The 57671-nt window shown below is 31.6% G+C and carries 46 protein-coding genes and 1 pseudogene (1 of these 47 running past the window's edge); 32 read left to right on the top strand and 15 right to left on the bottom strand.

All coding sequences use genetic code 11. The features are described 5' to 3' along the window. Nucleotides 1-147: 147 nt before the first annotated feature. Nucleotides 148-600 (bottom strand): hypothetical protein, encoded by a 453-nt coding sequence (locus HXZ69_RS08095; RefSeq protein WP_286495600.1) that lies wholly within the window; start codon nt 598-600, stop codon nt 148-150. Between the two features lie 444 nt (nt 601-1044). Here HXZ69_RS08095 and kduI point away from each other — a divergent pair, with 444 nt between their 5' ends. Genes kduI through HXZ69_RS08135 form a run of 8 tightly spaced genes read left to right on the top strand, consistent with a single transcriptional unit; the run spans nt 1045 to nt 10442 of the window. Beyond that, nucleotides 1045-1881, top strand: coding sequence for a 5-dehydro-4-deoxy-D-glucuronate isomerase (gene kduI / locus HXZ69_RS08100; RefSeq protein ID WP_286495601.1), 837 nt, complete (start codon nt 1045-1047; stop codon nt 1879-1881). A 7-nt stretch (nt 1882-1888) separates the two neighbouring features. Next, nucleotides 1889-2671, top strand: a complete 783-nt coding sequence (locus tag HXZ69_RS08105) for a gluconate 5-dehydrogenase (protein WP_286495602.1) — start codon at nt 1889-1891, stop codon at nt 2669-2671. 14 nt (nt 2672-2685) lie between these two features. After that, a complete protein-coding gene (gene uxaC, locus HXZ69_RS08110; protein WP_219035359.1) occupies nt 2686-4083 on the top strand; it encodes a glucuronate isomerase in 1398 nt (465 codons plus the stop codon). 8 nt (nt 4084-4091) lie between these two features. After that, entirely contained in the window at nt 4092-5099 is a 1008-nt protein-coding gene (locus HXZ69_RS08115) for a sugar kinase (protein WP_286495603.1), read from the top strand. Between the two features lie 2 nt (nt 5100-5101). Next, nucleotides 5102-5776, top strand: a complete 675-nt coding sequence (locus HXZ69_RS08120) for a bifunctional 4-hydroxy-2-oxoglutarate aldolase/2-dehydro-3-deoxy-phosphogluconate aldolase (protein ID WP_221855132.1) — start codon at nt 5102-5104, stop codon at nt 5774-5776. A gap of 45 nt (nt 5777-5821) precedes the next feature. Continuing rightward, nucleotides 5822-7342: an MFS transporter gene (locus HXZ69_RS08125; RefSeq protein ID WP_221855134.1), complete on the top strand. Its 1521-nt coding sequence runs from the start codon at nt 5822-5824 to the stop codon at nt 7340-7342. Nucleotides 7343-7361: 19 nt separating this feature from the next. Next, complete coding sequence (locus HXZ69_RS08130; RefSeq protein WP_286495604.1) at nt 7362-8819, top strand: tagaturonate reductase; 1458 nt, start codon at nt 7362-7364, stop codon at nt 8817-8819. 9 nt (nt 8820-8828) lie between these two features. Beyond that, entirely contained in the window at nt 8829-10442 is a 1614-nt protein-coding gene (locus HXZ69_RS08135; RefSeq protein WP_286495605.1) for a UxaA family hydrolase, read from the top strand. Nucleotide 10443: 1 nt separating this feature from the next. Here HXZ69_RS08135 and HXZ69_RS08140 read toward each other — a convergent pair whose 3' ends face one another. Further along, nucleotides 10444-11466, bottom strand: coding sequence for a LacI family DNA-binding transcriptional regulator (locus HXZ69_RS08140; protein ID WP_038330468.1), 1023 nt, complete (start codon nt 11464-11466; stop codon nt 10444-10446). Nucleotides 11467-11914: 448 nt separating this feature from the next. Between HXZ69_RS08140 and HXZ69_RS08145 the strand changes: the two genes are divergently transcribed. Genes HXZ69_RS08145 through HXZ69_RS08200 form a run of 12 tightly spaced genes read left to right on the top strand, consistent with a single transcriptional unit; the run spans nt 11915 to nt 29870 of the window. Then, on the top strand, nt 11915-15148 hold the full coding sequence (locus tag HXZ69_RS08145) for a SusC/RagA family TonB-linked outer membrane protein (protein ID WP_286495606.1): 3234 nt from the start codon (nt 11915-11917) through the stop codon (nt 15146-15148). Nucleotides 15149-15166: 18 nt separating this feature from the next. Continuing rightward, complete coding sequence (locus HXZ69_RS08150; protein WP_221855142.1) at nt 15167-16990, top strand: RagB/SusD family nutrient uptake outer membrane protein; 1824 nt, start codon at nt 15167-15169, stop codon at nt 16988-16990. Between the two features lie 12 nt (nt 16991-17002). Beyond that, a complete protein-coding gene (locus HXZ69_RS08155; RefSeq protein WP_286495607.1) occupies nt 17003-18694 on the top strand; it encodes a DUF4957 domain-containing protein in 1692 nt (563 codons plus the stop codon). 14 nt (nt 18695-18708) lie between these two features. Then, a complete protein-coding gene (locus tag HXZ69_RS08160; RefSeq protein WP_280061550.1) occupies nt 18709-20919 on the top strand; it encodes a pectinesterase family protein in 2211 nt (736 codons plus the stop codon). A 30-nt stretch (nt 20920-20949) separates the two neighbouring features. Next, nucleotides 20950-21933, top strand: coding sequence for a DUF4861 family protein (locus tag HXZ69_RS08165; RefSeq protein ID WP_280061551.1), 984 nt, complete (start codon nt 20950-20952; stop codon nt 21931-21933). A gap of 10 nt (nt 21934-21943) precedes the next feature. Continuing rightward, on the top strand, nt 21944-23158 hold the full coding sequence (locus HXZ69_RS08170) for a glycoside hydrolase family 88/105 protein (RefSeq protein ID WP_286495608.1): 1215 nt from the start codon (nt 21944-21946) through the stop codon (nt 23156-23158). 5 nt (nt 23159-23163) lie between these two features. Then, nucleotides 23164-24792, top strand: coding sequence for a glycoside hydrolase family 43 protein (locus HXZ69_RS08175; RefSeq protein ID WP_286495609.1), 1629 nt, complete (start codon nt 23164-23166; stop codon nt 24790-24792). After that, nucleotides 24792-25604, top strand: coding sequence for a rhamnogalacturonan acetylesterase (locus HXZ69_RS08180; protein ID WP_286495610.1), 813 nt, complete (start codon nt 24792-24794; stop codon nt 25602-25604). The genes HXZ69_RS08175 and HXZ69_RS08180 overlap by 1 nt, the downstream gene beginning before the upstream one ends. Next, on the top strand, nt 25604-27271 hold the full coding sequence (locus tag HXZ69_RS08185; RefSeq protein ID WP_221855156.1) for a glycoside hydrolase family 28 protein: 1668 nt from the start codon (nt 25604-25606) through the stop codon (nt 27269-27271). The genes HXZ69_RS08180 and HXZ69_RS08185 overlap by 1 nt, the downstream gene beginning before the upstream one ends. Beyond that, nucleotides 27255-28157 carry an alpha/beta hydrolase gene (locus HXZ69_RS08190; protein ID WP_219034313.1) on the top strand — a complete coding sequence of 301 codons (903 nt, stop codon included), beginning with the start codon at nt 27255-27257 and terminating at the stop codon, nt 28155-28157. The genes HXZ69_RS08185 and HXZ69_RS08190 overlap by 17 nt, the downstream gene beginning before the upstream one ends. Then, a complete protein-coding gene (locus HXZ69_RS08195; RefSeq protein ID WP_286495611.1) occupies nt 28154-29128 on the top strand; it encodes a pectinesterase family protein in 975 nt (324 codons plus the stop codon). The genes HXZ69_RS08190 and HXZ69_RS08195 overlap by 4 nt, the downstream gene beginning before the upstream one ends. Before the next feature lies 1 nt (nt 29129). Beyond that, on the top strand, nt 29130-29870 hold the full coding sequence (locus HXZ69_RS08200; RefSeq protein ID WP_286495612.1) for a rhamnogalacturonan acetylesterase: 741 nt from the start codon (nt 29130-29132) through the stop codon (nt 29868-29870). Nucleotides 29871-29944: 74 nt separating this feature from the next. Here the strand turns inward: HXZ69_RS08200 and HXZ69_RS08205 are convergent, their stop codons facing one another. The 3 genes and pseudogenes from HXZ69_RS08205 to HXZ69_RS08215 all read right to left on the bottom strand — a co-directional run. Then, entirely contained in the window at nt 29945-31006 is a 1062-nt protein-coding gene (locus tag HXZ69_RS08205; protein ID WP_219034310.1) for an agmatine deiminase family protein, read from the bottom strand. A 2-nt stretch (nt 31007-31008) separates the two neighbouring features. Continuing rightward, entirely contained in the window at nt 31009-31716 is a 708-nt protein-coding gene (gene blaEBR / locus HXZ69_RS08210) for an EBR family subclass B1 metallo-beta-lactamase (RefSeq protein ID WP_286495646.1), read from the bottom strand. Nucleotides 31717-31725: 9 nt separating this feature from the next. Further along, nucleotides 31726-32592: pseudogene (locus HXZ69_RS08215) on the bottom strand (carbon-nitrogen hydrolase); the annotation flags it as partial. Nucleotides 32593-32774: 182 nt separating this feature from the next. Here HXZ69_RS08215 and HXZ69_RS08220 point away from each other — a divergent pair. Together HXZ69_RS08220 and HXZ69_RS08225 are read left to right on the top strand one after the other, a co-directional pair. Continuing rightward, nucleotides 32775-33419 (top strand): DUF5715 family protein, encoded by a 645-nt coding sequence (locus tag HXZ69_RS08220; protein WP_286495613.1) that lies wholly within the window; start codon nt 32775-32777, stop codon nt 33417-33419. A gap of 43 nt (nt 33420-33462) precedes the next feature. Further along, nucleotides 33463-34044 carry a DUF5715 family protein gene (locus HXZ69_RS08225; protein ID WP_286495614.1) on the top strand — a complete coding sequence of 194 codons (582 nt, stop codon included), beginning with the start codon at nt 33463-33465 and terminating at the stop codon, nt 34042-34044. Here the strand turns inward: HXZ69_RS08225 and HXZ69_RS08230 are convergent. After that, a complete protein-coding gene (locus HXZ69_RS08230) occupies nt 34025-35215 on the bottom strand; it encodes an MFS transporter (protein ID WP_286495615.1) in 1191 nt (396 codons plus the stop codon). The genes HXZ69_RS08225 and HXZ69_RS08230 overlap by 20 nt on opposite strands. 202 nt (nt 35216-35417) lie before the next feature. On the opposite strand from HXZ69_RS08230, the gene HXZ69_RS08235 reads away from it, so the two are divergent. The 4 genes from HXZ69_RS08235 (at nt 35418) to HXZ69_RS08250 (ending at nt 42327) form a co-directional block, all read left to right on the top strand. Continuing rightward, on the top strand, nt 35418-36971 hold the full coding sequence (locus HXZ69_RS08235; RefSeq protein WP_286495616.1) for a calcineurin-like phosphoesterase C-terminal domain-containing protein: 1554 nt from the start codon (nt 35418-35420) through the stop codon (nt 36969-36971). Nucleotides 36972-37215: 244 nt separating this feature from the next. Continuing rightward, nucleotides 37216-40419: a SusC/RagA family TonB-linked outer membrane protein gene (locus HXZ69_RS08240; protein WP_286495617.1), complete on the top strand. Its 3204-nt coding sequence runs from the start codon at nt 37216-37218 to the stop codon at nt 40417-40419. A 23-nt stretch (nt 40420-40442) separates the two neighbouring features. Next, nucleotides 40443-41894 carry a SusD/RagB family nutrient-binding outer membrane lipoprotein gene (locus HXZ69_RS08245; RefSeq protein ID WP_286495618.1) on the top strand — a complete coding sequence of 484 codons (1452 nt, stop codon included), beginning with the start codon at nt 40443-40445 and terminating at the stop codon, nt 41892-41894. An 85-nt stretch (nt 41895-41979) separates the two neighbouring features. Next, nucleotides 41980-42327, top strand: coding sequence for an MmcQ/YjbR family DNA-binding protein (locus HXZ69_RS08250; RefSeq protein WP_286495619.1), 348 nt, complete (start codon nt 41980-41982; stop codon nt 42325-42327). Here HXZ69_RS08250 and HXZ69_RS08255 read toward each other — a convergent pair. From HXZ69_RS08255 to HXZ69_RS08275, 5 genes are all read right to left on the bottom strand, one after another. Beyond that, a complete protein-coding gene (locus tag HXZ69_RS08255; RefSeq protein WP_286495620.1) occupies nt 42324-43349 on the bottom strand; it encodes an isochorismate synthase in 1026 nt (341 codons plus the stop codon). The genes HXZ69_RS08250 and HXZ69_RS08255 overlap by 4 nt on opposite strands. Beyond that, on the bottom strand, nt 43342-43764 hold the full coding sequence (locus tag HXZ69_RS08260) for a PaaI family thioesterase (RefSeq protein ID WP_219034304.1): 423 nt from the start codon (nt 43762-43764) through the stop codon (nt 43342-43344). The genes HXZ69_RS08255 and HXZ69_RS08260 overlap by 8 nt, the downstream gene beginning before the upstream one ends. 3 nt (nt 43765-43767) lie before the next feature. Further along, nucleotides 43768-44328, bottom strand: a complete 561-nt coding sequence (locus HXZ69_RS08265; RefSeq protein WP_286495621.1) for a 1-acyl-sn-glycerol-3-phosphate acyltransferase — start codon at nt 44326-44328, stop codon at nt 43768-43770. A 147-nt stretch (nt 44329-44475) separates the two neighbouring features. Next, on the bottom strand, nt 44476-46272 hold the full coding sequence (locus HXZ69_RS08270; protein WP_219034302.1) for a PspC domain-containing protein: 1797 nt from the start codon (nt 46270-46272) through the stop codon (nt 44476-44478). Beyond that, entirely contained in the window at nt 46265-46606 is a 342-nt protein-coding gene (locus HXZ69_RS08275; protein WP_125350363.1) for a PadR family transcriptional regulator, read from the bottom strand. The genes HXZ69_RS08270 and HXZ69_RS08275 overlap by 8 nt, the downstream gene beginning before the upstream one ends. 237 nt (nt 46607-46843) lie before the next feature. Between HXZ69_RS08275 and HXZ69_RS08280 the strand changes: the two genes are divergently transcribed. The 6 genes from HXZ69_RS08280 (at nt 46844) to HXZ69_RS08305 (ending at nt 51951) form a co-directional block, all read left to right on the top strand. Beyond that, nucleotides 46844-47032 carry a hypothetical protein gene (locus HXZ69_RS08280; protein WP_286495623.1) on the top strand — a complete coding sequence of 63 codons (189 nt, stop codon included), beginning with the start codon at nt 46844-46846 and terminating at the stop codon, nt 47030-47032. Nucleotides 47033-47565: 533 nt separating this feature from the next. Further along, the gene (locus HXZ69_RS08285; RefSeq protein ID WP_286495624.1) at nt 47566-48357 is read left to right on the top strand and encodes a S1/P1 nuclease; all 792 of its coding nucleotides are present in this window, start codon (nt 47566-47568) and stop codon (nt 48355-48357) included. 205 nt (nt 48358-48562) lie between these two features. Next, complete coding sequence (locus HXZ69_RS08290) at nt 48563-48988, top strand: Hsp20/alpha crystallin family protein (protein ID WP_286495625.1); 426 nt, start codon at nt 48563-48565, stop codon at nt 48986-48988. Nucleotides 48989-49397: 409 nt separating this feature from the next. Next, nucleotides 49398-49718, top strand: coding sequence for a hypothetical protein (locus tag HXZ69_RS08295; protein ID WP_286495626.1), 321 nt, complete (start codon nt 49398-49400; stop codon nt 49716-49718). Nucleotides 49719-49963: 245 nt separating this feature from the next. Then, a complete protein-coding gene (locus tag HXZ69_RS08300) occupies nt 49964-50260 on the top strand; it encodes a hypothetical protein (RefSeq protein WP_286495627.1) in 297 nt (98 codons plus the stop codon). A gap of 128 nt (nt 50261-50388) precedes the next feature. Further along, nucleotides 50389-51951 (top strand): M20/M25/M40 family metallo-hydrolase, encoded by a 1563-nt coding sequence (locus HXZ69_RS08305; protein WP_125350368.1) that lies wholly within the window; start codon nt 50389-50391, stop codon nt 51949-51951. A gap of 51 nt (nt 51952-52002) precedes the next feature. On the opposite strand, the gene flxY is transcribed toward HXZ69_RS08305, so the two are convergent. The 4 genes in view from flxY to HXZ69_RS08325 are tightly spaced (each overlapping or abutting the next) and all read right to left on the bottom strand, a layout consistent with a single transcriptional unit that may run on beyond the window. Beyond that, nucleotides 52003-53310, bottom strand: a complete 1308-nt coding sequence (flxY, locus tag HXZ69_RS08310; RefSeq protein WP_219034299.1) for a flexirubin biosynthesis putative acyl-CoA ligase FlxY — start codon at nt 53308-53310, stop codon at nt 52003-52005. Beyond that, nucleotides 53289-54950, bottom strand: coding sequence for a C45 family autoproteolytic acyltransferase/hydrolase (locus tag HXZ69_RS08315; protein ID WP_286495628.1), 1662 nt, complete (start codon nt 54948-54950; stop codon nt 53289-53291). The genes flxY and HXZ69_RS08315 overlap by 22 nt, the downstream gene beginning before the upstream one ends. Next, nucleotides 54937-56508, bottom strand: coding sequence for a phytoene desaturase family protein (locus HXZ69_RS08320; protein WP_286495630.1), 1572 nt, complete (start codon nt 56506-56508; stop codon nt 54937-54939). The genes HXZ69_RS08315 and HXZ69_RS08320 overlap by 14 nt, the downstream gene beginning before the upstream one ends. Beyond that, on the bottom strand, nt 56483-57671 hold the 3' end of the coding sequence (locus HXZ69_RS08325; protein ID WP_286495632.1) for an MMPL family transporter. It continues 2471 nt past the right edge of the window; the window shows 1189 of its 3660 coding nt (coding positions 2472-3660); its start codon lies beyond the right edge, outside the window; its stop codon occupies nt 56483-56485. The genes HXZ69_RS08320 and HXZ69_RS08325 overlap by 26 nt, the downstream gene beginning before the upstream one ends.

Raw genomic sequence — 57671 nt, forward strand, 5'->3', positions numbered from 1 at the left:
TCTGTTGATATTTTTCGAAGAACTTCCAATATTCTTTCGTAATTTGCAAGTAAGTTGTTCATTGTAAATGTTTTGTAATTAAAACAATTTACTGATTTTCAATCAAATGAACAACTTTATTCTTTATTAATCAAAATGCACAACGGGTTAAAAAATAATTATATTATAAGAATTGATAGGATAAAGTGCTAAAAGAATTGATTTACTACTAATGAAAAATGTTGATTCTTTATACGGTAAATAATATATTTTTTTATTTGTTAGTGTAGATAAATCATACGAATTATTTCTGCTTTTTTTAAGCTTTGAGTTATTTGTATTTTTTCTTTTGATTTTTTCTTTTGATTTTCTTTGTTTTATATTTTTTTCATGGTTAATAGAATCTTTAATTTCAAAATTAGATATAATTGTATTTTTAGAAATGTAAAAAGTAGTATTTTCTTTTATTGTGACTAAACCTTTAGAAATTGTTGGAATAGAATCATCTCTTTCTTTTATTTCAACATTATGCGCATTAATATAAATTGAACAAAAAAAGCAAAACAATAAAAGGTAAGTAGATGAGAAATGATCGAGAAATAGAAATAAAACTCGTCTCATAATCCATATTAATTAGTTAATTAAGTTAAAGATACATGATTTAAAACAGTTTTTTGAATATTTAACATTTATTATTATAAAAATTTTTTCTGAAACAAATCATTCGACTTTCTGAATTTTAAGTTTTAGTATCTACTCTTAATAATAGAAAACTAAACAAAATATTAAAAGGTTTAATAACCAAAATATAATTTACAAAAATGTAACTTATTTTTTTCTCTCTTTGTTGTCATATTCAATATTTCAACAAAGAGTATTGTTAAAAATATTTACGAATAAATTTATTTCCAAACAACTACATTCATCATCTTTTGAAAAGAAATTTTTATAGTGTTTTATGTACATTATTAAAAAACTTTTTAATACTTTTACAAAACATCATCTCGATGTATTTTTTTAAATTTAAAATGTAATCGATTACATTAATTTTAATAAATAACTATTATGATAAATTCTGAATTTAGATATGCACATCATCCTAATGATGTTAAAAAATATACAACTGAAGAACTAAGAGAACATTTTTTAATTCCTGATATATTTATAGAAGATCAGGTGAAGTTAGTCTATTCGATGTATGATCGCTTGATTATTGGTGGTATTTACCCAGCTAATCATGCAATAACTTTGGAACCAACAACAGATCTTAAAGCAGATTTTTTTTTAGAGAGAAGAGAATTAGGAATTATAAATGTTGGTGGAAAAGGAAAAGTAACTGTTGATGGAACTGAATACGAATTGAACAACAAAGAAGCTTTATATATTGGTAAAGGAAATAAAGAAATCGTTTTTGATAAACTAAATAACGAACAACCTTTGTTTTATATCAACTCTGCTCCTGCTCATCATTCGTATCCAACTAAGAAGATTACAAAAAATGAAGCTGAAATTGTTGAGTTAGGCGATTCTAAATATGCAAACAAAAGAACAATTAATAAACTTATTGTAAATAGTGTTTTAGAAACTTGTCAATTACAAATGGGTATGACCGAATTACATCCTGGTAGTGTATGGAATACAATGCCAGCTCATACACATGAAAGACGAATGGAAGCATATTTTTATTTTGATTTAGAACAAGGACAATCAATTAGCCACTTTATGGGACAACCAAATGAAACGCGTCACATTTTCTTACAAAACAATCAAGCAGTTATTTCACCAGAATGGTCTATTCACTCGGGTGTAGGTACTTCAAATTATACTTTTATTTGGGGAATGGCTGGTGAAAATATGGATTACAGCGATATGGATGGTGTAAATACGGATGAATTAAAATAATAGAATTATGAATTTATTTGATTTATCAGGAAAAATAGCTTTAATCACAGGTGGAACACATGGTTTAGGATTAGCAATGGCAGAAGGATTGGCACAAGCTGGTGCTGAGTTAGTTATTACAAGTACAACTCCTTCAAAACTTGAAGAAGCTTTACAATATTATAAAAGTAAAGGATTTACTGTAACAGGATATATTTTTGATGTAACTGATCAACCACAAGCAAAAAAACAAGTTGAATTGATCGAAAAGAATCATGGTCAAATTGATATTCTTGTGAATAATGCTGGAATTATCAAACGTGTTCTTGCGGTAGATATGGATGTCGAAGATTTCAGAAAAGTTATCGATGTCGATTTAGTTGGTCCTTTCATCATGTCGCAATTGGTTGCAAAAGGAATGATTGAGCGTAAAACTGGAAAAATAATTAATATTTGTTCGATGATGAGCGAATTGGGACGAGACAATGTTTCTGCCTACTCTTCGGCAAAAGGTGGATTGAAAATGTTAACGCGCAACTTAGCTACAGAATGGGCAAAACATAACATTCAAGTAAACGGAATCGGACCTGGTTATTTTGCAACTTCACAAACAGAGCCGATTCGTGTGGACGGAAATCCTTTCAACGAATTTATTATCAACAGAACGCCGACTGGTCGTTGGGGAAATCCCGAAGATTTAGCTGGAACAGCGGTTTTCTTAGCTTCGGAAGCGAGTAATTTTGTTAATGGACAAATCATTTATGTCGATGGAGGAATTTTAGCAACAATAGGTAAACCATCAAACGAGTAAAATTTAAATATTATATGAAATCATTTATAACTGATACATTTTTATTACAAAATAAATATGCCGAGGAATTGTATTTCAACTATGCTGAAAAACTTCCTATTATAGATTATCACAATCATTTATCGCCAAAAGATATTGCAGAAAATAGAGTTTTTGAAAATATTTCGAAAGTTTGGATTGCTGGAGATCATTACAAATGGCGTGCAATGCGAACGTTAGGAATTAACGAAAATTGCATCACAGGAAATGCTTCTGATTTAGAAAAATTTGAAGCGTGGGCGAAAACTGTTCCTCATACGCTTCGAAATCCTTTATTTCACTGGACTCATTTAGAATTAAAACGATATTTTGGAATCGATGAATTATTGAACGAAAATAACGCAAAAGAAATTTTCGAGAATACTTCCGCTCAATTACAACAAGCAGATAAATCTTGTCAAGGTTTATTAAGTTTAGTAAATGCTGAAACGGTTTGCACAACTGAAGATCCGACAGATACGTTAGAATATCATATAACGTTAAATAAAAGCAATTTCAAGACAAAAGTTAGTACAGCTTTTCGACCAGATAAAGCGATTCTAATTGAAAATCAGGATTACAATTCTTACATCAATAAACTTTCTGAAGTTGTTGGTTTCGAAATTAATTCGTTCCAAAACTTGAAAGATGCGTTATATAATCGAATTGAAGCGTTTAATGCAATCGGTTGCAAAATTTGTGATCATGGTTTGAATAATATTTCTTACGTAGAATTTACTGATATTGAAATTAATACAATTTTCGAATCAAAAAGAAATAATCAACCGTTAAATCATACTCAAATCGAGCAATTCAAAACTGCCCTACTTCTATTTTTAGGGGAAACATATCACCAATTTGGATGGATTCAACAATATCATTTAGGCGCACTTCGCAATAACAATGCTCGTATGCATCGTATTTTAGGTCCTGATACAGGTTGGGATTCTATCGGAGATTTTAAACAAGCGGCTAATCTTTCTAAATTCTTAAATAGACTTGACGGAAATGATAAATTAACAAAGACAATCATCTATAATTTGAATCCAGCTGATAACGAAATTTTCGCAACAATGATTGGAAATTTCAATGATGGAAGCGTAAAAGGAAAAGTGCAATTTGGTTCGAGTTGGTGGTTTTTAGATCAAAAAGATGGAATCATCAAACAACTAAATGCCCTATCTAATATGGGGTTAATAAGTTGCTTTATTGGAATGTTAACAGATTCAAGAAGTTTCTTATCTTTCCCTAGGCATGAGTATTTCAGACGAGTAATCTGTAATTTATTCGGAGAAGAAATGGCAAATGGCGAATTACCAAATGATATTGAATTAGTTGGAAAAACAATATCAGATATCTGTTATTACAATGCAAAAGAATATTTTGATTTTTAGATTTATTTATGAGCAATAATATTTTGACTTTTGGAGAAGTTTTAATGAGAATTTCTCCATCAAATCATAAAACTTTGCAACAAAGTAAAGAAGTAGAATTCTTTTTTGGTGGAACAGAAATGAATGTTGCAGCTTCTTTGTCTACTTTTGGTTGTAAAACGCAACACGTCTCAAATGTTTCGAATGATTTTGTTGGAGATGCAGCTATTTCCTACATGAAAAGTCTAGGAATTGATGTTTCATTTATTAAAAAAAATGAACATCCACTTGGATTATATTTTTTAGAAGTTGGTTCTGATGTCAGACCAAGTCGTATCGCTTATAACCGATTAAATGGTTCTTTTTCAAATATAAAACCAAACGAAGTTGATTGGAATAAAGCCTTAGAAAATTGCAACTTTTTCCATTGGACAGGAATTACACCTGGAATTTCAGAATCTGCTTACGAAACGTTGAAGCAAGGTTTACAATTCGCTTATTTCAAAGGTATTCATATCACAACTGATCCTGCTTATAGAAGTAATTTATGGAATTACGGGAAGAAAGGACAAGATATTTTGAAAGAATTAATCGGATATTCAACCATTTTTATTGGTGGAGTGAATGAAATCAATGAAATTTTAGAAACAAATTTCTCAACGGATAAGAATGGATTTACTGAAGCATCTAAAACATTGATGAAAGAAATTCCGTCAATTCAAAAAGTATTTGATAAAGTTAGAATTGGAATTAATGCAAGTTCGCAAGCAACACAAGGTAGAGCTTGGATTAATAATGAATATTTAGAAACAGAAGAAATTCATATCAACCATGTCGTTGATAGAATTGGAACTGGCGATGCATTTGCTGCAGGTTTGATTTATGGTTTGATTAATCACGATGATCAATTTGCTTTAAATTTTGCAAACGCAGCTTGCGCAATGAAACATACTATTTTAGGTGACACAAATTTAGCTTCTGTTGATGATATTTTAGAGTTAGTTAATGGAAATTTTGGAGGAAGAATAAAAAGATAAAAATGGCACGATTTACAAGAATAGAAGTCGCTTTAAAAGCAAAAGAAACTGGAATTGTTCCTGTTTTTTACCATCAAGACATCGAAATTTCTAAAAAAATTATAAAAGCTTGTTACGATGGTGGCGCAAGATTATTTGAATTTACAAACAGAGGCGATTTTGCGCACGAAGTTTTTTCTGAATTAAATAAATATGCGGCAAAAGAATTACCCGAATTAATCTTAGGAATAGGCTCTGTTTTAGACGCACCAACAGCAGTATTATATCTTCAATTTGGAGCAAACTTTATTGTTGCCCCTTCTTTAAATCCTGAAGTAGCAAAAGTTTGTAACCGAAGAAAAGTAGCTTGGATGCCTGGTTGTGGATCTGTTTCGGAAATTTCTTTAGCAGAAGAATTAGGAGCAGAAATCGTTAAAATATTTCCTGCAACACAAGTTGGAGGACCAGATTTTATCAAAGCTATAAATGGACCAATGCCTTGGACGAATATTATGCCAAGCGGAGGTGTTATGCCTACAAAAGAAAGCATAACAAGCTGGATAAATGCTGGCGCTTATTGTGTTGGAATTGGATCACAATTGTTCACAAAAAATTCATCAAATGAATATGATTACTCTCAAATTGAACGAACAGTTGGAGAATCAATACAAATTTATAAAGAATTAAAAAATATATGATTTAAAGGAAGAAGTCAAAAATAATAAATCACAAAAACACACTAAATGAAGAACGAAACTTCCATTAAACCAAGTAATTTTAGATGGACTATTTGCAGTTTACTATTTGTTGCCACAACCATAAATTACTTAGATCGTCAAGTTTTATCATTAACTTGGAAAGATTACTTAGTTCCAGAGTTTCACTGGAATAATAATGACTACGGAAATATTACCGCACTTTTTTCAATATTTTATGCTGTAAGTATGTTATTTGCTGGCCGATTTATTGACAAAATGGGAACTAAAAAAGGTTTCTTATACGCTATTGCAATTTGGTCAATTGGAGCATGTTTACACGCTTTTTGTGGAATTGCAACAGCAGGGTATATTACAGATAATTGGTTTGTTGGATTTGCTGGAGCAAAAGAAATCTTAGAAAAAGTAAGTGACACCTCATTAATTATTTCAACAAGTGTTAGCTTATTTATTTTTGCTCGATTAATTTTAGCAATCGGTGAAGCTGGTAATTTTCCAGGAGCAATCAAAGCAACAGCCGAGTATTTTCCGAAAAAAGACCGTGCGTTTGCAACAAGTATTTTCAATGCTGGTGCTACTGTAGGAGCATTAGCTGCTCCTCTTACAATTCCATTTATTGCAAAATCGATGGGTTGGGAAATGGCTTTTATCATCATCGGAGCATTAGGATTTATTTGGATGGGATTTTGGATTTATTTATACCAAGTACCACACAAACATCCAAAAGTTAATAGCGCTGAATTAGAGTATATTCAACAAGATATAGAAGAAAATACAGAAACATCTACAGAAGGAAGAAAACTAACTTTTTCTGAATGTTTTAAATACAAACAAACGTGGGCTTTTATCTTCGGAAAATTTATGACAGACGGTGTTTGGTGGTTCTACCTTTTTTGGACTCCAGCTTACTTAAGTTCAGTCTACAAGATGGATAGCACACAAAGTGCCTTACCTTTGTTTGTACTTTACATCATCACATTACTTTCTATTATTGGGGGATGGTTACCAAAATATTTTGTCGATAAATTAAACATGAATCCATATTCGGGAAGAATGCGCGCAATGTTAATTTTTGCTTTCTTTCCATTATTGGCATTATTAGCTCAACCTCTTGGTGCAACCTCTTTTTGGATTCCCGTAATTATCATCGGTATTGCTGGAGCAGCTCATCAAGCTTGGTCTGCAAATATTTTCTCTACAGTTGGTGATATGTTTCCTAAAAGTGCTATTGCTACAATAGTTGGAATCGGTGGTATGGCTGGTGGAATTGGTTCTTTTTTGATCAATAAATCATCAGGAGTTTTGTTTGATTATTCACACAAAAACTGGACAACTATCGATGGTACTCCATTATTAGAAAAATATCCTCAATACATCAACGAAAGATTACCAGAAAATTTACTTTCAGATTTAGAAAAATCAGGAGCAATTATAGTTGATGGAATCAACAAAGGTTATATGATCATTTTTACAATTTGTGGGGTTGCTTATTTAACAGCATGGATTGTCATGAAAATATTAGTACCAAAATACAAAGTGATTAAATAATCAATTTAAATTCAATAACTTGAAAACAAAATTAAATAAAAAACTATATCATCAAGAAAATGAACTTCCTATAAAAATTATTCAATTTGGAGGTGGAAATTTTATGCGCGCTTTTACAGACTATGTAATCGATAAACTGAATAAAGATGCCAATTTTAATGCAGGAATCGCAAACATAAAAGTGACACCTTCTGGAAGTTCATTTCATACTTTTGAAGAACAAGATAATCTGTATACTTTATTTATTCGAGGAATTAAAAAAGGTGAATTGATTGATGAAAATCGTGTTATTTCTGCGATTCAAAAATCGATTAATCCTTATAAAGAATACCAAGATTTTTTGAAATTAGCAAAAGAAGAACAATTGGAATTTGTTTTTTCTAACACAACAGAATCTGGAATTGTATTTGATCCTTCAGAAAACAAATTAGAAAATGCGCCCCACGAAAATTTTCCTGCAAAATTAACTGCGTTCTTATATGAAAGATATCTTTATTTTAATGGAGATACTGACAAAGGTTTAACAATTATTCCATGTGAATTAATTGAGAATAACGCCATTATTTTGAAAGATTATATTTTAGAATACGCTAAATTATGGAACTTAGAAAATGAATTTATTACTTGGATTAACACTTCAAATAAATTTCATAATACATTAGTAGACAGAATTGTACCTGGATTTCCAAAAGATGATTTAGAAAGCTACACAAATCAGTTAGATTATGAAGATGAATTGATTGTCGTTTCAGAAGCGTTCTTATTTTGGGCAATTGAAGGCGATGAAAAATTGGAAGAAAAAATTCCTTTTAGTAAAGCAAATGAACAGATTTTGCTTGTCAAAAATATAGCACCTTATCGTACTTCTAAAGTTCGAATTTTAAATGGCGCTCACACTTCAATGGTTCCTTTTTCTATTATGTTAGGTATAGAAACTGTTCGTGATGCAATCGATAACAAAGTAGCTGGAGATTTTATTAAAAATATTATTTATAATGAAATCATTCCTATCCTTGATTTACCAGAAGAACAATTAAAAGAATATACAGAAGATGTTTTAGATCGATTTAGAAATCCTTTTATCAAGCACTATTTATCGAGTATAGCGTTAAATTCTATCTCTAAATTCAAAGTTCGTGTTCTTCCAAGTTTATTAGATTATGTAGAGAAATTCAATCAAATTCCGAAAGGAATTACATTTTCTTTGGCTTGTTTAATTCGTTTTTACAAAGGTGATTGGAACAATGAAGAATTACCTATAAATGATGACGAAGCGATTATAAGTGAGTTCAGAAATATTTGGAAAAACAATGATTATCAACAAATAAGTCATTCTGTTTTGAAGAATATAAATTTCTGGGAACAAGATTTGACAAAGGTTAATCAATTAGAAAATGAAATTGAAAAAGCTCTTCGGCTAATTGATGAATATGGAATTGAAAAATCTTATGAAATATATAGCAACCAAACGATTTAAGAGAAAAAAATGCAGAAAAAAGCTATAAAAGTTAATCCAACGGATAATGTAATTGTTGCATTAGTTGACCTAAAAGTAAATGAAATTGTGGTCGTTGATAATGCTGAATATGAAATTCAGAAAGATACGAATGCGAAACACAAGTTTGCTGCAATAGATTTTGTAGAAAATGACACGATTACGATGTATGGTATTACTGTCGGAAAAGCCGTTTGCAACATAAAAAAAGGTGAAGTTATTACGACTGAAAATGTAAAACATCAAAGTTCTAAAGTCGAAAAGAAAACAGCTACAACGTCATGGACTCCTCCAAATATCGATAAATGGAAAGACAAAACATTTATGGGATATCACAGAGAAGACGGACAAGTTGGAACGGAAAATATTTGGTTGTTTTTTCCTTTGGTTTTTTGCGAAAATAGAAATGTTGAAATTTTGAAAGATGTTTTCGAAAAAGAATTATTATTCGAAAAACCATCAAAACATCAACTGCTTTTACGTTCGTTAATTCAGAATTCTGATGAAAACGAGCAAGACACAGATGAAGAAGACACTAGAGTATTCAAAAATATTGATGTTAAATTCGTTACACATCAAGGAGGTTGTGGCGGAATTCGACAAGATGCTGAAGCTTTAGGAAGATTGCTTGCTGGATATGTAAACAATCCGAATGTCGCTGGTGCAACAGTCCTGAGTCTTGGGTGTCAGAATTTACAAGTTGATATTTTTAAAGAAGCTTTACATAAAATCAATCCTGATAATCAAAAACCAATTATCGTTTACGAGCAACAAAAATCTGGAACAGTTGATAATATGTTGAACGGTATTATTAAAGATTCGTTCGAAGCAATCAAAAAAGCCAATGAAATTGAACGTAAACCAGCTCCATTATCTAAATTAGTTTTAGGATTAGAATGTGGAGGATCAGATGGTTTTTCTGGTATTTCTGCTAATCCAACCTTAGGCTATTTATCAGATATTATGGCTGCAATTGGAGGTGCTACCATTTTGTCCGAATTTCCCGAATTGTGCGGAGTTGAACAAGAATTAATCAATCGTTGTGTGAATGAAAAAGATGCCGAAAGATTTTTACAATTAATGAAAGATTTCGAAGATTCTGTTGTTGCCGCTGGTTCTGGATTTGACATGAATCCTTCTCCTGGAAATATAAAAGATGGATTAATAACAGATGCGATGAAATCTGCTGGTGCAGCTAAAAAAGGGGGTTCCTCTCCTATTCAAGATGTTTTAGATTATACAGAATATATCAAAAAACCTGGTTTAAATTTGCTATGTACACCAGGAAATGATGTTGAATGTACAACTGCATTAGTCGGAACTGGATCTAATATCGTCTTGTTCACTACAGGTTTAGGAACGCCTACTGGAAATCCTGTTGCCCCTGTTGTAAAAATTTCTTCGAACATAGCATTACAAGAAAAAATGCCTGATATTATCGATTTTAATACGGGAGAAATCATTACTGGAAATAAAACAATTGAAGAAACCGCTAACGAACTTTTAGAATTTATCATAAAAGTTGCAAGCGGTGAAGTCAAAGTAAAAGCTAAGATTTTAAATCAAAACGATTTTATCCCTTGGAAAAGAGGCGTTTCTTTATAACCTATTTTCTTTTCGAAGATTTTCGAATATGAATTTGAGGATTTAAAACAACCTTTTTTTCTATGCTTATCCCTGAAAAATTTTCGTTCATATATTCCAGAAATACTTGAGCGGAAATTTTTCCCATTACATCTGGTGTCTGATCTACACTACTAATAGGTAATTCCATATATTGCGTAAATGGCTCATTACTAAAACCTATTATTGCAACATCTTCAGGAATGCTTATATTTTTCTTTTTCAATTGTTGACAAGCTCCCAACGCTGCATAATCACTGGCCGAGAAAATACCATCTGGTGGCGATGATAAATTCCATAATGTTTTTATTGCTTCAACCCCATCTTCTATCGAACTTTTAATTGAAAAAACATATTCTTCTTTAAAAGCTAATTTATTATCTTTCAATGCATCGATATAACCATTGTAACGATTCTGATAAATCTCTAAACGCAAATCTCCAGATAAATGACAAATTCTACGACAACCTTGTTTAATCAAATGCTCGGTTGCCAAATATCCACCCTTATAATCATCAATTGTTACAGTACTGATTCCTGCAATATCTTTTTTACGGTCAAAAAATATGATTGGAGTATTAGATTCTTTTGCAGTTTCTATGTGCGAAATATCTTCCGTCGTTTTAGAAACAGACATAAAAATACCATCAACCTGTGCATTCAATAATGTATTTAGTTGTTTTCTTTCTAAATCTACATCTTCGTGACTTTGACAAATAATAACATGGTAACCATGTGGAGACAACTCCTCTTCTATCCCACGAATTAGAGATGAGAAAAAATTTGTATTAATATAAGGAACAATAATCCCAATATTATTTGTCTTCCCACTTTTTAGAGCCTGCGCTAAAGTATTTTGTTTGTAATTAAGCTCTTTAGCAGCTTTCATAACCAACTCTTTCGTTTTCTGACTAATTTTAGGATGATCGTTTAAAGCCCTCGAAACGGTAGCAGCACTAATATTCAATTTTTCAGAAATATCATATATTGTAGCACTTTTTTTCATAATAAGGTAAAATTCAAGTTCGTTATCAAGATTCGGTAAATATAAATTAAATCTCAATAGTATTATATAGTAATGTATAAATTACAATGGTTCTAAAACTATTAAAAAGCATTCAAAACACATTTGTAATCGATTACAAATTTACTTCAATTTATATATTTTTATATTCAAAAATTCAATAAATCACCAAAAAAATTATGATCTAAATTAACCACTTTAGCTTATTTAAGTTAGAGTATATATAAATATCAGTCAACACAAACAGATATTGTATTAAATATCAATAACTAACAAATAGATTAATTATTTTTTATAAATTTTAATATTTTATTTGATTTTAAAAAAAATAGTTATATTTTAGTGTACTATATACACTTTTATATTTAATAATGTAATCGATTACGCTAAAAATTATTTAGTTTAACAGAAGAAACACAAAACCACACATATGAGGATATCTAAAATTAAGTTATTCACGCTTTTGCTTCTACCAATTGCGAGTTTTGCGCAAGAAGAAATAAAAGTTTCCGGAACAGTTAAATCATCTATTAATAATTCACCTCTTAATGGAGTTGACATTTATGTAGATGGGACAACGTACGAAACAATTACAGATGAAAATGGATTTTATGAAATTGTTGTTCCAGATAACTCGACTTTAACCATTACCTATGATGGTTATGAAATACAGACTATTCCTGTTAATAAGAAAGGAACAATCGATATAAAACTGAAAGATCTTGTTGCAACAGAGCAACAAAATCTAAATGAAGTTGTTGTAATTGGATATACAACTGTAACACGTGATGAATTAACAGGTTCTGTGGCAAGTGTAAATGCTGATCAGATAAAAGATATGGCAGTAAATTCTGCTGCTGAAGCTATACAAGGTCGATTAGCTGGTGTACAAGTTAGTATGTCCGAAGGTGCACCAGGAGCTGATGTTACAATTAAAGTTCGTGGAGGCACATCGATTACACAAGACAACAGCCCTCTGTATATCGTGGATGGAATACAAGTAGAAAATGCCTTATCTATTTTATCTCCACAAGAAATTGCAAGTATTGATGTTTTAAAAGATGCAGCTTCTACTGCTATTTATGGTGCGAGAGGTGCAAACGGTGTTGTGCTTATTACGACAAAAAGTGGTTTCAACATGCCTACACAAGTTACTTATTCTAATTATACTGGATTTAGAGAAATTCAGAATAAGTTAGAAGTAATGACTCCGTATGAATTTGTACGTTATCAGTATGAATTGTATAATATTAATAATGATGAGCAATTAGCAGATTCTTTCAGAAAAAGATATGGAGATTTTAACGATATAGATATCTATAAAAGTATGGAAGCGAGAGATTGGCAAGAAGAAGTTTTTGGTAGAAAAGCTTTTTCTCAAAATCATAACGTTTCGATTGTTGGTGGAAATAAATCGACTGATTTCAGTTTAAATTTAAATCACATCAACGAAGATGGAATTATGCTGAATTCTGGTTACAAAAGAAATTTAGCAAACTTCAAATTAAATCATAAAATCAGCGACAAAGTAAAAACGGGAGTTAGTTTTAGATATAGTAAAGATAAAATCATGGGAGCTGGTACTTCAAATACAGGTTCTCAATCAAATAACAGACTTCGTAATTCAGTGAGATATCAACCTTTTGCTGCTCCAGGAAACGAATCGTATGTTGATTTCTTCGATCCAGATTATTATGCACAAACAAACCTTACAAGTCCTGTTTTGCTAGCGAATAATGAAGTAAGAGAAGACGAAAGACAAAACCTTTTGATGAATGGTTACTTGTCTTGGCAAATTGTCAAAGGGTTAACCTTCAAATCTGTTTTTGGTTATGTACAAACAGATCGCAATGACAATAGTTTTTACGGAAATATCACAAGTGTTGCAATGGCAAATGCTAATCTTCCTGTGGTTGATATGCGTGCAAGTCAAACAAGAAGAATTTCAAATTCAAATACATTACAATATTCACCAAGATTAGGTTCTAATCATAAACTAGATGTAATGATTGGACAGGAAATTGTAAAAACAGACGGAGAAACATCAAGAACGTATATCAAATGGTTACCAAAAAATATTTCGGCTAATCAAGCATTTTCTAATTTGCAAAGTGCGGTTCCTCCTGCAGGAATGGTACAAGATCCAGTTTCAACATCAGTAAATGTGGATCGATTGGCTTCGTTTTTTGGACAAGTTAATTATTCGTTCAATAAAAAATATATGTTAACACTTTCTGTCAGAACAGACGGATCGAGTGTATTCTCTCCTGATAATCGTTATGCTACCTTCCCTTCTGCTTCATTTGCTTGGAATGTTGCAAGAGAAAATTTCTTAAAAGATTCTTCTTGGATTGACGAACTAAAATTACGTTTAAGCTATGGTACTTCGGGTAATAACCGCATTGAGCCATTCTTATATTCAACATTCTTTAGTAGTTCAAGTAACTGGGGATATTCATTTGATAATGCTGTAGTTCCAGGTTTAGCTCCTAATGAAAGGTTGGCAAATTCGGGTGCAAAATGGGAAAAAACAATTTCTAAAAACATTGGATTAGATTATACTTTATTCAATAAACGTGTTTATGGTAGTATCGATGCTTATGTAACAAATACAAAAGATTTATTATTATTGGCTAAAATTCCGCAAACAGGCGGATACGAATACCAATATCAAAACTCTGGTGAAACGGAAAACAAAGGAATTGAATTTACAATAGGTGCTGATATTGCGAAATCTAAAAACTTTAAATGGAATGTAAACTTCAATATTTCTCATAATCAAAATGTTATCAAATCTTTAGGAAAAGATGTAACTGGTGATGGTCTACAATACTATTATCAATCATCTGGATGGGTAAATAATTTGCAAGATTTCAAAGTTGAAGTAGGTAAACCTATCGGACAATTCTATGGTTATGTAACAGACGGATGGTACAAAGTGAGCGATTTCGATTACAATCCATCAACTCAAAAATATACATTAAAAGCTGGTGTTGCAAGCAATTCTGCTGCGGCATTAGGTTCAAAAGATGTGCGTCCTGGAGATTTAAAATTGAAAGATTTAAATAACGATGGAATAATTGATGATAATGATAAAACAGTTTTAGGAAATGCTCAACCTAAATTCTATGGTGGATTTAATCAACAATTTCAATGGAAAAATATCGACCTAAGTATGTTCTTCACTTATTCTGTTGGTAATAAAGTTTACAATGCCAATAAAGTTGAGTTTACAACACAATATTTATACCGCGACAACAATATGTTAAAAGCAGTTGCTGGAGCTTGGAGAAATTTTGACGATAACGGAAATCGAGTAACAGATCCTACACAATTAGAAGCTCTAAACGCAAATGCTACATTTTGGTCACCTCCTTCTGGAAATTATATTTTACATTCTTATGCCATCGAAGATGGATCTTATTTAAGATTAAGCAACGTTACAGTTGGTTATTCTTTACCAGAAGATATGTTAGCAAAAACGAAATTTATTAGCAAAATAAGAATCTACGCAACAATCAATAATTTATTTACAATTACTGGTTATTCTGGTTATGATCCTGAAGCAAATACAAGACGCACAAGTCCTTTAACTCCTGGAGTTGATTACGCTGCCTATCCACGAAGCAGATTTTTCTTAACAGGTATTAATGTTACTTTCTAATCTCAAAACACATCAAAAATGAAAACAAAAACAATTATAAAAATATTAGGCGTTAGCATCGTTTTATTAACAACAACATCATGCGATGATTATTTGGATGTTAGTAGCCCTTCCAATACTTCCGAAATAGAGGTTTACAACGATGCAAGTTACACTTACTCTGCTTTGGTTGGCGTATATAATCAATTGGCTGGTGATAATGGTTACGGAAACAGAATTTCTTCTATCATTGGACAAGCTGCAGATGATTTCAAAACATCAGGTGATTACAATTGTAACGATCGTCGTGGAATTAGTATGTACAATGCATGTCCTACAAATCCAGAATTAGACAAACCTTTCCGTCAATTATACACAGGAATCGAAAGAGCAAATTTATTAATTTATAATATTCCGACATCTGATGTCTACAAATCTGGAAGTGATAGTGACAAAAAGTTAATGGATAGATATTACGGAGAAGCATTGACGTTAAGAGCGCAATATTATTACGAATTAATCAGAAACTTTGGTGATGTTCCATTTCAAGATAAACCATCTTCTCAGTACGAACATATTTTCCTTCCAAAAACTGATCGTGATGAAGTGTATGAAGTTTTATTAAATGATTTAGAAACTGCTTCAAAAGTTATTCCATGGAGAGCCGAATCTGGAGATCCTACAACACGAATTACAAAAGCTTTTGTGAAAGGCTTACGTGCTCGTATTGCACTTGCTAGAGCTGGATATTCGTTGAGAAGACAGCCTGTACAGATGGTTAAAGGAACAAATCCAGAAAAATATTACCAAATTGCTCGCAACGAAACGTTTGACATTATGCAACAACGTGGAAGTCATAATATCAATCCAAATTACGAAGATGTTTTCCGTGCTATTCACGAAGGTCGCATGGATAATACAAACGAAATGATTTTTCAAGTAGGTGCTTTTGGCGGAAATGCGCGAACTGATAGTAAACTTGGTTATTACAACGGATTACGTCATAATGCAGCTTCTAAATGGAATGGTGGTGGCGGAATAAATGCTTTACCAACTTATTTTTATGAATTTGATAAATATGATCAAAGACGAGATGTAACAATCAATGCGTTCGAAATTAATGCAGATGATTTAACACAGGTGGTAAAAATTGATGCTTTAACAGACGGAAAATTTAGAAAGTCTTGGACAAAAGTAACTGGTCCTTCTCAAAATGTTGGAATCAATTGGCCTATTATGCGTTTTGCTGATGTTTTATTAATGTTTGCTGAAGCAGAAAATGAATTAAATGGTGGACCAACAGCTGCTGCAATAGATGCTTTAAGAGAAGTTAGAGCAAGAGCTTATGCGAACAATCCTGATAAAATGCCTGCGGTTACAGCGAATGGTTATCAAGGCTTTTTTGAGCAAATTGTACACGAAAGATTATTAGAATTTGGTGGAGAATCTATCCGAAAATATGACTTAATCAGATGGAATCTTTTAGGTCAAGTGGTAACAGAAACTCGTGTTAAATTACAAAATCTATTAGATGGAACGGGAGAATATGCCAATGTACCTAAATACATTTATTACAAAATTGGTAAATACGATCCAACGCAAACTGCACAAAAAACTGTTTTGAATTTAGATACTTATTTTGTTGGAAATGATAAAACAGAATTGTTTTACACGCCTTCTGTAGCTTCTACTCCAACGGGATATACACGCATAAACTGGCAAACTGGAATGGCTGCGACAATGATTAACGACGAGCGAAAAGGTTGGTTACAATATTACAAACCAAATCATTCAGAACTGTTGCCTATTTATCAAGACATCATCAATACAAACTATAATTTAACACAAGATTACGGATACTAAAACACAATTATTATGAAAAAAACTTTTTATAAAATATTGATTATAGGAACAGTATTACTTACTGCAAATGCTGTAATCTCTTGTAATGATGATGAATTTCAGTCAGAATCTAACGATCCAATGAGAATGTTTACACCATTGTCTTTATCTGCCGAAAATTTTGAAACAGAAACTAAAGTCACATGGTCACCTTCTCTGTATACTAATAATATTGACGAAACTTATACAACAGAAGTTTCAAGCGATTCGTTATTTACAAATCCAAAAGATATCATTTTAACAAAAAAAACAGATTCTGCTGGAGTTGTTATTACGGATCAAGAAATTCCCGTGAGAAAAAATTTCTTTATACGTGTTAAAACAAATGCTTACGAAAACAGACCAGAATCTCACTGGTCTGTTAGTAAGCGAATTAAAATTATTGGAATCCAAATTTTGCATCCTATTTATGATCCAAATATTCTGGAGAATCAAGCAACGGTTAGTTGGGATGTAACTGCTGGAGTAACTGAATTGAGATTTCAAGCATATAAACAAGTTTCTGGTCAGGATCCTGTTTATGTTAGCGATCCTATTATAAGTCAAATTACAAGTAGCGAAGCTACTGCTGGACTTAAAACAACAAAAGGGCTTAATCCAAGTACACGATATACAGTCGAAATTTATAAAGGAAATACAAGCGTTGGTTCTCAGAATTTCACGACTAAATCGTCTACAAGTTATAGTGTTATTGCTAATTCTGGCGATGATTTAATCACCTTGATTAACAATGCAAAAGATGGTGATATCATTGGATTAAATCCTGGTAAATATGATTCTGGAGATAAATTGTTTGCAATTAATGCGAAGAAAATTTCATTGATTGGAATTTCTGGAAATCCAGAAGATACAAAAGTTTCTTTCAAAGAATTTACGTTAAATGATACTGGGGCTGGTTTACATCTAAAGAATATCGAATTAGATGGAAGCGCAAATACGGCAGATTATTTAATCAATTTGACAAGCAGCAGCAGCAATGGTGCGAAGGCTAATTTTGCAAATGTATTGATTGAAAACTGTATTGTAAGTAGTGTTAAAACCTCAGCTTTCAGAGCAAATAGAGGTCCAAATAGCGGATATGTAATGGATAAATTTGAGATTAAACATTCTTTCTTCAAGAATTTCCCAGCTTCATCTTACGGATTTTTACATTTAGACAAATTAGTTTTTAACGAAGTTAATATCGAAAATTCAACATTTACAGAAGTTGGAGATTTATTTATTCGATACAGAGAAAGTATTACTACGCCATCTGCTAACGCAACAATTAATGTCAACAATTGTACAATTAATAGTTTTGGACAAAGTTCTTCTTTTCCACTATTAGACAATAATAACGTGCCGATCAAAGCTAATTTTACCAATAATATTATTGCAAATTCGCCAAGAGTTGGAGGAAGTTTATCGAGTAATAATTTAATTCGTTTAGCTACTTCAAGTACAGCTGTTTTTACGTTCAACAATTTCTATAATTTGACGAATGGTAAAGCAGCTGATTTACAAAAACTTGTTTTTCCTACTGGAGGAGTAACTTCTACGAATAATCAAGAAAATGCTCTAAATTGGACAAACACAACAATTGATTTTACATTACCAGTCAATTCTCCATTAAGAACTGCATCTTCTACAGGTGCTGCGATTGGAGATCCAAGATGGTGGAATTAATTAAACGATAAAAAATGAAATCACACATCGCAATTACATTTATATTTTTAATTCACTCATGTTTATTTGCACAGAATTTACCTGCTTTTCCTTCTGCCGAAGGATATGGCAGGTATAGTTCTGGCGGACGAGGTGGAGAAGTCTATATTGTCACAAATCTCAACGATTCTGGTAAAGGAAGTTTACGATACGGAATTCAGAAAAAATTGAGCAGAACAATCGTTTTTGCTGTTTCCGGAAACATTGTATTACAATCACCTTTGGATATTAATTACGGAAATATTTCTATTCTTGGACAAACTGCTCCTGGAGATGGAATTACCGTTTCAAATTATCCTGTAACCATCAAATCTGATAATGTAATTATTCGTTACATGAGATTTCGTTTAGGCGATTTAGCAAAAGTAGAAGGTGATGCTTTAGGTGGTCGAAATGCACAAAATATAATTATAGATCATTGTTCGGTAAGTTGGGCTACAGATGAAAACATCTCGTTTTATCGTGTCAAAAATCTTACAATTCAATGGTCTATCATATCAGAAGCTCTTAATAAATCTGTCCATATAAAAGGAGCGCATGGTTATGGTGGAATTTGGGGTGGTGAGCCTGCAAGTTTCCACCACAATCTAATTATGAGTAACAATAGTCGAAATCCTCGTTTTAGTGGTTCAGAATCAACGGTGAATCCTGAAGATGAAATGGTTGATTTTCGTAATAATGTAATTTATAATTGGGGCGCAAATTCTATTTATGGTGGAGAAAATGGAAAATATAATTTGATTAATAATTATTTCAAATTTGGTCTAGCCACAAAACATAAAAATAGAATTGTAAATCCTTCTATTCCATATGGTAAATTTTATGTCAACGGAAATTTTGTAGAAGGTTATGCTGATATAACAGCAAATAACTGGAATGGCGGTGTACAAGCAGATGAGCCATTAAAAGCAAAAGCTGAAACTGAATTTGGTAAAAATGAAATTATCACTCATTCTGCTGAAAATGCCTACAAAATGGTTCAAGCACATGCTGGAGCAAGTTTAAAACGCGATGAAGTTGATAATCGATTAATTGGTTATTTAACAAACGGATATCCAAAAAATATCACCGGAATTATCGATAGTCAATCAGAAGTTGGCGGATTTCCTACGTTAAAAACATACAATATTCCTACAGATACAGATCAGGATGGAATGGACGATGAATGGGAGAAAAGAAATAATTTGAAAGTTGGTATTAATGATGCAAACGGTTACAATTTATCAAGTCAATATACCAATTTAGAAGTTTATGCAGAATCGTTAGTTTCAGAAAAGATTAATTCAGCAAATAACAAAGTCAAAGATTATGATTTTATTGTAGCAAAAGATGGTTCAGGGCAATTCAAAACTATTCAAGAATTAATCGCAGCACTACCCGATTTTAGTCGAGTTCCTGTAAAAGTTTTGATCAAAAATGGAGTTTATAAAGAAAAAATTACTTTACCTCCTTCTAAAACAATGATTAATTTTATTGGTGAAGATCAACACAAAACCATTTTGACATATGATGATTACGCATCAAAATTAAATAATATTGGTCAAGAAATTGGAACATCTGGTTCGGCTTCATATTTTATTTTTGGAGACAATTTTTCAGCCGAAAATATAACATTCGAAAATAGTGCAGGCGAAGTTGGACAAGCTGTTGCTGTTCGCGTTGATGCAGATAAAATAAAATTTACAAATTGTCGATTTTTAGGAAATCAAGATACGTTGTATTTGGTGAAAAGCGGAAGCAGACAATATTTTAACAACTGTTACATCGAAGGTACAGTCGATTACATTTTCGGAGCAGGAACCGCTTATTTTGAGAACTGTCAGCTAAATAATAAAGGGAAAGGATACATTACAGCGGCATCAACGACAGAAGATCAGAAATACGGTTTCGTTTTCGAGAATTGTAAAATTTCAGGAAACAATCAAGATTCTCATCATTTGGGAAGACCTTGGCGACCTTTTGCTCAAACTGCTTTTATCAATTGTGACATGGATTTGTCTGTTAAAGCAGAAGGTTGGAACAATTGGGGAAAAGTTGCAAATGAATCTACAACACGCTACTCCGAATACAAATCTACTGGTAAACATATCGCAAATAAAAGAGTTAAATGGAGTCGTCAATTAACTGCTCAAGAAGCTTTAGCATTCTCTAAAAAGAATGTTTTAGGTGATTGGATCGTCAATTAAACTCCTTACTAATTTTAAAAATTAATACGTATGAAAAAAATTATTGCCACAATAACAACATTAATCCTTGTCACTTCTTGTAGTAACAGATTGGTTCAACATGAAAACAATGGATTTACCTATTCAGAAATTTCTATAAAAGAAGGCGGAAAATGGGTAGATGGAAAAAGAGGTCATAAAGAATATGAAGGCGGAACATTTCGAAATGTACAAGAACATACACTTGATCCTCAACATACCGATCATGCTTTTGATATTCGATACGAAGGTCCAGGTTGGGAAAATCAAAATGTTGGTTACCGCTTGTATTTGGATTGGAGAAATGCGGTTGATATTTTTGGAAAAAAAGTGAAAACACAAGTTTTACAAGATGTTGGACAAGATGGTTTTGATTCTTATCACGAACCTCTTCCTTGGGGACAAGATATCTTGAAAGCTGGTAAATCGCTTGGAATTGGTGGTTTTGGACGATTAGTGAATGATACAGTTGCGCATTTGCATCAAGTTGAAAACACATATATCAAAATAAAAAACAGTAAAAATGTTTCGAGTTTTGAAATTGATTATTCTAAATGGAAAACTGATAATCATACAACAGATGTAAAAGCGAAAGTTTCAATTTATCCTTATGATCGTTTTTCTAAATTTGAATTGAAAACTTCTGTCTTAACGAATGGTTTAACAACTGGTTTGGTGAAATTCAAAAATATTCCGTTGAAGCAAAAGAAAAGCTTAAATGGAAATTGGGGATATATCGCAACTTACGGAAAACAAACTTTAGTTGACAAAAATGATTTGCTTGGAATGGCAATTTTCTATAAATCGGATGAGGTAGAAAAATTAGTTGATGGAAAAGATGATCATTTAATCGTTTTCAAACCGACAACCAAAACAATGACATATTATATTTTGGCAGCTTGGGCACAAGAACCAAATGGACTTAAAAATGAAACTGAATTCTACAATGATTTGAATTCGAAATTGGTTCAATTAGAAAAGTCTAATCGTTTATAAATAGTTGATGATGAAAAACATTTTAAAAACAACGGTTTGTGGTTTGATGATAATCTCGAGTACGTCTTGTATCAGTCAGAAAAAAAATACAGAAGATATTCTTGTCAATCCAAAATTAAAATGGTCAGAACGAATGGCAATTTCAGAGACTATTCGTTTCCCTGATCCTACGCTTTTAGATTTTCAAAAAAAACCGCGTTGGAGTTATACAAATGGATTGGTTTTAGACGCTATGTACAAAGTATATGAGCAAACAAATAACCAAACAGTGTATAATTATATCTACGATTATGCAAATAGAATGATTGATTCGAACGGAAAAATTGATACGTATAAATTCGAGAATTATAATTTAGATATGATCAAATCTGGCGACGCAATCTTTGATTTATACGAAAAAACAAAAGAAAATCGTTTCAAAATTGCAATGGAAACGTTGGATAAACAATTAGAACAACAACCAACAACAACAGAAGGCGGATATTGGCACAAAAAAATCTATCCAAATCAGATGTGGTTAGATGGTGTTTACATGGCCGAACCTTTTCATGCAAAATATGCAACAAAATTTCAGAGCGCAACAGAAGCGAAGAAATCGTACGATAAAATTGTTTTACAATTTGACTTAATAGAAAAATATAATCGCGATCCAAAAACAGGTTTATACTATCACGGTTGGGACGAAAGTAGGAAAGAAAAATGGTCAAATAGTACAACAGGTCTTTCTCAACACTTCTGGTCGAGAGGAATGGGTTGGTATGGGATGGCTTTGGTTGATGTGTTAGATTATTTGCCAAAAGATTATCAAGGTCGTGATAAATTAATCAAATACCTTAATCAGTATGCGGAAGCGATTGTGAAAGTTCAACATTCTTCGGGGACTTGGTATCAAGTTTTGGATCAAGGAAATAGAACAGGGAATTATTTGGAAGCTACAGGTACTTCGATGTACGTTTATACGTTAGCAAAAGGTGTTAACAAAGGTTATTTGTCAAAATCATACATGAAAAATGCCAAAAATGGATTTGATGGAATTTTAAAAGAATTTATTCAAGTCGATGAAAAAGGTATTGTAAGTTTAGAAAAATGCTGTGCTGTTGCAGGTTTAGGAGGAAATCCTTATCGCGATGGTTCTTACGAATATTACATTAATGAAGAAATAAGAGCAAATGATCCAAAAGGAACTGGACCATTTATATTAGCTGCATTAGAATTAAATCGTTAATCGCCATGAAATCAACATTAATTCTCCTATCATTATTAGGATTAAATTTCTTGCCAATACACGCTCAAAAATCAAATGTTTGGGTATCAGATTTAGGAAACGGAACATACAAAAATCCTGTTTTATATGCAGATTATTCTGATCCTGATGCAATTCGTGTGGGTGATGATTTTTTCATGACAGCTTCCAGTTTTAATGAAGCGCCAGGTTTACCAATTTTACATTCAACTGATATGATTAATTGGAAATTGGTTAATCATGCCCTACCCGATGTTTTTCCTATCAAACATTTTAGCACGCCAAAAAGAGGCGATGGTGTTTGGGCACCGAGTATCAGATTTCACAACAACGAATATTATATTTATTGGGGCGATCCAGATTTCGGAATTTATATGGTCAAAACCAAAAATCCTTTCGGGAAATGGGAAGATCCTGTTTTAGTTGAAGAAGGAAAAGGTATTATTGATACGTGTCCGTTTTGGGATGAGGACGGAAATGCCTATATCGTACATGGTTGGGCAGGAAGTCGCGCTGGTGTAAAAAGCCTTTTGACAATCAAAAAAATGAATGCGGAAGGAACAAAAGTCTTAGATAAAGGAAAACACATTTTCGATGGACACGAAAATCATCCAACTGTCGAAGGCCCAAAAGTCTATAAACGCAATGGTTATTATTACATTTTTGCTCCTGCAGGTGGTGTAGCTACTGGTTGGCAATTGGTTTTACGTTCAAAAAATATTTATGGACCTTATGATGAAAAAATTGTTTTAGAACAAGGAAAATCAACTGTCAATGGACCTCATCAAGGTGCTTGGGTGGATACAAAAAATGGAGAAGATTGGTTCTATCATTTTCAAGACGCGGATACTTACGGACGAATTGTTCATCTTCAACCGATGAAATGGATCAACGATTGGCCGTTTATTGGTGTCGATCAAGATAAAAATGGAATTGGAGAACCAGTTTTAACATATAAAAAACCTACAATTTCAAATAAATCTGAAATTATAAATCCTTCGGAAACGGATGATTTTAAAGGAAATGATATCGGATTACAATGGCAATGGAGCGCAAATCCTTCAATTGTTTGGTACAGTAAATTAGCAAACCAAAATTTTCTTCGTCTTTTCTCTATCAAAGTTCCTGAAAATTCGAATAATCTTTGGACGGTTCCTAATTTGTTAACCCAAAAATTTCCTGCACCAAATTTCACAGCTTCAACAAAAATAAAACTTACGCCTGAAGATGCTACAGAAGGGAAAACTGCTGGTTTATTAATCATGGGAACAGATTATCAATCTTTGGTTATCACAAATAAAAAAGATGGTTATTATTTACAATTGATTCGTGCAGAAAAAGCAGAGAAAAATAATCCAGAAAAAATTCTATCCGAAGTAAAATTAGGAACTAATGAAGTTTTCTTGAAAGTAAGAGTGAGCGAACCTAACGGAGTTTGTCAATTTAGTTTTAGTGAAAACGGAAAAAAATATACATCAATCGGAGAACCATTTCAAGCTAAACCAGGAAAATGGATCGGAGCAAAAGTTGGTATATATAGTATAAGTTCTCAAGATGCGAAACGTGGTGGTTATGCTGATTTTGATTGGTTCAGAGTAGATAAAAATGAGAAATAATGAAGACAAAACAATTTTTATATGCTTTAATTTGCTTCGTTACTTTGTCAAATTTTTGTCATGCTCAAAAAGGAAAATCAATCACCATTTTCTTAATCGGAGATTCAACTGTTGCAGATTATACAGACGATTATGATCCGGGCAAAAACTATATGAAAAACAGATATCCAATTGCTGGTTGGGGACAAGAATTTCAACCATTTTTTGCAAAAGATAGTGTACAAGATCTGAAACATTTAGCCAATAAACATATCATCGTCAAGGATAAAGCAAAAGGTGGTCGAAGTACGCGTACTTTTTTTCAAGAAGGTAGATGGCGAGAGGTTTATTCTCAACTAAAAAAAGGTGATTATGTTTTAATACAATTCGGACATAATGATGCCGCCGAAGATAAACCAGAACGATTTGTAAATTTAGAAGGTTACAAAGAATTTTTGAGATTATATGTGGATCAAACGAGAGAAAAAGGTGCAATTCCGATTATTCTAAGTCCTGTTGCAAGAAATTATCCTTGGAAAAATGGAAAGTTAGAAAATGTACATGGCGAATATCCATTTGTTGCAAAAGAAATTGCAAAAGAAAAAAATGTTGCATTCTTAGATTTAAATCAATTATCGATGGATTTTTTTAGCCAAAAAGGACAAGAATATGTAACAAAAACCTATTTCATGAATTTTGAAGCGAATTTGTACGATGCTTATCCAAATGGACAAAAAGATAATACACATTTTCAAATTGCAGGCGCAAAAGCTGTCGCATCAATTGTTTTCAAAGAATTCAAAAATATCATTCAAAACAAAACCATTAAATAATGAAAAAATACATAAAACTACTTACAGTTGCGTTAGCGGTTGTTTGTTCTTCTCATTTATCAGCTCAAGTTGATGAGAATATTTACAAAGATATTGAGTTTAATATGCCCAAAGTAAAAGAAACTTCGTTTCCAAATCGTGTTGTTTCAATTGCTCAATATGGTGCAAAATCGGACGGAATTTTCAAAAATACAGAAGCAATCAACAAAGCTATTTCAGAAACAAGTGCAAAAGGTGGAGGAAAAGTTGTTATTCCACGTGGAATTTGGTTGAGTGGTCCTATCGAAATTAAAAGTAATATCAATTTACATTTAGAAGATGGTGCTTTATTGATTTTTAGTAAAGATTTCAACGATTATCCTTTAGTTGAAACAAGCTTCGAAGGATTAAATACAACGCGTACTGCTTCTCCTATTTCTGCAAAAAATGCGCAGAATATTGCGATTACAGGAAATGGAACAATCGATGGAAATGGTGATGCGTGGCGTTTTGTAAAGAAGGGTAAAATGACAGATTCTCAATGGAAAAATCTAGTTGCGTCTGGCGGAGTTTTATCAGATGATAAAAAAACGTGGTTTCCAAGCGAAGGTTCTAAATTAGGTTATATCAGCAGTTCTAATTTTAATGTTCCTGATAAAATTAGCAAAGAAGATCTAATTAAAGTAAGAGATTTTTTACGTCCAGTAATGGTTAGTATTGTTAATTCGGATCGTGTACTTTTAGATGGTCCAACGTTTCAAAATTCACCAGCATGGAACATTCATCCGTTAATGAGTTCGAATATTATCATTCGAAATTTGAATGTTAGAAATCCTTGGTATTCGCAAAATGGAGATGGATTGGATTTAGAATCTTGTAAAAATGTGTTGATTTACAACAATACGTTTGATGTTGGTGATGATGCGATTTGTATCAAATCTGGAAAAGATAAAGATGGTCGCGATCGTGGAATTCCTACTGAAAATGTAATTATCAAAAATAACACAGTTTATCATGCGCACGGCGGATTTGTGATTGGTAGCGAAATGTCTGGTGGTGTTCGTAATGTTCATGTTTCTGGTGCAACTTTTATCGGAACAGATATTGGTTTAAGATTCAAAACGACTCGTGGTCGTGGTGGATTAATCGAAAATATTTACATCTCTAATATTGATATGATTAATATTCCTGCGCAAGCAATTGGTTTTAACATGTTTTACGAAGGAAATTCTCCGATTGTAGAAGATGATCAAAATGCAGATGACGAAAAAAGAAATGATAAAAAAGTTCCTGTAACAGAGGAAACTCCAACAATTCGAAATATATTTTTCAAAAATATTAATGTTGTAAGTTCTCACGAAGCGTTGTTTATCATGGGACTTGCAGAAATGAATATTAAAAATATTGTGGTTGAAAATTCAACTTTCGACACGAAAAAAGCTTTAAGTATTATTGACGCTGATGGAATTCAACTGAAAAATATAAAATTCAATTACAAAGAGGGAAAAGCGGTCACAATTTTTAACAGTAAAAATGTTGATTTAAGCACTACTGAATTCAAGTCAGCTACAACTCCAGAAATTAAGATTATTGGTAATGAATCTGATAAAATCAAGTTACCAAAAGCATTTGATAAGAAGAATGTAACAAGTTCTAAAGAAGTCAAAAAGAATGCAGTTATCAATTAAAAAGATTTTGTTTGTTTTTATGATGCATTTGGTGATAGCCTTCGGTCAAGTTGAGAGACCGAAGGCTTCGCCTTATACAATCGAAACGACTTACAAAAAATTAAAGAAAAATTACCCTTTTATTACGCCGATTTCTTCTAAAAACTTCGAAAACATTAATGCGTTTGAAGATATAATTTATCAAGAAAAACATCAATTAAAAGCAGATATTTATCAACCAAAAAATCAAACTAAATCCTCTATAGCAATTGTTCTTGTACATGGTGGAGGTTGGATTTCGGGTAGCAAAGAAAATCAAAAACCAATGGCTCAAACGTTGGCTTCAGCTGGTTTTGTAACGATGGCGATAAATTATAGATTAAGTGATGCTGCAAAATATCCAGCTCCTTTAGAAGATATGGATGATGCGGTTAATTATTTGAGAAAGAATCGTAAAAAACACAAACTCGATCAATCGAAAATCGTTATTCTTGGCGCTTCTGCAGGTGCTCAATTGGCAACACTTTACGGCGTAAAATCAAAGAAAATTGCTGCAATTATCAATATTGATGGAATTGTTTCTTTTATTCATCCCGAAGCTGAAGAAGGTACTTATGCCAGTTATTTTTTCGGTTATACGAAACAAGATAATTTTGAACTTTGGAAAGAAGCTTCGCCTTTAGAATATGTTACTTCTAAAACGCCTCCTACTCTATTTATCAATAGTTCGCAACCGAGATTTCGAGCTGGTAGAGATGATATGATGAAAAAATTAAGCGATTATCATATTCTAAATGAAGCATACGAAATTAAGAATTCGCCTCATTCTTTTTGGTTGATGAATCCTTGGTTTGATGAAACGAAAGACTACATTATTGATTTTTTAACGAAACGATTTAACAAATGAAAATCATTCAATTCATTTTTATAGTTTGTTTACATTTCATCTATACTAATGTAAATGCTCAATACAAAACAATTACTGTTGCAAAAGATCAACAAGCAGATTTTACATCTATTCAAGAAGCGATTAATTCGTTGAGAGATTTAGGACCAGATCAAGCTTTGATTCTTGTTAAAAATGGCGTTTATCTCGAAAAAATTAGAATTCCTTCTTGGAAACATAAAATAAAGATAAAAGGTGAAGATTCAGAGAAAACTATTATTACTAATAATGATTTTTCAGGAAAAATAGATGGTTTAACCAATCAAAAAATGACAACCTATACTTCCTACACTTTTTTGGTTGAAGCAGATGATATACAATTAGAAAATCTCACGATACAAAACGAAAGTTGTAACCAAGGTCAAGCTGTTGCTCTGCATGTGGAAGGCGATAAATTTGTGGCAAAAAATATTCGGTTATTAGGATGTCAAGATACATTGTACACAGCTACAAATAGAAGTCGTCAATATTATCAAAATTGTTATATCGAAGGAACGACAGATTTTATTTTTGGTGAAGCAATTGCCGTTTTTGAGCATTGTACCATAAAAAGTTTGGCTAATTCTTATATTACAGCTGCGGCAACACATCAAGAGCAAGAATTTGGTTATGTTTTTTTCAATTGTAGTCTTATTGCAGAAGACAATTTGACAAAAGTTTATTTGGGAAGACCTTGGCGTCCTTTTGCCAAAACAGTTTTTATACATACCGAAATGGGAAAACATATTCTTCCTATTGGTTGGAACGAATGGAAAGGTGATGCAATGTTTCCAGATAAAGAAAAAAAAGCTTATTATGCAGAATATAAAAATAAAGGTTTAGGAAATAATCCTCAAAAAAGAGCAATTTGGTCGCATCAATTAACCGAAAAAGAAATACAAAAATATACCATCGAGAATATTTTTAACGGATGGAATCCAAAGCAGAATTAACATGAAAAAAATAATTTTATCAACGATTTTATGCTTGTTTTTTAGCATAATATTCGCACAAAAAAGAACCCTATTTCTTGTTGGAGATTCGACAATGGCGAATAAAGAAAATCCAACTAAAAATCCCGAACATGGCTGGGGACAACTTTTGCCTGAGTTAATGAATTCTGATTTAGAAATTCAGAATCATGCAACAAATGGAAGAAGTTCCAAAAGTTTTAGAACAGAAGGAAGATGGAAAAAAGTTCAGAATCAATTGAAAAAAGGTGATTATGTAATCATTCAATTTGGACATAACGATCAAAAAATTGAAGATTCTGTTCGTTACACAAATCCTGTCACTCAATATCGCGCAAATTTGGAACAATATGTTACAGAAGCACGAGCAAAAGGTGCTATTCCGATTTTAATGACTTCTATTGTTCGTCGAAATTTTAATGAAAAAGGCGTTTTGGTTGACACTCACGGTTTATATCCTTTGATTGTGAGAAGTGTTGCAAAAGATTTGGATGTTCCGTTTGTTGATATGCAATATTTGACAGAGAAATTGGAAATAAAATATGGTCCAGGAAACTCTAAAAAATTGCATTTACATTATCAACCAAATGAAATTGATTATTATCCAAAAGGCAAAAACGATGATACTCATCTATCAAAACTTGGAGCCGAAGAAGTTTCGAAATTAGCTGTTAAAGAACTGATCATACTAAATATCGGCTTAGAGAAATATATTAAAAAATAAGTTTTTAGTTTTCATTCTAAATCAATACCCCTCAACAAGAAATTTTGAAGAGGGGTATTTTTGTATTTTAAAAACTAAATCTTAGGTTCTTGTTGACTCAAACAATGGAAAGATCCTAGTCCCCAAATAATATCTGTAGAATCTATTCCTACAACTTTACGATCGGGGAAACATTTCTGAATAATATCCAAAGCAATTGCATCTTTTGCACAACGATAAGTTGGTACAATGACAGATTTATTCGCAATATAAAAATTCGCATAAGAAGCAGGTAAACGCTCACCTTCGCAATAAACCGCATCCGGCATTGGCAATTCAATAATGTTTAATGGACGTCCATCTCGTAATTTCATTTCTTGCAATTGGCGAAGATTCACTTGCAACAATTCGTAGTTATCATCCGATTCATCTGTTTCAACAACCGTCAAAACTGTATCTTCATTTACAAAACGAATTGTATCATCAATGTGTCCATCCGTATCATCACCAACAATTCCGTCTTCTACCCATAGAATTTGCGAAACTCCGTAATAATTTCTTAAAAATTCTTCGATTTGTTCTTGCGAATAATCTGGATTACGATTTTCATTCAGTAAACAAGATTTTGATGTCATCAACGTATCTTTTCCATTAAATTCGACCGAACCTCCTTCCATAATAATTCCAGGATGAAAAACAGGAAGATTAAATTCTGCACCAATTCTTGTTGGCACAACATCGTCATTTTCAAAAGGTGGATATTTTCCTCCCCACGCATTGAATCCCCAATCAACAATAACTTTTGGGTTATCAGGATTGTTTTTATTCAATAAAAATGCAGGACCATGATCGCGACACCATGCATCATTTGTTTCATTAAAATAAAACTCAACTTGTGACAAATCTGCATCCGTTTTTTCGATAAAAGACAACGCAAACACTTTCATTTCTTCATCTTTCACATTAATACGAACCTTTTCACCTTTCGATAATTCAGCAATAAATTCAGCATAAGCTGGATAAATTAACTGAATACGATCTGGCCAAGATTCTTCTTTGTGCGGCCAAGACAACCATGTTGCTTCGTGTTCTTCCCATTCGGCAGGGAATCTATATCCTAAATCTTTTGGGAATTTTGATGTATCTATAGTGTTCAATTTTATTTCTTTTCTAAAAGTTTAAACGTATTTTCGATATGTCCAGTAACTTTCCAATTATGATGACCTGGAATAACTTGTTTAATTTTTGGATGTTTTGTAACTAATTTCTGTACTGTTTTTGGCCATTCAGTAACATTTGCTTCACCTGTGTTACCTAAATTTACAGCGTCAGCACCTTTTATCAAACAACCTCCATTCAGCACTTTATATTTTGGAAACCAAACCACAACATTATCAGAAGTATGTCCTTCACCAAAATATTCAACAACAAATTTTTCATTACCAAATTTGTATGTTTTTCCTAATTCAATCTCAAATTTCGAAGTCGCTTTTCCTTCTTTTTTTAATTTAGAATTGGTTAAAGAAGTTGCATAAGTAGGAATATTCAAATCATTATAAAAACTTAAATCTCCTGCTCTATCATCATGCGAATGTGTTGCAAACACAGCGATAACTGGCAAATTATACTTTTCTTGCAACATATTATTTAATTCTTGATATTGCGATTTCTGCCAAGGAACATCAAACAAAACGATTCCTTTATTCGTTACCAAATACATTCCATTTGCATTATACTCAACTCCATTAAACGAATTGAATGTTTGATAAACAAATAAATTGTTATTAATCGGATCAATCTGAATTGGTTTTATTTGACCAAATGCAAAACTTCCTATCAATGCTATAAGTGAAAATAATTTCTTCATTAATCCTCCGTCTATAAAACGTTTTGTAATTGGTTGATAAGAATCGATGCGGCGATCTCTTAAGAAAGGCCAGTGTTTACGGAAGAAATCAGATTCGTTCAAATCCAATTCAACCACTTCTGTTTCCTCTTTATCATGCGTTGCTAAGTACAACAATTTTCCCTGCGCATTTGTCGCAAAAGAGCCTCCCCAGAACTTCATTGCTCCATCTTGCTCAAAACCAACACGATTTACAGAAATAACCGGAACTCCATTCGCAACCGCATGTGAACGCTGAATTGTTTGCCAAGCATTGTATTGATCTTGATTTGTTTCTTCGTCTTGCGTCGTATCCCAACCAATCGCAGTAGGATAAAATAAAATTTCTGCTCCCATCAATGCTGTTATACGAGAAGCTTCTGGATACCACTGATCCCAACAAATTAACACTCCAATTTTTCCAAATTTAGTATCAAAAACTTTGTAACCTAAATCACCTGGAGTAAAATAGAATTTTTCATAAAACGCAGGATCATCTGGGATATGCATTTTGCGATATTTTCCTAAATATTGTCCATCAGCATCTAAAATAGCGGTTGTATTGTGATATAAACCTTGCGCACGTTTCTCGAATAAAGAAGCAATAATTACCACTCCCAATTCTTTAGCTACAACTGATAACGCATCTGTTGATGGTCCAGGAATTGCTTCTGCTAAGTCGAAATTATCGTAATCTTCGACATCACAGAAATATAATGAGGTAAACAATTCTTGCAAACACACAATTTGAGCGCCTTTTGCAGCTGCTACTTTTACTTGTTCGATTGCTTTGTTTAAATTTTCTTGTTTGTTATTAGTACAAGTCATTTGTACCATTCCAACTTTAACTTTTGCCATTTTATAAATAGGTCTAAAAATAAAAATGAATAATAAGTACAAAAATAGGGAATTTAGTAGGATTTAATCTATTAGAGATAATATTTAAGAAAATTTTAACTAAAGTTTACCTAAATATTATAATTTTTAACAAGTCTTTATTAAATTGTAACTTCTAATTTTGTCGCGTAATAATTTAAAACATGAAAAAATTAATTGCCCTTTCTTGTCTTTTTAGCGGAATATTTATTTCAGCTCAAAGTCAAGAAAGTTACATTTTAGCAGAAAATTCTGCCTCTTCATCCACTTCTATCTCTACAAAAAAAGTAACTTATGACGATCATTTAATGGCAGCAGAATCATTCAACGTTCCAATCGTGAAGAGTTTTGATGATATTGAAGGTTTAGTTGCTACAAAAAAATTAGTTGCTATTCCTGAGGAAGGAAATGGGTACACAATTGAAAAATTAACGCACAGTAAAGCTTTCTTAAATAACAGAGCTAAAACTGTTTTAGAACGAATTGCTTCAAAATTTTTGGACGAAAATAATGCTACAATTACTGTAACTTCACTTACTCGTTCAGAGGAAAGTCAAGCAAGTTTGAGACGAGTAAATAGCAATGCTGCAAAAGGTGAAAGTTCTCACAACTATGGAGCTTCTTTTGATTTGTCTTATACAAAATTCAATAATAAATATTCGTATAGCAAAACTCATCGTGATAATTTAGAAGCAATTTTAAAACAATTGCAAGAAGACGGTAAAATTTACTATATCAAAGAATATAGACAACACTGTTTTCATGTAACGGTTCGTAATCCCGATCAATTTAAATCAACAACAATGTAATATATAAAAGTTCTTTTCTATTTTTGCAGAAGAGAATTGAATCATGAAACAATTTTTAACAACTTTTTTTATTTGCTCTTCTTTATTCGGTTACGCTCAATCTCGAGTTATTATAGAACCTTCTAAAGAATATGTTCAGCATTTGAATGCCGCAAAATCTCATAAACTTGAGCTAATTGATGGTGATAAAAAGTTGAATAAATACATCAATCAAGGTAAATTGGTTAAAATAAAACAACGTGGTTATGGTTGGCGAGTTGGTGATTTAACGCATAGTCATTCGTATCTTATTCCAAAAGGTCGAGATATTTTGACAAGTATTGCAAGAGATTTTGTAAAAACAACAGGTCAAAATTTTTTCGTTGTTACATCAATGACACGAACGCTACATGATCAAAATCGTTTGAGAGGAATTAATAAAAATGCTTCTTCTAACGATAGTTCGCATAATTTTGGTGCTGCTTTTGATATTTCTTATGTTAGATTTAATCATAAAATTACACCTGATTCTAAACTAGAAAAAGAGTTAGAACAAGTACTAAAAAATTATGTCAGAACAGGCAAAATTTACTACGTAAAAGAATCTAAAATTAGATGTTTTCATATTATCGTTCGGAATTATTAAATTCTGAACGATTTTTTTTTGTTTGCAAATAATAACTATACAATAGCCCTATAAATACAAACAAACTACAAAAACCAAATAAGTTTGACATTCCAAACAAACTGATAACACCACCAATTAGAGGACCTGTAATTCCCAATGAGATATCAATAAACAAGCCATACGCAGCTAAAGCAGCTCCTTTACTATTATCTGAAACCAAAGCAACAGCCTCTACTCCCATCGCAGGAAAAACCAATGAAAAACCAATTCCTGTAATACCTGCACCAATAAGAGCGATAAAAGAATTCGGAGCACTAAAAAGAATTAATAAACCTATCGTTTCGACTATCATGCAAATAATTCCAACTTTTAATCCTCCTAATGTATTAATTGAACTATTAAAAAATAATCGTCCTGCAATAAACAATAAACTGAAAACACTTAAACATAAAGCTGCATTCGACCAACTATAAAAGTCGTAGTAAAGTGTTATAAAATTGGAAATTCCTCCAAATCCAAGACCTGCAAGTGCTAAACAAATTCCAAAAGGAGCCACTGTTTTCAATACACTTATAAATGGTTGCGGAACTTTTGAAACTGCAGTTAATATATTCTCTTTATTTCTAGCTAAAAAATAACCTATAATCGCACAAACAATACTAAACAAACCAATAAAACCAAGTCCAAAATATTGATTTAAGATAACTCCCAATGGTGCTCCAATTGCCAATGCACCATAACTAGCAACACCATTATAAGAAATTGCTTTCGCTGTATGTTGTTGTCCAATTTTTAAAATTGCCCAGTTTATTGGACTTCCACCTACCATTCCTTCTGCTGCACCAGTAACCAATCTCGCAAGTACAAGAATAGCTATTGACAAAAAATGATTGTTTCTTGTGAAGTAACAAAAGTATAATAAAACTCCTGCTAAAATAAACAAACTCATACTCAATAAAACGGCTGGTTTAGGACCTTTTGTATCTACGATTTTTCCCGCATAACCTCTCAATATAAAAGTTATCACATATTGCAAACTAATTACAATACCCGCTACAAGCTCAGTAAAACCTAATGTTTTTGTAATAAAAATAGGTAAAATAGCCAACGGTAAACCTATAAGTAAATAACCTATAAATGAAAAACTTACATAACCTATAATTTGCATGAAAATTTGTCGTGAACTCATGCTTAATTTCTCTTCCATAACATAATGCAATCGGTTGCAAATTTAGAATATTTAATAATCAAAGACAATTATTCATCCATTATTAAATTTGAAAATATATTATTCTTATTTACTTAAATTTAATCTTTACTTATTGTTGTGTTAATCCGAATACCGCATAAAATATAGAATTTTAACATCTACAAAACAAGAAATTCACACAATGAAAAAAATCGTATTATCGCTAGTATTATTTGGAAGTTTTTATACTTCTGTCAACGCTCAACAACTTGCTAAAGGAATTGTTTTTGAAGATAAAAATCAAAACAATAAATTCGATAAATCAGAAAAACGTTTGGCAAACGTGCAAATTAGTAACGGAAAACAAGTTGTTTCGACAAATGATAAAGGAGAATATCAAATCGAGATTGATAACGAAACTATTTTGTTTGTCATTAAACCAACAAATTACAAAATTCCTACAAACGAATTCAATCAGCCACAATTCTACTACATCAACAAACCTAATGGCTCTCCAAAATTAGAATATGCAGGTTCTGCTCCGACTGGAAATACTCCAAAGAGTATTGATTTTGCTTTAATTCCTACAAAAGAAAACGAAAAATTTTCGGCTTTAATTTTTGGTGATCCTCAAGCTTATACAGAAGAAGAAATCGAGTATTTCTCTAAAGGTGTAATTGATGATGTTAAAGGAATTAAAGGAATGGAATTCGGACTTTCTTTAGGAGATTTGGTTGGTGATGATTTGAATTTGCATCCATCTTATATAAAAGCTGTTTCGAAAGTTGGTTTACCTTGGTACAATGTTATGGGAAATCACGATATGAATTATGATGCAAAAGAAGATCAATATTCGGATGAAACGTTCGAGAAAAATTTCGGTCCAAATAATTATTCATATAATATCGGTAAAGCACATTTTATTGTTTTAGATGATATTTTATATCCAGATCCTCGTGATGGAAAAGGATATTGGGGAGGTTTCCGTCCTGATCAATTAGAATTCATTAAAAATGATTTAAAATTTGTTCCAAAAGATCATTTAATTGTTTTAGCATTTCATATTCCGTTGCGTGACACACGTCCAGAAGATAGAAATCAATTATTCGAATTGTTAAAAGATTACCCAAATACAATTTCAATGTCTGCTCATACACATTTCCAAGAACAGATTTTTTATGCAAATCAAGATGGTTGGCAACAACAAAAACCTCATCACGAGTACAATGTTGGAACAACTTCTGGTGATTGGTATTCGGGACCGAAAGATGCAAAAGGAGTTCCGGCCTCTACGATGCGTGATGGTACACCAAAAGGTTATGCTTTTTTACATGTAGATGGTAATCAATATAAATTTGATTATAAAGTTGCAAATTCACCAAAAGAAAAACAAATCGACCTGTACCACACAAAAAAAGTAAAAGAAGGTAAACGCAATCGTGCTTTTTTATATGCTAATTTCTTTATGGGACATGAATCAAATAAAGTTGAATATCGTGTAAATAATGGTGAATGGAAAGAGATGAATTGGGATCCAACAGTTGATTACAATTATATGGAAACCATCATGAAAATTGATAATGCAGAAATTACAAATATTGGTAACAGACCTTCTGCTCCAGAAATTTCGAAACATATTTGGTCAGTTCGTTTACCGAATAAACTAAAAGTTGGAACTTATCCAATTGAAGTTCGCGCAACCGATTTGTACGGAAACACTTTTACAGAAAAATCTTCTTTCGAAGTTATTAAATAACCGTTTTATACACATCTTGATAAGCCACTTCTTTTGAAGTGGCTTTTTTAAATAAAATATTTTACAATTTATTCATGTTAAATAAAAATCAATAAACCTTTATTCAAATGTAAAACTAATATCAAGACCTCTATTTTAGTAATGTTTACTTAAAAATCTCTTAACCATGAGTTAAACAACTTCATAAAAAGAAGTTCTAGTTTTGTTAAAATTTTTAACACATAAACATTTCACATTTACAGCTATGAAACAATTAAAATTACCACTACTTCTACTAGGTGGATTTTTAAGTTTACACGCCAATGCTAAAACTTACACCGGAACAGATTATCATCAATCGATTTCTCAAGATCAAAATCCAATCAAAGGTCAAATCGTTGATCAAAACGGATTAGGAATTGCAGATGTAGAAATCATCATCAAGGGAACATCTTTTAAAACATTTACAGACGGAGATGGTTTTTTCGAATTTGTTTCAGTAAATGTTGCTCATCCTACATTATTGGTAAATTCATCTCAACACAAATTTATTGAATACACACCGAAAGATATTTCTCAAGTAAAAATTACTTTACAAGAAGAATCTAACCAACTGAATGAGGTAATTGTAACTGCTTTGGGGATAAAGCGAGAGCAGAAAAAATTAGGATTTGCTCAACAAAATATAGGTTCGGAAGAACTTGCAACAGCAGAAGCGAATAACTGGTCTTCGGGATTGAAAGGAAAAGTAGCTGGTCTTAATATTATTTCTGGAGGAAATGGACCAATCAATTCTCAGCAAATTATTTTGCGCGGAGCAAATTCAATCGACCAATCAAAAAATTACGCTTTAATTGTCATCGATGGTGTTCCAATGAGTACAGAAATGACTTCTTCTGGAAACAATACTGCTTACATGGGCGATGATTCACCTATCGATTTTGGTAACGGTATTTCTGACATCAATCAAGCAGATATCGAAAGTGTAACCGTTTTAAAAGGTCCTTCTGCAGCGGCTCTTTATGGAAACAAAGCTGCAAATGGAGCTTTAATTATAACAACAAAATCAGGTAAAAAAGGTAAACAATTAGGTTTAGAATATAAATCAACTGTAGCTATTGACGTTATTAACAATTGGCCAGATTTTCAATATGAATATGGTCAAGGAACTGGAAAAAGTTTCGATAAAAACGGCAATCCTTATTACTCATATCAAACCTCAGCAGATGGACCAAATACAGGAAGTACTTCTTCTGCATTCGGACCAAAATTTGACGGACAATCATTTTTTCAATATGATCCAACTTTAGAAAAACAAGGGGCTGAAAGAACTTTATGGCGTGCGTATAAAGATAATAGAAAAGGGTTTTGGCAAACTGGTTTCACTTTCAGTAATGCAGTTACACTTTCTGGTGGAAATGACAAAGGAAGTATGAGAGCTTCTATTGGACATCAGAAAAATAGCTGGATTATGCCAAATACAGGCTACGAAAATTATACTGCTGCTATTAATGGAAACTATCAAGTAAGTGATCGCATCAAAGTTTCGACTGCCTTAAACTATACTCGCAAAACAAGTGATAATTTACCAGGAACTGGTTACAATAACGGATCTATTGCTTATTTTATGATCTTCCAAAATCCAAACGTAGATTTAAATTGGTACAAACCAATTTGGAAAAAGGATTTCAATGGAGTAAAAATGATTCGCCCGTATAGTTCATACATGGACAATCCTTATGCAATTGCTTACGAAGCTGTTAATCCAATGAGTAGTAATCAGATTGTTGGAAATATTAGAGCAGATTTTAAATTAAGCAATAAATTAAGCTTAATGTTACGTCCTGCAATTAATACCTATACTCAATTGCGCGAACAAAAACGTCCATTTGATATGAATCGTACGCCGAATGGATATTACAAAAGACAAGACATATCTAAAACTGAAACAAATATCGATTTCTTATTAACTTATACTGATAAATGGGGAGATTTTGGTTTCAATGCAAATGTTGGAGGTAATAGAAAAAATTATGAATACAGAAATTTAACGGCTTGGGTAAATGGTTTAGCTTCGCCTGGAGTTTATAAACTTTCGAATGGATTAACTTCTCCTTTTGCAAGAACGTATGATTCTAATTTAAAAGAAAATTCATTATATGGAATGGCTTCATTTGGTTGGAAAGACATGATTTTCGTTGATTTTACAGGTCGTAACGACTGGAATTCTTCTGTTGCAGTAAAATATAGTTCATTCTTTTATCCTTCAGTTTCTTCTAGTTTTATACTGTCAGATTTATTCAAAATAAAAGGACCTATTAATTACTTAAAATACCGTTTATCATTTGCAAAAGTTGGTAACGGAGGTACAACAGGTTGGACAAATAGATATTACGATCAAAGCGATTTTACAGCTTCTGCAGTAGTACCTGGAAGATTATTTAATCCTGATATTAAACCTGAATCTACAACATCATGGGAAACTGGTTTCGAGGCTTTATTATTTAAGAAAAGATTAAGCTTAGATTTTACAGTTTATCAACAAAGTACAAAAAATCAAATCTTCGAATTACCAAATGATATCACAACTGGCTATTCAAGAAGAGTTGTAAATGGAGGAGAAATTGAAAACCGTGGAATTGAAATAGCAGCTACGTATTCTCCAATTAAAAGTAAAGATTTTGAATGGAAAATGATTGGAACTTGGGCTAAAAACGAAAACAAAGTAAAATCTTTAGTCGAAGGAATAGAAGGTGATCAAATGATTCTTGGTCAATCTGGAACAGTTTATCAAATTGCAAAAGTTGGCGGTTCTTCTACAGCTCTATATGGTGAAAAATTTGTAAGAAACGAAGCGGGACAAATCATTTATGATGCAAAAACAGGTGTTCCACTTAAAAATGGATTAATAGAATATGTTGGAGACGCAACACCTAAATGGAGAGCAGGTTTCACAAATGAAATCAAATTCAAAACATTGCGTTTCAGTTTTACATTAGACGGACAATATGGTGGAATTGTCTATTCACAAACTTATCACAAAATGATGGAGCAAGGAAAATTGGCAGATTCTTTACCTGGTCGAGAAGATGGTTACATCATTGGAAATGGTGTTGTATTGAATGCTGACGGAACTTATTCTCCAAATACAACAAAAGCTGATGTGGCAACTTATTATGCTGAATATAATCGTCGTGCTAATGTAGAATCTAATTCATTCGAAGCTTCATATTTAAAATTAAGAGATGTGAGTTTAACATTTGATTTTCCTAAAAGATTATTATCAAAGACAGGTTTACAAGCGTTGTCATTAACAGTTTACGGACGCGATTTATTCACGATTAGTGATTTTCCTTTATACGATCCAGAAACAGCATCATTAAATGGAAACACTTATGTACCTGGAGTTGAAATGGGACAAATGCCATCAACAGCAACGTATGGAGTAACCTTAAAAGCTTCATTATAATTTACAACATTCAATTTATTAAAATGAAAAAGATTTCAATTCAACTATTTTTTGCCTTCACTATAATTTCAACTGTTTTCTCTTGTACAAACGATTTTGAGAAAGCGAATGAAGATCCAAACTTAATCACAGAAATTAATTCAGGTTCAGTTTTAAATCCAGTTCTTTATGATTTGGCTGAAAATAATGTTTTAAAAAACTATGATATTACAGCTCAACTGATGCAAGTTCATATTCCTTATCCAAGCAATGCAATGGGACTTCATCGTTATGATGTAACAACTGGAACGGGAAATTCTACTTGGAATAATGCCTACACAAATCTTGTTAATTTGGAGGAAATGCTAAAAGTTTCGCAAAAAGCTGGAGATGTCAATTATCAAGCAATTGCATTAACGCTTCGTTCTTTAGTTATTTCAAATTTGACTGATATGTTTGGCGATGTTCCTTTTTCTCAAGCAGCCAAAGCAGAAGAAGGAATTACAAAACCAAAATTTGATACGCAACAAGATATTTATAAGCAATTATTAAATGATTTAGAGAAAGCAAATCAATTATATGTAACTAATTTAGGTCTAAAATATGGTACCGATATTTTATTCCCAAGTAGTGAAAAAAACATCAATATAACACGTTGGAAAAAATTCACAAATTCTCTTAAAATGAGATTATTATTAAGAATTTCGAATCGTGATGCATCTGCCTTAACAGAACTTAAAAAAATAATTGATAATCCGACAACTTATCCTATTTTCGAAAGTGAATCAGAATCTGCTATTTTACAAATTTCTGGTTTAGCACCAAGTTTATCTCCTTGGCCAAGAGCACAAGATTATAGAGATAGCCGAACATTCACAACATTTTTTATTGATAAAATGAATGAAACTAATGATCCTCGTTTACCAATTTTAGTCAATAAAGCTTCTAATTTGGATGGTTCTTCATTAGGTTACAAAGGAGTTCCTGCAGCTTACGAAGGAAATAGTTCTGATTACAAATTCAATCCGTCATCTCCTAACAATGCAATTGTTATCGCTCCGATGAAAATTCCATTAATGACTTATGCTGAAGTTGAGTTTATAAAAGCTGAAATGGCTCAAAAAGGTTTAGGTGGTGATGCAAAAACTCATTATGATAAAGCTGTAAAAGCTGCTGTACAATTATGGACGAATATCGAGCCTACTGCTGAATTTATGGCACAAGAAAAAATTAAATACAACAATACGTTAGAACGTATCATCGATCAAAAATATTTTGCTTTATTCTTTACAGATTACCAACAATGGTTTGAATATAAAAGAACTGGTTTTCCAAAATTACCGACAACTTCTACCATGTTGAATGATAAAAAAATGCCTCGTCGTATGCTTTATCCAACAAGTGTTAGAAATTATAACCCAGAAGGCTATCAGAACGCACTTCAACAAATGGGACCAGATAACATCAATACGCGTGTTTGGTGGGATGTAAATTAATTGCATACATTCCACATTTAATAGAAAACGACCTTGTAATTAAGGTCGTTTTCGTTTTATTTGTATCTTCACTAAAAATATTTTTATGCATATAGAAGAGTTAAGAGAGTTTAGTTTAGGACTTCCATTGGTCGAAGAAAAATTTCCTTTTGATCAATCTACTTTGGTCTTTTATATCGCTGGAAAAATGTTTTGCCTTTGTAATATTGACGATTTTGATTCTGTAAATATCAAATGTGATCCAGATAATGCAATCGAATTACGCGCAACTTTCGAAGCTGTAATTCCTGGTTATCACATGAACAAAAAACATTGGAATACTGTTAAAATTCATCAAGACGTGAAAAACATTCAAATCAAAGAATGGATAAAAGATTCTTATAATTTAGTCATCTTAACTTTACCAAAATCTAAACGTCCTAAGTTGATTTAATTCTCTGTTTTCACCAACAATTCACCTATTGTTTTTGATTTCAGTTCTGTTTCTCGCCATTCATTTTCAGGAATAGAATCGGGCATAATACCTCCTCCTACATACAAATTTACTTTATTAGAATAGATTTTTGCACATCTAAGATTAACAAAATACTCCGATTCTGTTTTATTTTGAAAGCCCATAAAACCTGCATAAAAAGTACGATTATAGCCTTCGTTTTCGAGAATAAAATCTTTTGACAGATCCTTTGGCATTCCTCCTACAGCAGGCGTTGGATGCAAAGCTTTCAACAAGTCATACAGCTGAGATTTGTCTTTTAATTGAGCTGAAATAAATGATTTCAAATGTTCAAAAAATCCTGCATTTACCGAAAATGGTCCGTCCACATCAATGTAAGAAGTATAAGGTTCTAAAGTTGACGAAATATAATCAGTTACTACTTGTTGTTCGTGATATTCTTTCTCTGTCCATTCATCTTCTTTTGCTTTTGTTCCAGCTAAAGAAACAGTTTGTATAAATTGATTATTTTCTTTCAATAAAAGCTCTGGCGAAGCTCCAATCCAACAACCTTCTTCTGTATCAAATCGCAAATACACATAGGCATTTGGATAATGTTGATGTAAATTTTTAAAAGTTTCAACTAAATTAATATTCGTTTCTGGAAGTGAATTGATTCGACTAATTACAATTTTTTTAGTTGGTGAATCACTTTGTAATTCTTCAACTGTTTTTTGAATTAAATCAATATAATTTTCATACGAAATTGCTTCATTTTTGTTTGATTCTGGTAAAGAAAGTTCAAAATTTGGTAATTCATTTATTCCAATATCTATAACCTCATTATCATTAAATTCAACCAATTTTGTATTATCGAAACTATTACAAATAAACTTGTTATCCGATTCAAAATCTTTATTTTCCCACAACTCCACTTGTGTAGAATTTGGTTTTCTAAAAAGAAGAAAAGGTTCTTGATTCTGAATTAATCTTTCAAGTTTATCTTGAAATTTTTTAAACATGTTTTTTAGAAATAATAGCGTTTGTTAAATGTGTATAACAGATTAATTTATCGTTTTCATCTTTGATTTCAATCTTAATCAAATGCGAAGTACGACCTTGTTTTACGACTGTTGCATGCCCAAAAATTGTTCCTTCCTTTTTTGGACGAAGATGATTTGCGTCAACATGTTGACCAACCGCCACAAAATCATCCGAATGTAAAATAATATTTGACAATGTACTTCCCAACGTTTCCGCCAAAACGATAGAAGCGCCTCCATGCAATAACCCAAATGGTTGATGAACTTTAGGCGTAACAGGCATTTTTCCTGATAAAAAATCTTCTCCAACTGCCGTAAATTCTATATCTAAAGTTTCAAGTAATGTATTTTTCGAAATTTCATTGAACTTCTGTAAAATATCTTGTTCGTTCATAATTTAATGTATTTTTGGGTTATAAAGTGCTGGATGTTTTGCCCTAACTTTTTTGTAAAAATCTTGAATTTCATCCATCACATCTTCTAAAGTTCTGTTTTCTGTTTCTACAATTTTTGAAATTCCAGCTCTTTTTTTCTTGAAATCACAATAAGCCAAAACAATCGGAACATCTGCTTTTTGCGCGATATAGAAAAATCCATTTTTCCACTTTTCTGCACGAGAACGCGTTCCTTCTGGTGTATTAATTAAATATAATTTATCTGATTCTTTCAAAATATCTGAAGCAAAATCGACCATATTATGTCGTTGAGAACGATCAATTCCGATTCCGCCCATTTTCTTTATAAAATATCCATACCAAGGTTTTGTCCAAGCATCTTTGATAAACATTTTCATTGGAATTCCCATTTGCCAAAAAGCCAAAATAGTATAGTAAAAATCCCAATTGGAAGTGTGCGGAGCGCAAACCAAAACGCATTTATCTACTTTCGATAGATCGAGATGATTATCTAATTTCCAACCTCCTAATGAGTACAAAAGTTTGCCTAAAATTTTTTTCATAAAATGATGCTTTATGCATTTGCAAACATACAAAACTCGAAACGGATATTAGTCAATGTAACCAAAAATAAAAAGAGACATTCCGAAATGAAATGTCTCTTTTTGAATATTATTAATTAAAATACTTCCTAAGTCTATGCAAAGAAATCAACGATTATTTGAATGATTTCTGTAGTTAATGTTAATAGAATCTGTATCATCTTTATAGTGTATTTCTTGGTTTGATTTTTCTTTTTTGTTTTCAGTTCTTGGTAAATTTAGTCCTACTGAACCGTCTTTACTTTCGACACGAATACCATTTTTATCAATTCTAACTCTCGCCGAATCGTTTCCGTCATTCAAATTTATGTTTACATCCTCTGAATCAAGATTAATATCGTCCTCAGAATCTGAATCTTTTTGACAATTCAAACATACGAATTTTTTTCCATTATATCCAATAAATTTATTCTTCAAATCGTATAAATAATCACGATCATTATCATTATTAATAATTGTTATTCGATCAGTGTTATTCGTGTGAATTAATTTGTTCTTAGGAACATACAATTTGATATCAACCGTTTGATTTCTAAATTTACCATCTTTAGGAATTTTAATAAACTCATCTAAATAAAGTTTATTTCCATTTAATTCGTAATTATATCTAATTGCTTCTAAATTGCGTTTTGCTTCTTCTTTGCTTCCTCCTTTAGAAGAATAAGTTACTTGAACATGAAGTTTATCGTCTGTACTTTCTTCAATCTCAAAAATATCATCAATTGGAATGATTAAGTTTCCATCAGCATCAATTAATTGATCTAAATCGTTAAAAGTTTTGAACTTTAAGTTACCTTCATTATTTTCTCTAAAATAAACTTGTAAGGTATCAGAAGGAATAACATAACTTTTTTCTTGTGTCATTTCAACTGAGTTTCTAAATTTACTTGCTGTACTTACAGAAATTCCGATGATTGCAAATAATGCAACAAACCAAAGAGCGATTGATCCAAAGATGACAGCTTTGCTTACTTTTACTTTATTCCAGAAACATTTTACACCTAAAATTGTCAACAAAATACCTGGAATTACCATTAATATTCCTCCAAATATTTTGGCTGCCATGCTCATCCATTCCTCTTCAACAAGATAACCGAATAATTCTGTTGGCATTTCTGTCCAAGTAGTAAAGAAGAAAAAGAATCCTCCAATGATTAATCCAATTCCTGAACTTAGAATGATAAATCCGATGAACCAAAGTAAAATTCGACCAAAAACACCAAAGGCTCCGCCTAATTTATTACTTAATTCTTTGCTTCCACTTACAACAGCTTCACTAGCTTGTTCTACGTTTTTTTTTAATGTATCAATGTTTGCTGGTTGTCCGTACATCTGTAACTTCTCTGATGTTGTTTTTGCTTTTGGAACAAAAATTAACAAGATAAAATAACAGAATACCACTAAGAAAAATGATACACCTGCTGTGAAAATTCCCAAAATTCCAAGAACTAACCAAATAGAACGTACAAACCAAGGATCAACGCCCATATAATGCGCCAAACCAGCAGATAATCCTGTTACAATTGTATCATCTGGATCGCGGTACAAACGTTTCGCACCAGTTTGTTGCCCACCATACGATTGATTATTTGACGAATAATTGTATGATGAATTTGTAGACGTTTTTTCGTTCTCTTCATCTTCTTCAACCTTATATTGATCTGGATGTCCCATCGTTGCAATTACAAAATTGATGTCATCTTCGTTTACGACTTCTCTAAATTTTAATCGTTCACGAAATAATTCAGAAATACGGATTTCTACATCTTCAATAATATCTTCTACACCTTCCGTACCTCTCAACGAAGTTTTTACATCTTGTAAATAGGTCTTTAATTTATTATAGGCGATTTCGTCTAACACGAAAGAAAATCCTCCTATACTTATTGATACTGTTTTATCCATTTTTCTGCGTTTCTGTGGTTACTTTATTCACGGCTTCAATTAACTGTTCCCAAGTTTCAGCTAATTCTTTTAAAAAATTTTCACCTAACTCTGTAAGTGCATAATATTTGCGAGGTGGTCCTGACGTTGATTCTTCCCAGCGATACTGTAAAAGGTCATCATTTTTTAGTCTTGTCAAAAGCGGATATAATGTTCCTTCAACAACAATCATCTCTGCTTTTTTCAATTCGTCTATGATATCAGATGCATACGCATCTCCTTTTTTGATAATGCTGAGAATACAATATTCCAGTACACCTTTTCGCATCTGAACTTTTGTTTTCTCTATATTCATAAGAACGGCTTGTTTTATTTTGTTATACAAATATATATAAAAGTTTTAGTATTATGCAAAACAAAGTACTGAATTATTTTTAGTATTATAAATAAAAAAGACAACAATCGGTCTGTTTATCAAGATTTGTTGAATTAATATTTTTTTAAAGTTTTTTTTAGAAAATTTCTAAATCTCCAAAAAAAAGAACTTTTAAAGATGATTTTTACTAAATTTAGAGAATAATTAAAGCTAATTATGGATCAATTCTCTTGGATAAAAGATTATAAAAGCAACGAAAATATAGAAACGTTAACTGATATTATTCCAGATTTATTTAAACAATATTATATGATTCATTGGAAAATTGGAATTATAGATGATTTTCCTTTCGAAAAATATCCATCAAATAACTCGACCATAGAAGAAATCAACCAAAGAATATAGATTGAAAGAGGATTTGGATTATTTCTTAATCCTCAAAAAAGTAATCTTTACAGAGAAATTAATCTTGATGAACTTTCTCAAAAATTTAAACTTGAAAAAAATATAAATATTTTAAATGATTTTAAAGACAATCCGGCAATTGAGTTTTTAGATAATCAAACAATCGATTGTATAGAAAAAGGATTAAATAAAATTATAAACTATCAAAACTTACATTTATATATCAGCAATATCGAGGAATTTTATTGGGAAGAAAACTATAAGCAAAGGAATAGTAATGTTTTAATTTCAGAATATCTTGATTTTCAGAAAAACTCAGATTTCGATTCTAATTCCTTTCTTTTTCCCGATGATATAAGTTGGTGCTTGATTACTTACGAAGATTTACCTCTTATATTTTGTACAAATACTAATAATCCTTTTGATTTAGAATTATTCCCATTAATATATAATCAAACATTATTTTAATAGTATTAATCATAATTCATCAATAATTAACTTTCCTTACCTTTGTCAAAAATCGAGCTCACACAATGAAAAAAATTATAGGAAGTGCAATGCTTTTAGGTGCATTTTTGGCTTCAGAAAGTGCTTTAGCTTGGGGATTAACAGGTCACCGAGTGGTTTCTCAGATTGCAGAACAACACATTAGCAAGAAAACTCGTAAAGAAATTACAAAAATTATTGGTCCACAAAAGTTAGCTTATTGGGCAAACTGGCCAGATTTTATCAAGTCTGATGATTCTTGGAAACATGCAGATTCTTATCACTATGTTAACATTCCTGGAGATTTAAATCGTCAACAATTTGATGCTGCTTTAGAGCAAACTTCAGATGAAAACATGTACAAAAAAGGTTTGTTTTTAATGAATGAATTAAAAAACAATAAAAACCTTACAATCGAGCAAAAACAACACGATTTATATTTCTTGATTCACATTCTTGGTGATGCACATCAACCACTTCACGTTGGTCGCCCAGATGATTTGGGAGGAAATCGTATCAAAGTTGAATGGTTCCGTGATAAAGTAAATATCCACACCGTTTGGGATTCTAAATTGGTAGATTACGAAAACTATTCTTACACAGAATATTCTAATTTATTGGATATTGCGTCAAAAGAACATCAAAAAGCAATGAAAGAAGGTACTTATGCTGATTGGATTTATGGTTCGTACATTCTTGCAAACAATATCTATGCAGGAGTAAAAATGGACGATAAATTAGGTTACCGTTACCATTTTGATAATAAATTTATCATTGAAGATCAATTGTTAAAAGGAGGAATTCGTTTAGCAAAAGTTTTAGACGATGTATTCAAATAAAATATATTTTTAGATCATTCTAAAATAAATTCAAATCCTGAAAAGTCAATTTTTCAGGATTTTTTATGCGTTAAATTTATTATTCGGACTTTTTGACATTAAACAAATTGCAAAACAAGTCATTTTGTCCGATAAAATCATTTTGCATGTAATTTGAAAAGAAGTAAGCATGAACAATGAAATCAAAAATTTAAACATACAAGACATGAATACAGTTAGAAAAAACAGAGCAAATTATTTTCCTTTTGGATTTGAAAATGAAATGCGTCCAAAATTTGAAACTTTTGTAAATTCTCAAAATCAATTTCCTGCAGTAAATATCAAAGAAAACGAAGATAGTTTCGAGATTTTATTAGCTGCACCAGGTTTAAACAAAGAAGACTTCTCAATTGAAATTGATGAAAATATTTTGAAAATTTCATCAGAATTTAAACAAAATGAAGAAGTAAAAGATGAAAAATTTTCGAGAAGAGAATTTAATTTTTCAAGTTTCAAAAGAGCTTTTACATTGCCAGAAACCATAAACGAAGACAAAATAGAAGCATCTTATGTAAACGGAATTTTACAATTAGTTTTACCTAAAAAAGAAGAAGCTTTACCAAAAGAAAAACGTAGCATACAAATTTCATAGATATAGTTAATTTTAGTTGGTTATTAAATCCTCAATTCTTCGGAGTTGAGGATTTTTGTTTAAATAAAATTTATAATTTTATCATTTCCTCAAAAACAATGTTCAAAAAAGTAACTATTTTATCGAAAGCGGAATGAAAAAGTTTTTACCAAAAACACTTAATAATTTTTAGAAAAAAGTGCTTTTTAGTTAAAATTATTAAAAACTAATCTTTTACATTTACAAAAGACTAAAACTTAACTATGCACAAAAACATTTTATCTACAATAACTTATGTTGTAAAAACACGTTTTTGCACAAGCTCAAAAGAATTTCAAATCACTGAATTTAATTCGGATAATGGATTAAAAAACAGGTTGGATGCTTTTAGTTTTCTTAAAATTACATCGAAATTATTTCAAATGAAGGTTTGCTACAAATTGAAAGCAATTTTATTCAACCAAAAGCAATTGATCGAATAAATACTGAAATCAATTTTCCTAACGGAAATAATTACAAACGCTTAAAACTAATTAATCAAGAAGCTATTTTTATCACTCCAAATGAAAATATTTTTCCTTACGGAATTAGTTTGTCTTTTGTTTTAAATGAAGATTTCGATACTTTAAAAAAAGACAACGAATATGAAATTTATTCTTTAAAAAACTCTGAACAAATTAATTATTCTGAACAACTTAATCATTTAATAATCGAATATAAATTACTGAAAAACTTAGGTTTTGAAGAATAAATAGATGCAATAAAATTAAATAAAAATCTATTCTCAAATTTTGATATTAATGTTGATCATTTTGAAATTTTAGACACACCTTTTTTGTGGAATAACCCAACAAGACAATTTTTATAAATAATATTTCGAACCGCGAATTTATTTTAGATTGTCTTTACGATCATCTTTTTCATTATCAATATTTTAATTATGTTCAGTTTTTAGAAAAGAATTGTCCGAAAGAAATTGAAAAAAATATTTATGCAATGCTGCATGGTCAGGGAGGTTTATTATTTGTTGGTTATCATCCAGAAAATTTAACCGAAAGTATTATGAGCGATGTCGAATTGATTAATTATTACAATTTACTTGATGCAAATTTTTCTCAGGACGAATATTTATATAAAAACATTAATTTACAGATATTTAGTTTCAATGATTTTCCAGTTTTAGCAATTACGGTTTTTCCATTAAATGAAGAATCGAAAAAGAATCATGCCTATAACCCTGACAAAATATTTGTGCTACAAAATAATCGATTCATTAAAATGAAAGATAGTTAAAAAACAATACTATATTTTCAAAAAAACATAATTACACAAAAGTCATCTACAGATGTCTTTTTTTATTTCACAAAATATTCTATTTTAGACCTAATTTGTAAAATTTATCACACGAAATTACTTTAATTATGAAATTGATTAACACATTAACCTACTCTACAATTGTATTATCGTCTATTGCGGTACATGCGCAAGCACAAGAAAAATTAGACCCAACTGTACAAAGTTTTGTAACCGAAATTCAAAATAATTCGCAGTTGAAGAAAATTTCGCACGAATTATTAGACGGAATCGGACCTCGTTTAGTAGGAACTCCACAAATGGATCAAGCAGGAGAATGGGCAATTAAAACGTTGAAATCTTGGGGAATTGATGCCCGCCGTGAAGATTATGGAACATGGAAAGCATGGGAGCGCGGAATAACGCATGTTGATATGACGTATCCAAGAGCAAAATCTATCGAAGCTACTCAATTAGCATGGTCACCAGCAACTAAAAAAGCTGTGAATGCAGATGCTATCGCAATGCCTGTTTTCAAAACAAAAGCTGAATTTGACGCATGGTTACCTTCTGTAAAAGGAAAAGTTGTTTTGATGTCACAAAACCAATCATATGGACGTTCTGATTATCAATACAAAGATTTTGGTTTAGAGGATTTGTATAAAAAAGTTACTGAAACAAGAAAAGCTGAAGCCGAAGCTTGGGCAAATTCTATAAAAGTGACAGGTTACAACAACAATACACTTCCAGAAGTTTTTGAGAAAAATGGAGCTGCAGCGGTTGCAATTTCTTATTGGACAGGAATTATGGGAGCAAATAGAATTTTTGGTGCAAAAACGAAAACTATCCCAATGTTAGATATTTCGAATGAAGATTACGGAATGTTATATCGTTTAGCTGAAAATGGAACTGCTCCAAAATTGACTGTTAATGCACAATCTAAACACAATGGAGTTGCGAAAACATTCAATATTATTGGAGAAATTAAAGGAAAAGAAAAACCAAACGAGTACATTATTCTTTCTGCTCACTTCGACTCTTGGGATGGAGCGCAAGGAGCAACAGATAACGGAACTGGAACTATCACAATGATGGAAACAATTCGTACAATCAAAAAATTATACCCAAATAACAAACGTACAATTTTGATTTGTTTATGGGGAAGTGAAGAACAAGGATTGAATGGTTCTCGTGCTTTTGTAGAAGATCATCCAGAAATTATTAAAAACACTCAAGCTGTATTTAACCAAGATAATGGAACAGGACGTGTAGTAAACATCAATGGATCTGGTTTTGAAAAATCATATGAATACATGACGCGCTGGTTACAAGCTGTTCCTAATTTTATTACGAAAGAAATCAAGACAGATTTCCCTGGAATGCCAAGTGGTGGAGGATCGGATCATGCATCTTTTATCGCTGCAGGAGCGCCAGCTTTCGGACTTAGTTCATTAAATTGGGGTTACGGTACGTATACTTGGCACACAAACAAAGATACGTATGATAAAATCGTTTTTGAAGAAGTACAAACGAATGCAATTTTGAGTGCTACTTTAACGATGATGGCAGATCAAGAAAAAGATTTAGTAAGTCGTGAGCGTCGTATTTTACCTAATGGTAGAGACGGAAAACAGCAAGAATGGCCAGAGGTTAAAAGCCCGGCAAGAAATTCTGATACTTATTTAAAATAAGATATTTTCAAATAAAAAGTCCACTTTCAGTGGACTTTTTATTTCATATATTTAACTTTCTCTATAATCAACAAACGTAATTGGTTTTCTACTTTCTGGCTTGAAAACAATTGATTGTAATTCTTCAAAAGTTTCAAATTTTATAGAAGGCGTTACGCGTAATTTTGCTCTGAAATAATCTTTTATTTTTGCTAAAAAATCATCGGTTTCGTCTGTTGAAACTAATCGAATTAAAATTTCATCTGTTCCAAATTCGTTCGAATAAATTTCGATTAAATGTAATTTGATTTCATCAAAATGATTCAAAATATCATGTAAAGCTGGCGGATACAAGGTTGTTCCTTTGTACTTTATCATATGTTGCTTTCTACCTTCAACTGGTCCTAATCGATACGAATTACTCCCGCATATACATTTATCGGAATGTTTGCGTACTAAATCACCTGTTTTAAAACGCAATAAAGGCATTCCTTCTATTCCTAATGTTGTAATTGTCAATTCACCTAATTCACCATCTTGTACAACTTCATTATTCTCGTCTAAAATTTCTGTGATAATCAAATCTGGCTGATGATGTCCTCCAACCGATTCATTACATTCTGTAAACGCTGTTCCCATCTCGGTTGAAGCATAAGTCGAAAAAAGTTGAATATCCCATTTCGAATTTATTTTTTGCGCCAACAAAGACGAATTCAAATCTTTATCACGCAACGACTCTCCAATACACAAAACCGATTTTACGGATGAATTTTGATAATCGATGTTATTTTTCTCTGCATAATCTAACATTTTCAATAAAAAAGATGGAACAGCAACCAAAAATTTGGGTTGATATTTTAAAATAGAATCCCATTGCAATTGCGGAACTCCAGCACCAACACGAATAACGCCCGCGCCTATTTTTCTCAAACCAAGAAAATACGCCAAACCAGCCATAAAACGACGATCAATCGTTGTCATCAATTGTACAACATCACCTTTTTGAACCCCAATTCGTTGAAAAGAATTCATTTCATTTGCTGCCAGACGATCTAAATCTTTATCCGTCAAACCAAATGTTACAGGATCACCTAAAGTTCCAGAAGTTGTTGAGTAATCAATAATTTCAGTTAATGGAACACATAAAAAATCAAAATTATATTGTTGCAAATCATTCTTCGTTGTAACAGGAATTAATTTTAAATCTTCCGTTGTTTGAATAGATTTCCAATCAATTTGATATTTTTTGAATAAATCTTGATAAAATTTGGAATGCGTCGCAAGATACTTTATCTGTTCTTGAAGTTTCTGATTTTGAAATTCTTTAATCTCTTCTAAAGATTGAAGTTCTAAGGATGTTAACGCGTTTTTCGAGAACATTTGGATAATTTTTTCTGAATTTTATTTCGGTCAGGAACTGTAGTCACCTCCTTTGTCAATGCTAATTTATAATAAAAACTCGCTTGTTGATAATCTTTCTGCTGAAAATAATAATCACCAACTTTGTCATAAACCAACCAAAAATCAGGATTATTTTGAATGTAACTTGTTAAAAAAGTTTCATCAATTTTCTTATTTTCTTTTATCAACTTACTTATTTGGTGTGTTTGTTCACGATATTTTTCATAATTAGAATAATCAGCAGATAAGACAAACTTGTCTTTTTCTATTCTCAAACTATCTACATTTAACATATAATTTGAAATAGAATCATTAAAAATTTTATTCAAATCATAAGCTGTAAACTCACCTAATTGATATGGATTTGACGAAACCCAAACCAATCGTTTATCTGGTTGAAAAACAACTGCGTGATGCGCCAATAGTTGATTCAAAGCCTTTTCATTTCCGTAACCTAATTTAGTGTTTTTCAAACCATTTGTATCACGCAATAATTCAACCATTTTAGTGGGATTTAGCTTATTTTCATTCGAAAGATGTTCTTCAATTTTTTCAAAACGATAAACCGAATGACTTTCCTCTTTTTGAATATTATTTCGCTTATCATCCAAATAAACATCACTCTGAAAATGGTTAGTACAAGCTAAATAAGGTTGATTTTGAACTTCATAAACACCAAACTTTTTAGGAGAAATTTCTATCAACACCACACGATGATCTTTTGAACTACCAATCATGATACTCTCAGAAACGAAAACCTTTTTAGTCTTTGCTATTTCAATTGCTTGATCAATCGTTGAGGCATATTGTAAAATTTCTAAAGCAACGAGAGAAATAGGCGTTTTTGCTTTAAGTGGAATAGAAGATTTTCCCGCATTTATCGTTACTGTAAGCCCTTCCAGATTCATTCCAGACGAAACACCAATCATTCCACACCAAGTCACCGACATATATGGATAACCAGAATTTGGCTTGACAAACGAAACTATTTTATTCTTCGCAAAATCATCATTTGCATAAAAGTCAAAATTGCGACCAATCAACAAACCTCCATCTTCAGATTTATTATCCAAAACAGCCAAAGATGAACAACCAACCAACATCAAATCATGCATAGCATGTCCTATATCGTGCGCCCCATGTAAAAAAAGGTTACGATTATATTTGTCTATTAACGAATCATAGTGGCTATTTGCAGACTCAGAAAGTCCATAAATTTGTGCTTTATATTCGTTGTTGACATATTTATGTAAATCTCGATTATAATATTTGAGTACTTTGAAAAGAAATTTTCTGCGCTTTTCAGAAGGAATAAAATCAGTTATCAAATTCATGAAAGATTGCTCTTGAAAAGCATATAATTCTTTCGTTAAAACACCTGTTTTTTGACCAATTTCTAACGGATCTCCCGAAACAAAAAGTTCCCAATTTTGTGTTTTATTTTTCTTAAAAAAATTATTTTCAATATAAAAAAGTGAGTCATTGATCTCATTTCTACTATATTGTTTTGATTGAAAAGTAGACAAATCAGGACGATTTTCTAAACTTTTTCTAATGCCACAAGATATAAACGTAAAAAAAATAAACGTAAAAAAGTAAATAGTTTTATTCATTCGCATTTAGTTTTATTTCACGATGAACTTTATTCATTAAATAGTCAGCACCAAGGATTTCGCAACATGTTACAAATGCACCAACCGTTACACCCAAAACTCCATGAACACGGACATTTTGACCAGTAAAAAACACATTTTTTACTTTTGATCTTGGTGAAATAAATGTTTTCATCGGATGATTACTATCTTTCAAATATCCATACATATTTCCTTTTTCAGAACCTATAAAATCGCGATAAGATAAAGGCGTAGAAGTATGAATTGAAGAAATTTTTTCTCTAATATCAGGAAATTTTTTCTCTAATTTACGAATGATTAATTCCGTTTTCTGACGTTTAAATTCTTCATATTCTTCTCCTCTATTTCCGTAATTATCATTAATATCAACATTATACGATTCTTCCCATTTTTGTACTTCATCAAACATCATATACGTCATAACCGTCATACTTTCCGAATACTCTTCATCTTTTTGATCCATACTAAATGTTGCAATGTATGTATTTGGCCAATCATTTGTAGTTTTTTCGTAGCTGTCCCACACATCATTTATCGAGTTAAAATGATAAATATTATGATTGATATAGGAAAAACTTTTTGGCTTAAAAACAATATAAATAGTAAATGCAGAAGGCGTTACTTCCAAGCTTTTGACGCGTCGAGAAAATGGTTTACCAAACTTACGCTCGCCTAACATATCTATTGTTTTTTTAATGTCAATATTCGAAATGAATAAATTACCAAAGAAACGTTTTCCTTTTGTTGTTTCACAACCAATTACTTCTTCATTCTCGTTTTGTACAAATGATTTTATTTCTTGGTATTTATAAATTTCACCTCCATATTTCTTCAGTTCTTTGATCAAAAGTTTCGCGATTTGGCTTCCTCCATTTACACATCTCCAAGCCGAATGTATATAAGAGTTAACTGAAAGCGCGTGTATGTACAAAGGCGTTTTCTCTGCTTGTCCTACATAAAGAAAATTATTTCCTACTAAAACCGCTTTCAAACGCTTATTTGTGAAAACCGAATCGATGTATTCTTTCGCATTAATCGACAAAAAATCTTCTTCATCAGCAAAAGTTCCGATATTCAAATTATACATAGGAAAAGCAGAACAAATTTCCTCTAATTTTTTGCTGTATTTGATTAAATTTTCTCTCTCTTCAGGAAAAAAAACAGCTAATTGATCAACAAAATTCTGATACGTTTGCGCAATTGGATATTCCTGAGAATCATCATCAAACGAAATCATATCAAAACCATTTTTATTCAACTGGCGCAATTTCAATTTGTCGGATATATTCAAATAACTGAAATAGTTATACAAATTTTCTCCTTTATCCAAACCTCCAACATAGTGAACACCAGTATCAAAAATTGTTTTATTTCGAACAAAAGTTTGCAAATTCCCTCCAAACTGATTGTTCTTTTCTAATACAACAACTTTCTTTCCTTCTTTTGCCAAAATAAGCGCAGAAACAAGTCCTCCCAAACCACTACCAATAACGACTACATCGTAATGAGATTCAGAATTATTTTGTGTAAATTGTGTATTCATTTGTTTCGGTTTGTTGGGCAAAACTTGTAAAAAGTGATTCGTCAATATTTCTATTCTTTAAAACAACAATTTTCTCAAATTGATTTATTGTTTCTTGATAAATATTTTCAATATCAGTAGAAATTAAAAGCGTCTTATAATCATCTATAACATCAAGATCAGAACGATATTCTAACGAACGAATTTTTGTAATGTAATTTGTTGCTGCAATCTCTCGCTTTTCTTCCTCTTTTACAAACGTTATTATTTTTCGGTTTGCTTGTTGCATCAATAATAAAAAATCAATTTGTCCAAAATCATTCGAAAAATGAACTATTTTTTCATCTTTTGTAAATGCATTATTTAATTGATGATAAACAGATTTATTCAAACTAAAATCCTTTTTTACAACTTGAATAATTTCAGATTCTTTGTACAAAAAACTTAAAAATAATTTCTGTTTCCAATAGTTTTTATCTTCATATTTATCTCGAATTTCTTGAAAATTATTTTTAAATTCCTTACTGATTCTTTTAGTTCGTTCTGAATAATTCAAACCATAGTTTTCATCATTCCAAGCAATTCTTTTACCTATTATTGAATAAATATGTCCATCAAAAATTAAAAAATCTCCTTTTGGAATAATCTCTGAATTTCCATGAATATAAATTGGTAAAATATCAAGTTTCAATTTCTCCGCCAAATAAAATGCACCTTTATGAAAACGATTAATATTATTCGTTCGAGAACGTGTTCCTTCAGGGAAAATCATCAACGAAAACTCATTCCCAATTCGAGTTTTAATCTCTTCAATATTATTTTCAACACCGTTTGAAACAGGATAAAAACCTGCCATTTTCACAGCTCGACCAAAAATCGGCGATTTATAAACCCAATCGTTCACTAAGAACACAATTTTAGGCGTACACATTCCAATCGCCAACGTATCCAAGAACGAAGTGTGATTCGCAATTATGATTGACTGTTTCTTGAAGTCTTCTTGATTTGGATTAATAATTTTCTTGACAACCGTTGGCTTTAACATCAACACAGATTTCATAAAAGTTGACATTCCCCATCCAAAAAGTTTATATTTTTTTTCTTTCGAGATTGGTAAAATAAGCATAAAAAATCGAAGGATTAAAGACGTTATTGTACCAAATAATCCAAAATAAATGAAGAAA

Origin of the sequence: Empedobacter sp. R132-2 (genome assembly GCF_030324375.1) — a bacterium.
GTDB lineage: Bacteria > Bacteroidota > Bacteroidia > Flavobacteriales > Weeksellaceae > Empedobacter > Empedobacter falsenii_B.

Excerpts from the sequence above, each read along its gene's own strand:
- HXZ69_RS08165 (WP_280061551.1), top strand. The coding sequence starts at position 20,950 with ATGAAAAAAATTATTGCCACAATAACAACATTAATCCTTGTCACTTCT.
- HXZ69_RS08270 (WP_219034302.1), bottom strand. The coding sequence starts at position 46,272 with ATGGATAAAACAGTATCAATAAGTATAGGAGGATTTTCTTTCGTGTTA.
- blaEBR (WP_286495646.1), bottom strand. The coding sequence starts at position 31,716 with ATGAAGAAATTATTTTCACTTATAGCATTGATAGGAAGTTTTGCATTT.
- HXZ69_RS08240 (WP_286495617.1), top strand. The coding sequence starts at position 37,216 with ATGAAACAATTAAAATTACCACTACTTCTACTAGGTGGATTTTTAAGT.
- HXZ69_RS08200 (WP_286495612.1), top strand. The coding sequence starts at position 29,130 with ATGAAAAAAATAATTTTATCAACGATTTTATGCTTGTTTTTTAGCATA.
- kduI (WP_286495601.1), top strand. The coding sequence starts at position 1,045 with ATGATAAATTCTGAATTTAGATATGCACATCATCCTAATGATGTTAAA.
- HXZ69_RS08225 (WP_286495614.1), top strand. The coding sequence starts at position 33,463 with ATGAAACAATTTTTAACAACTTTTTTTATTTGCTCTTCTTTATTCGGT.
- flxY (WP_219034299.1), bottom strand. The coding sequence starts at position 53,310 with ATGTTCTCGAAAAACGCGTTAACATCCTTAGAACTTCAATCTTTAGAA.
- HXZ69_RS08285 (WP_286495624.1), top strand. The coding sequence starts at position 47,566 with ATGAAAAAAATTATAGGAAGTGCAATGCTTTTAGGTGCATTTTTGGCT.
- HXZ69_RS08105 (WP_286495602.1), top strand. The coding sequence starts at position 1,889 with ATGAATTTATTTGATTTATCAGGAAAAATAGCTTTAATCACAGGTGGA.
- HXZ69_RS08135 (WP_286495605.1), top strand. The coding sequence starts at position 8,829 with ATGCAGAAAAAAGCTATAAAAGTTAATCCAACGGATAATGTAATTGTT.
- HXZ69_RS08195 (WP_286495611.1), top strand. The coding sequence starts at position 28,154 with ATGAAAATCATTCAATTCATTTTTATAGTTTGTTTACATTTCATCTAT.
- HXZ69_RS08235 (WP_286495616.1), top strand. The coding sequence starts at position 35,418 with ATGAAAAAAATCGTATTATCGCTAGTATTATTTGGAAGTTTTTATACT.
- HXZ69_RS08290 (WP_286495625.1), top strand. The coding sequence starts at position 48,563 with ATGAATACAGTTAGAAAAAACAGAGCAAATTATTTTCCTTTTGGATTT.
- HXZ69_RS08170 (WP_286495608.1), top strand. The coding sequence starts at position 21,944 with ATGAAAAACATTTTAAAAACAACGGTTTGTGGTTTGATGATAATCTCG.
- HXZ69_RS08185 (WP_221855156.1), top strand. The coding sequence starts at position 25,604 with ATGAAAAAATACATAAAACTACTTACAGTTGCGTTAGCGGTTGTTTGT.
- HXZ69_RS08260 (WP_219034304.1), bottom strand. The coding sequence starts at position 43,764 with ATGAACGAACAAGATATTTTACAGAAGTTCAATGAAATTTCGAAAAAT.
- HXZ69_RS08115 (WP_286495603.1), top strand. The coding sequence starts at position 4,092 with ATGAGCAATAATATTTTGACTTTTGGAGAAGTTTTAATGAGAATTTCT.
- HXZ69_RS08140 (WP_038330468.1), bottom strand. The coding sequence starts at position 11,466 with ATGAAAAAAAGTGCTACAATATATGATATTTCTGAAAAATTGAATATT.
- HXZ69_RS08320 (WP_286495630.1), bottom strand. The coding sequence starts at position 56,508 with ATGAATACACAATTTACACAAAATAATTCTGAATCTCATTACGATGTA.
- HXZ69_RS08280 (WP_286495623.1), top strand. The coding sequence starts at position 46,844 with ATGGATCAATTCTCTTGGATAAAAGATTATAAAAGCAACGAAAATATA.
- HXZ69_RS08145 (WP_286495606.1), top strand. The coding sequence starts at position 11,915 with ATGAGGATATCTAAAATTAAGTTATTCACGCTTTTGCTTCTACCAATT.
- HXZ69_RS08155 (WP_286495607.1), top strand. The coding sequence starts at position 17,003 with ATGAAAAAAACTTTTTATAAAATATTGATTATAGGAACAGTATTACTT.
- HXZ69_RS08255 (WP_286495620.1), bottom strand. The coding sequence starts at position 43,349 with ATGTTTAAAAAATTTCAAGATAAACTTGAAAGATTAATTCAGAATCAA.
- HXZ69_RS08095 (WP_286495600.1), bottom strand. The coding sequence starts at position 600 with ATGAGACGAGTTTTATTTCTATTTCTCGATCATTTCTCATCTACTTAC.
- HXZ69_RS08275 (WP_125350363.1), bottom strand. The coding sequence starts at position 46,606 with ATGAATATAGAGAAAACAAAAGTTCAGATGCGAAAAGGTGTACTGGAA.
- HXZ69_RS08245 (WP_286495618.1), top strand. The coding sequence starts at position 40,443 with ATGAAAAAGATTTCAATTCAACTATTTTTTGCCTTCACTATAATTTCA.
- HXZ69_RS08265 (WP_286495621.1), bottom strand. The coding sequence starts at position 44,328 with ATGAAAAAAATTTTAGGCAAACTTTTGTACTCATTAGGAGGTTGGAAA.
- HXZ69_RS08220 (WP_286495613.1), top strand. The coding sequence starts at position 32,775 with ATGAAAAAATTAATTGCCCTTTCTTGTCTTTTTAGCGGAATATTTATT.
- HXZ69_RS08175 (WP_286495609.1), top strand. The coding sequence starts at position 23,164 with ATGAAATCAACATTAATTCTCCTATCATTATTAGGATTAAATTTCTTG.
- HXZ69_RS08305 (WP_125350368.1), top strand. The coding sequence starts at position 50,389 with ATGAAATTGATTAACACATTAACCTACTCTACAATTGTATTATCGTCT.
- HXZ69_RS08180 (WP_286495610.1), top strand. The coding sequence starts at position 24,792 with ATGAAGACAAAACAATTTTTATATGCTTTAATTTGCTTCGTTACTTTG.
- HXZ69_RS08230 (WP_286495615.1), bottom strand. The coding sequence starts at position 35,215 with ATGAGTTCACGACAAATTTTCATGCAAATTATAGGTTATGTAAGTTTT.
- HXZ69_RS08250 (WP_286495619.1), top strand. The coding sequence starts at position 41,980 with ATGCATATAGAAGAGTTAAGAGAGTTTAGTTTAGGACTTCCATTGGTC.
- HXZ69_RS08300 (WP_286495627.1), top strand. The coding sequence starts at position 49,964 with ATGCTGCATGGTCAGGGAGGTTTATTATTTGTTGGTTATCATCCAGAA.
- uxaC (WP_219035359.1), top strand. The coding sequence starts at position 2,686 with ATGAAATCATTTATAACTGATACATTTTTATTACAAAATAAATATGCC.
- HXZ69_RS08315 (WP_286495628.1), bottom strand. The coding sequence starts at position 54,950 with ATGCGAATGAATAAAACTATTTACTTTTTTACGTTTATTTTTTTTACG.
- HXZ69_RS08160 (WP_280061550.1), top strand. The coding sequence starts at position 18,709 with ATGAAATCACACATCGCAATTACATTTATATTTTTAATTCACTCATGT.
- HXZ69_RS08190 (WP_219034313.1), top strand. The coding sequence starts at position 27,255 with ATGCAGTTATCAATTAAAAAGATTTTGTTTGTTTTTATGATGCATTTG.
- HXZ69_RS08150 (WP_221855142.1), top strand. The coding sequence starts at position 15,167 with ATGAAAACAAAAACAATTATAAAAATATTAGGCGTTAGCATCGTTTTA.
- HXZ69_RS08125 (WP_221855134.1), top strand. The coding sequence starts at position 5,822 with ATGAAGAACGAAACTTCCATTAAACCAAGTAATTTTAGATGGACTATT.
- HXZ69_RS08120 (WP_221855132.1), top strand. The coding sequence starts at position 5,102 with ATGGCACGATTTACAAGAATAGAAGTCGCTTTAAAAGCAAAAGAAACT.